The organism is Vibrio sp. 11-4(1), assembly GCF_013048625.1.
Lineage (GTDB): Bacteria > Pseudomonadota > Gammaproteobacteria > Enterobacterales > Vibrionaceae > Vibrio > Vibrio diabolicus.
Window position 1 is genome coordinate 115,343 of record NZ_VHSY01000002.1, and the last position, 57,671, is coordinate 173,013.

General features: G+C 43.7%; 48 protein-coding genes (2 of these 48 running past the window's edge). 14 read left to right on the forward strand and 34 right to left on the reverse strand.

What is annotated here, in order from left to right:
* Together FKN16_RS04005 and FKN16_RS04010 are read left to right on the forward strand one after the other, a co-directional pair.
* Positions 1 to 352, forward strand: partial view of an ABC transporter transmembrane domain-containing protein gene (locus FKN16_RS04005; protein WP_170902053.1) — the end only. 1,424 nt of this gene lie to the left of the window's left edge; the window shows 352 of its 1,776 coding nt (coding positions 1,425-1,776); the start codon falls outside the window, past its left edge; it ends in the stop codon at positions 350 to 352.
* 251 nt (positions 353 to 603) lie between these two features.
* On the forward strand, positions 604 to 1,152 hold the full coding sequence (locus FKN16_RS04010; protein ID WP_012841863.1) for a hypothetical protein: 549 nt from the start codon (positions 604 to 606) through the stop codon (positions 1,150 to 1,152).
* Between the two features lie 41 nt (positions 1,153 to 1,193).
* Here the strand turns inward: FKN16_RS04010 and FKN16_RS04015 are convergent, their stop codons facing one another.
* The 8 genes from FKN16_RS04015 to FKN16_RS04050 form a co-directional block, all read right to left on the reverse strand.
* Positions 1,194 to 3,416 carry a TonB-dependent siderophore receptor gene (locus FKN16_RS04015; RefSeq protein ID WP_170902054.1) on the reverse strand — a complete coding sequence of 741 codons (2,223 nt, stop codon included), beginning with the start codon at positions 3,414 to 3,416 and terminating at the stop codon, positions 1,194 to 1,196.
* Positions 3,417 to 3,617: 201 nt separating this feature from the next.
* Positions 3,618 to 5,594 carry a Fe(3+)-hydroxamate ABC transporter permease FhuB gene (gene fhuB, locus FKN16_RS04020; protein ID WP_170902055.1) on the reverse strand — a complete coding sequence of 659 codons (1,977 nt, stop codon included), beginning with the start codon at positions 5,592 to 5,594 and terminating at the stop codon, positions 3,618 to 3,620.
* Positions 5,591 to 6,475, reverse strand: coding sequence for an ABC transporter substrate-binding protein (locus tag FKN16_RS04025; protein WP_170902056.1), 885 nt, complete (start codon positions 6,473 to 6,475; stop codon positions 5,591 to 5,593). The genes fhuB and FKN16_RS04025 overlap by 4 nt, the downstream gene beginning before the upstream one ends.
* Before the next feature lie 11 nt (positions 6,476 to 6,486).
* Positions 6,487 to 7,251, reverse strand: coding sequence for an ABC transporter ATP-binding protein (locus FKN16_RS04030; RefSeq protein ID WP_005394180.1), 765 nt, complete (start codon positions 7,249 to 7,251; stop codon positions 6,487 to 6,489).
* Positions 7,252 to 7,576: 325 nt separating this feature from the next.
* A complete protein-coding gene (locus tag FKN16_RS04035) occupies positions 7,577 to 7,795 on the reverse strand; it encodes a hypothetical protein (protein ID WP_005377723.1) in 219 nt (72 codons plus the stop codon).
* An 87-nt stretch (positions 7,796 to 7,882) separates the two neighbouring features.
* Positions 7,883 to 9,007, reverse strand: a complete 1,125-nt coding sequence (locus FKN16_RS04040) for an HD domain-containing phosphohydrolase (protein ID WP_170902057.1) — start codon at positions 9,005 to 9,007, stop codon at positions 7,883 to 7,885.
* Positions 9,008 to 9,281: 274 nt separating this feature from the next.
* Positions 9,282 to 10,487: an aromatic amino acid transport family protein gene (locus FKN16_RS04045; protein WP_074191420.1), complete on the reverse strand. Its 1,206-nt coding sequence runs from the start codon at positions 10,485 to 10,487 to the stop codon at positions 9,282 to 9,284.
* 161 nt (positions 10,488 to 10,648) lie between these two features.
* A complete protein-coding gene (locus FKN16_RS04050; RefSeq protein WP_170902058.1) occupies positions 10,649 to 11,842 on the reverse strand; it encodes an iron-containing alcohol dehydrogenase in 1,194 nt (397 codons plus the stop codon).
* Positions 11,843 to 12,467: 625 nt separating this feature from the next.
* On the opposite strand from FKN16_RS04050, the gene FKN16_RS04055 reads away from it, so the two are divergent.
* The gene (locus tag FKN16_RS04055) at positions 12,468 to 13,733 is read left to right on the forward strand and encodes an HD domain-containing protein (RefSeq protein WP_134646683.1); all 1,266 of its coding nucleotides are present in this window, start codon (positions 12,468 to 12,470) and stop codon (positions 13,731 to 13,733) included.
* A 61-nt stretch (positions 13,734 to 13,794) separates the two neighbouring features.
* On the opposite strand, the gene FKN16_RS04060 is transcribed toward FKN16_RS04055, so the two are convergent.
* Both FKN16_RS04060 and FKN16_RS04065 read right to left on the reverse strand, forming a co-directional pair.
* A complete protein-coding gene (locus tag FKN16_RS04060; RefSeq protein ID WP_170902059.1) occupies positions 13,795 to 14,397 on the reverse strand; it encodes a 2OG-Fe(II) oxygenase in 603 nt (200 codons plus the stop codon).
* A gap of 160 nt (positions 14,398 to 14,557) precedes the next feature.
* Positions 14,558 to 15,328: a TerC family protein gene (locus FKN16_RS04065; RefSeq protein ID WP_170902060.1), complete on the reverse strand. Its 771-nt coding sequence runs from the start codon at positions 15,326 to 15,328 to the stop codon at positions 14,558 to 14,560.
* Between the two features lie 415 nt (positions 15,329 to 15,743).
* On the opposite strand from FKN16_RS04065, the gene FKN16_RS04070 reads away from it, so the two are divergent.
* Positions 15,744 to 16,682, forward strand: a complete 939-nt coding sequence (locus FKN16_RS04070) for a LysR family transcriptional regulator (protein WP_048626349.1) — start codon at positions 15,744 to 15,746, stop codon at positions 16,680 to 16,682.
* Positions 16,683 to 16,706: 24 nt separating this feature from the next.
* On the opposite strand, the gene FKN16_RS04075 is transcribed toward FKN16_RS04070, so the two are convergent.
* The 4 genes from FKN16_RS04075 to FKN16_RS04090 all read right to left on the reverse strand — a co-directional run bounded on the left by FKN16_RS04075 (position 16,707) and on the right by FKN16_RS04090 (position 21,404).
* Positions 16,707 to 17,588 carry a YjjW family glycine radical enzyme activase gene (locus tag FKN16_RS04075; RefSeq protein ID WP_006741577.1) on the reverse strand — a complete coding sequence of 294 codons (882 nt, stop codon included), beginning with the start codon at positions 17,586 to 17,588 and terminating at the stop codon, positions 16,707 to 16,709.
* Between the two features lie 23 nt (positions 17,589 to 17,611).
* Entirely contained in the window at positions 17,612 to 19,156 is a 1,545-nt protein-coding gene (locus FKN16_RS04080; RefSeq protein ID WP_104971649.1) for a YjjI family glycine radical enzyme, read from the reverse strand.
* A gap of 214 nt (positions 19,157 to 19,370) precedes the next feature.
* Complete coding sequence (locus FKN16_RS04085; protein WP_170902061.1) at positions 19,371 to 19,994, reverse strand: LysE family translocator; 624 nt, start codon at positions 19,992 to 19,994, stop codon at positions 19,371 to 19,373.
* Between the two features lie 192 nt (positions 19,995 to 20,186).
* A complete protein-coding gene (locus FKN16_RS04090) occupies positions 20,187 to 21,404 on the reverse strand; it encodes an HD-GYP domain-containing protein (RefSeq protein ID WP_005394162.1) in 1,218 nt (405 codons plus the stop codon).
* 486 nt (positions 21,405 to 21,890) lie between these two features.
* On the opposite strand from FKN16_RS04090, the gene FKN16_RS04095 reads away from it, so the two are divergent.
* The gene (locus FKN16_RS04095; protein WP_170902062.1) at positions 21,891 to 23,594 is read left to right on the forward strand and encodes an EAL domain-containing protein; all 1,704 of its coding nucleotides are present in this window, start codon (positions 21,891 to 21,893) and stop codon (positions 23,592 to 23,594) included.
* A gap of 128 nt (positions 23,595 to 23,722) precedes the next feature.
* On the opposite strand, the gene FKN16_RS04100 is transcribed toward FKN16_RS04095, so the two are convergent.
* The 5 genes from FKN16_RS04100 to FKN16_RS04120 form a co-directional block, all read right to left on the reverse strand.
* Entirely contained in the window at positions 23,723 to 24,196 is a 474-nt protein-coding gene (locus tag FKN16_RS04100; RefSeq protein ID WP_047008729.1) for a response regulator, read from the reverse strand.
* A complete protein-coding gene (locus tag FKN16_RS04105) occupies positions 24,183 to 25,520 on the reverse strand; it encodes an ATP-binding protein (protein ID WP_170902063.1) in 1,338 nt (445 codons plus the stop codon). The genes FKN16_RS04100 and FKN16_RS04105 overlap by 14 nt, the downstream gene beginning before the upstream one ends.
* Before the next feature lie 3 nt (positions 25,521 to 25,523).
* Positions 25,524 to 26,942 carry an SLC13 family permease gene (locus tag FKN16_RS04110; protein WP_005394158.1) on the reverse strand — a complete coding sequence of 473 codons (1,419 nt, stop codon included), beginning with the start codon at positions 26,940 to 26,942 and terminating at the stop codon, positions 25,524 to 25,526.
* 240 nt (positions 26,943 to 27,182) lie between these two features.
* Positions 27,183 to 27,659, reverse strand: a complete 477-nt coding sequence (locus FKN16_RS04115; protein WP_048626344.1) for a GNAT family N-acetyltransferase — start codon at positions 27,657 to 27,659, stop codon at positions 27,183 to 27,185.
* Between the two features lie 35 nt (positions 27,660 to 27,694).
* Positions 27,695 to 28,057, reverse strand: coding sequence for a hypothetical protein (locus tag FKN16_RS04120; protein ID WP_170902064.1), 363 nt, complete (start codon positions 28,055 to 28,057; stop codon positions 27,695 to 27,697).
* Between the two features lie 481 nt (positions 28,058 to 28,538).
* Here FKN16_RS04120 and FKN16_RS04125 point away from each other — a divergent pair, with 481 nt between their 5' ends.
* On the forward strand, positions 28,539 to 29,096 hold the full coding sequence (locus FKN16_RS04125; protein ID WP_134646691.1) for a DUF3750 domain-containing protein: 558 nt from the start codon (positions 28,539 to 28,541) through the stop codon (positions 29,094 to 29,096).
* A 51-nt stretch (positions 29,097 to 29,147) separates the two neighbouring features.
* On the opposite strand, the gene FKN16_RS04130 is transcribed toward FKN16_RS04125, so the two are convergent.
* The 7 genes from FKN16_RS04130 to FKN16_RS04160 all read right to left on the reverse strand — a co-directional run bounded on the left by FKN16_RS04130 (position 29,148) and on the right by FKN16_RS04160 (position 37,007).
* Positions 29,148 to 30,725, reverse strand: a complete 1,578-nt coding sequence (locus tag FKN16_RS04130) for a sensor domain-containing diguanylate cyclase (RefSeq protein WP_170902065.1) — start codon at positions 30,723 to 30,725, stop codon at positions 29,148 to 29,150.
* Between the two features lie 189 nt (positions 30,726 to 30,914).
* Complete coding sequence (locus FKN16_RS04135) at positions 30,915 to 31,391, reverse strand: heme-degrading domain-containing protein (protein ID WP_161444701.1); 477 nt, start codon at positions 31,389 to 31,391, stop codon at positions 30,915 to 30,917.
* Positions 31,388 to 32,428, reverse strand: coding sequence for an oxidoreductase (locus tag FKN16_RS04140; protein ID WP_170902066.1), 1,041 nt, complete (start codon positions 32,426 to 32,428; stop codon positions 31,388 to 31,390). The genes FKN16_RS04135 and FKN16_RS04140 overlap by 4 nt, the downstream gene beginning before the upstream one ends.
* Positions 32,429 to 32,439: 11 nt before the next feature.
* The gene (locus tag FKN16_RS04145; RefSeq protein WP_170902067.1) at positions 32,440 to 33,213 is read right to left on the reverse strand and encodes a DeoR/GlpR family DNA-binding transcription regulator; all 774 of its coding nucleotides are present in this window, start codon (positions 33,211 to 33,213) and stop codon (positions 32,440 to 32,442) included.
* A 187-nt stretch (positions 33,214 to 33,400) separates the two neighbouring features.
* Complete coding sequence (locus FKN16_RS04150) at positions 33,401 to 34,402, reverse strand: HAD family hydrolase (RefSeq protein ID WP_170902068.1); 1,002 nt, start codon at positions 34,400 to 34,402, stop codon at positions 33,401 to 33,403.
* Between the two features lie 159 nt (positions 34,403 to 34,561).
* A complete protein-coding gene (locus tag FKN16_RS04155) occupies positions 34,562 to 35,644 on the reverse strand; it encodes a hypothetical protein (protein ID WP_170902069.1) in 1,083 nt (360 codons plus the stop codon).
* A gap of 40 nt (positions 35,645 to 35,684) precedes the next feature.
* Positions 35,685 to 37,007, reverse strand: coding sequence for an anaerobic sulfatase maturase (locus FKN16_RS04160; protein WP_170902070.1), 1,323 nt, complete (start codon positions 37,005 to 37,007; stop codon positions 35,685 to 35,687).
* 177 nt (positions 37,008 to 37,184) lie between these two features.
* On the opposite strand from FKN16_RS04160, the gene FKN16_RS04165 reads away from it, so the two are divergent.
* Positions 37,185 to 37,973: an SUMF1/EgtB/PvdO family nonheme iron enzyme gene (locus tag FKN16_RS04165; protein ID WP_170902071.1), complete on the forward strand. Its 789-nt coding sequence runs from the start codon at positions 37,185 to 37,187 to the stop codon at positions 37,971 to 37,973.
* Between the two features lie 59 nt (positions 37,974 to 38,032).
* Here the strand turns inward: FKN16_RS04165 and FKN16_RS04170 are convergent, their stop codons facing one another.
* Positions 38,033 to 40,354, reverse strand: coding sequence for a multiheme c-type cytochrome (locus tag FKN16_RS04170; protein ID WP_170902072.1), 2,322 nt, complete (start codon positions 40,352 to 40,354; stop codon positions 38,033 to 38,035).
* A 393-nt stretch (positions 40,355 to 40,747) separates the two neighbouring features.
* Here FKN16_RS04170 and FKN16_RS04175 point away from each other — a divergent pair, with 393 nt between their 5' ends.
* The gene (locus tag FKN16_RS04175; RefSeq protein WP_170902073.1) at positions 40,748 to 42,313 is read left to right on the forward strand and encodes an arylsulfatase; all 1,566 of its coding nucleotides are present in this window, start codon (positions 40,748 to 40,750) and stop codon (positions 42,311 to 42,313) included.
* A gap of 179 nt (positions 42,314 to 42,492) precedes the next feature.
* Here FKN16_RS04175 and FKN16_RS04180 read toward each other — a convergent pair whose 3' ends face one another.
* The 7 genes from FKN16_RS04180 to FKN16_RS04210 form a co-directional block, all read right to left on the reverse strand.
* Positions 42,493 to 43,914, reverse strand: coding sequence for an aspartate kinase (locus FKN16_RS04180; RefSeq protein ID WP_005393366.1), 1,422 nt, complete (start codon positions 43,912 to 43,914; stop codon positions 42,493 to 42,495).
* 84 nt (positions 43,915 to 43,998) lie between these two features.
* Positions 43,999 to 44,385, reverse strand: coding sequence for an ectoine synthase (locus tag FKN16_RS04185; RefSeq protein WP_005393369.1), 387 nt, complete (start codon positions 44,383 to 44,385; stop codon positions 43,999 to 44,001).
* A gap of 15 nt (positions 44,386 to 44,400) precedes the next feature.
* Positions 44,401 to 45,666 (reverse strand): diaminobutyrate--2-oxoglutarate transaminase, encoded by a 1,266-nt coding sequence (gene ectB, locus FKN16_RS04190; protein ID WP_065646776.1) that lies wholly within the window; start codon positions 45,664 to 45,666, stop codon positions 44,401 to 44,403.
* Between the two features lie 34 nt (positions 45,667 to 45,700).
* Positions 45,701 to 46,234, reverse strand: a complete 534-nt coding sequence (gene ectA, locus FKN16_RS04195; protein ID WP_005393379.1) for a diaminobutyrate acetyltransferase — start codon at positions 46,232 to 46,234, stop codon at positions 45,701 to 45,703.
* A gap of 313 nt (positions 46,235 to 46,547) precedes the next feature.
* Positions 46,548 to 48,209, reverse strand: coding sequence for a BCCT family transporter (locus FKN16_RS04200; RefSeq protein WP_005393381.1), 1,662 nt, complete (start codon positions 48,207 to 48,209; stop codon positions 46,548 to 46,550).
* A gap of 191 nt (positions 48,210 to 48,400) precedes the next feature.
* Positions 48,401 to 49,147: a 3'-5' exonuclease gene (locus tag FKN16_RS04205; protein WP_101911959.1), complete on the reverse strand. Its 747-nt coding sequence runs from the start codon at positions 49,145 to 49,147 to the stop codon at positions 48,401 to 48,403.
* Positions 49,147 to 51,027: a DUF294 nucleotidyltransferase-like domain-containing protein gene (locus FKN16_RS04210; RefSeq protein WP_006741594.1), complete on the reverse strand. Its 1,881-nt coding sequence runs from the start codon at positions 51,025 to 51,027 to the stop codon at positions 49,147 to 49,149. Before FKN16_RS04210 ends, FKN16_RS04205 begins: the two co-directional genes overlap by 1 nt.
* 438 nt (positions 51,028 to 51,465) lie before the next feature.
* Here FKN16_RS04210 and proV point away from each other — a divergent pair, with 438 nt between their 5' ends.
* The 6 genes from proV to FKN16_RS04240 all read left to right on the forward strand — a co-directional run.
* Positions 51,466 to 52,653: a glycine betaine/L-proline ABC transporter ATP-binding protein ProV gene (proV, locus tag FKN16_RS04215; RefSeq protein WP_005393388.1), complete on the forward strand. Its 1,188-nt coding sequence runs from the start codon at positions 51,466 to 51,468 to the stop codon at positions 52,651 to 52,653.
* A gap of 4 nt (positions 52,654 to 52,657) precedes the next feature.
* Positions 52,658 to 53,749 (forward strand): glycine betaine/L-proline ABC transporter permease ProW, encoded by a 1,092-nt coding sequence (gene proW / locus FKN16_RS04220; protein ID WP_005393390.1) that lies wholly within the window; start codon positions 52,658 to 52,660, stop codon positions 53,747 to 53,749.
* The gene (gene proX, locus FKN16_RS04225; protein ID WP_005393392.1) at positions 53,742 to 54,749 is read left to right on the forward strand and encodes a glycine betaine/L-proline ABC transporter substrate-binding protein ProX; all 1,008 of its coding nucleotides are present in this window, start codon (positions 53,742 to 53,744) and stop codon (positions 54,747 to 54,749) included. The genes proW and proX overlap by 8 nt, the downstream gene beginning before the upstream one ends.
* A 216-nt stretch (positions 54,750 to 54,965) precedes the next feature.
* Complete coding sequence (locus FKN16_RS04230) at positions 54,966 to 55,610, forward strand: thermostable hemolysin (protein WP_170902074.1); 645 nt, start codon at positions 54,966 to 54,968, stop codon at positions 55,608 to 55,610.
* Between the two features lie 7 nt (positions 55,611 to 55,617).
* On the forward strand, positions 55,618 to 57,177 hold the full coding sequence (locus FKN16_RS04235; protein ID WP_170902075.1) for an AMP-binding protein: 1,560 nt from the start codon (positions 55,618 to 55,620) through the stop codon (positions 57,175 to 57,177).
* A gap of 25 nt (positions 57,178 to 57,202) precedes the next feature.
* Positions 57,203 to 57,671 carry the 5' portion of an iron-containing redox enzyme family protein gene (locus FKN16_RS04240; protein ID WP_164666126.1) on the forward strand. Its footprint extends 215 nt past the window's final position, so only the first 469 of its 684 coding nucleotides appear in the window; its start codon is at positions 57,203 to 57,205; its stop codon lies beyond the right edge, outside the window.

Consider the following 57,671-nt stretch of genomic DNA (forward strand, 5'->3'; position numbering starts at 1 on the left):
TGGACAAAAACAGCTCTTAGCGTTAGCGCGTGTGCTTGTGGTAAAACCTAAAATATTGATATTAGATGAAGCAACGGCCAATATTGACTCAGGAACAGAAGCTTTAATACAAAAGAGCTTGGCAGTACTCAGACAAGACATGACACTAGTCGTTATCGCTCATCGACTTTCAACTATTTTGGATGCGGACCAAATCATTGTTCTTCATCATGGGGAGTTAGTAGAGAAAGGCACACACAAAACACTGTTGAAACAAAATGGTCGTTATGCCCAAATGTATCAGTTACAGCAAGCCAACCGACATTTACAGCAGATTGAAGAAGAAACCAAGCAACTCGAAGAAGCGGTGTGATTTTTATACCCATGCCTTCTTTTTATTTGGTAGGCATGGGCATAATCGGCCCAACTTCAAAAGTTAGCCTGATTAGCTTCCAATTTCTTCATAATGTGAACTAATTTTCTATTTCTTACCTATTATTGACATAACCCCTCGCTATATCACGCAAGGTCGTTGTAAAATCGTACGGTACTTCAGTCTGGCGCCCTTTGCACTAGACTGTTTTCACTTTCTAATAATGCATATTAATCTCATGACACAAGTCCATGGACAAAGATAAGTTTACTAACATCTATCGCTTGCCTGGTTCGATTCAAATTCGTATCGGTAAATGGCAAAAAACGTTCCGCGGTACCTCTGATTTGATTTTACATCAGGCGCTAATGGAGCGTAATAAGCAGTTTAAGAAGCCAGACTTTTTACCTAAAGGCTGGTGCGTCACTCCTATTGACGAAAAAGATATTACTGTCACGCACCACGGTAAATATATCCAAACCGTCATGCGCACAATGTTGGACAGAAAGGTCTCGTACAAGCGATTATTCCTATCTCGAATGAGTGCGGAAGAAGGTGAAAAAGTGCTCCACAATTACAAACTGGAGTGGGTAAGAAAACATAACCAGATCGCCAAAAAGTACAATCAAATTAAGAAGAAACAGTACATGAACTTTGCAAGAGAAGAAGAGGAAACCCTCTACCCTTCGATTCCAAAGGGTGAGTTTGACAAAACGTTATGGAACAAGCTCGTCGTATCATCGTTTGGTCCGCAGAAAAAGTACAAAAACCCACATTTTGTCCGCAAAGCCGATTTCTAAATAAACACCCCTACACTAGGGGTGTTTATTTATCCGTTAAATCACCAATCGTAAGTTAAACTTGCAATAACATTTTGTCGATCACCATACCAACAAAAACCATCACATGTCGCTATGTACTCTTTATCAGTGATATTTTTAGCTGCGACTTGTAGCTTGTAATCTCCAATACGATAGCTGACCGTCGCATCCATTAAGAAATAACTTGGTACTTTTAGTCTCTCTTCATTATCTCCGTATGACTCACCTATATAGCGCGCACCTAAGCCAACCGAAAAGCCATCAAGAGGTCCATCAAAGAAACGATAATGTGCCCAAGCTGATGATACGGTATTCGCGACTTGAGAAGGTGTTTTGCCAACCCATGTCTTATTGACGTCTTCTTTTATCTCTGCATCAACATAGGCTATGTTTCCGATTAATGTTAAAGAAGGTGTCACATTGGCTACAGCTTCAAACTCAACGCCGTTATTTTCTATTTTTCCTATTTGCGTCAATTCACTCAAGTAGATACGAGCCAAATTTTCTTTTGTTGCCCGATACGTTGCGATATTGAAATAGCCATCGAATGAATCCGGTTGGTATTTTACACCGATTTCAAATTGATCACCGCTTTCCGACTTCGCTGGCTTACCATTGCTATCTTCTTGAATAATTGGATCAAAGTACTGAGAGTAACTAAAGTATGGTGTGAAGCCAGAATCAGAAATATAAGCCGTTCCCACGCTAAACGTCCACTCTCCATTATCGACTTTCGTGCGAGCACCCGTGGTAACATTATGTACTTCGTTACTTGCATCGTCGTAACGAGCACCCAATAACATTGTCCATTTATCGTTAATCAGCATATGATCTTGAAAGTAGACACCGAGCTGTCGGTTCTCGATTTTCGTTCTTTGCTTATCGGTTTCGCTTAATGGCTGTAGCGTATTCGGATCGAGTAACATTATATTATCCGAATAAGTGGAATTAAATACATTAAACCTAGGGTCAGGCAAAGCTCCCATTGGTGTGTTTAAGAGTGCATTACCATCAGCAACGATAGGATCATTAGCAAAGTCCTTACCATCGATACTGATCATTTGAAAATCTAAGCCCAACATCAAGTTATGCTCAACGCTTCCCCAATTTACTTGGTGCATCAAACGATTATCAATATTAAAAGCATCGGATGATCCATCTTCTGTTGAAGCGCCCCTAAGTATGGTCTTGCGTTCATTTGATGGATCTAAAATCGGCCCCAAACCAGGCACATCAGCCGAGTAAACGTACGAATACATTTGTCTCAACTTAACATCCATTTCACTGTAACGAGCTGCTTGAACAAATGAAGTGGTATCATTAAACGCATGAGAAAACTCATAGCCTAAAGACACCTGCTCACGCTCAAAGGTCTCCCAGTTAGGATTACCTATCGCTAAACTATCACTGATCTTTCCATTTTTGTTTGGCGTTAACGTTCCTTCAACTGGCAAAAATTGCAGATAAGGATCTGAGTCGTCTTTTTGATAGCTCGTTAGAAAGGTAATTTCAGACGTCTCATTAAATTTGTACGTCATTGATGGAGAGAGAAGAATGCGCTCTGCTTCTACCCCACTAATTCTCGTCCCATTTTTTCTCGCTAACCCTTGAAAGCGGAAAGCTAACTGCTCACTCACCTCAGAGTTTACGTCAAGAGAAAGTTGTTTACGGTCTTCAGAACCGTACTCCAAAGATACAAGCCCTGAGCCTCCATCAAATTGAGGTCGCTTACTGACGACATTGATAACCCCACCAGGAGGGTTTTGCCCATAAAGAACAGACGCTGCACCACGTAACACTTCAACCCTTTCTAACGCAAACGGATCTATTTGCCAACTATAGAAACCAGAAGAATATAAACGGGTACCATCTTGATACAGCCCGCTGTTCGCCTGTTTAAAACCACGAATAATAAACCAATCTTGCTTGTTATCTTCGCCGAAATAATTAGTTTGAATACTTGGTGTGTACTGTAGCGCGTCAGAAATGCTAATAGAGGCACGATCATCCATTTGTTCTCGCGTAACAACAGATACCGCTCTTGGGGTTTCATTGATGGCAATATCAGTTTTCGTCGCTGCCCGACTCTTCGCTCCAAGATAACTAAAATCAGGACCAACTGCACTGTCTTGCTGCTGTCCAATCACAACTATATTTTCATCTTCCTGAGCCAAGACATTTGGCGTTGATAACGCTAATACAACCGCCATTGACGTTGGTGTCAGCATAAACTGCCGAGTCATATTATTCTCCTTTTTTGTCGGCAGCCAAACCAACCCTTCATGACTTCAGCGATCGCTGAAAGAAAAGCGAGTTACGGCATCGCCAGTTGTTTCCATAAAAGACAAACCAGAGGTTTTGCATAAAGCACTCGCATAGGTTGCGAATGCCACTGCGAGTGCTTATTTGTATAATTACTTTCTTGGTTGAGGCGTAGCTCGTATCTACAAACGACGTAATCCCCACATCAGATACAAACCGCCAATGAGAGACGCCATAAGCCCTGTTGGTACTTCTTGCGGGTAAAGAACTTGTCGTCCCAACCAATCGGCCAACAACATCACGCCGGAACCCAATATCGCGGCGCATAACATGTGTTGTGACGCTTTGTTAAAGCCAAATAAGCGAGCTAAATGCGGAGCCAGTAACCCAACAAAGCTAATAGGACCAACAACCAATGTCGCACTGACCGTGAGACAAGCAACTAAAAGCAGCAGTATCGCGCGCGAACGATCAACGCGAATCCCAAGTGCTTTAGAGGAAGCGGCGCCAACAGGAAGAATATCTAGCCATCTTACGCAGAGAAAACTCAACCCTATAAAGACAAGCGCAGATAAAGACAATGGGAGTAACGTTTCAACCGAAACATAGTAGGTAGACCCAGACAACCAAGCCAATGTTTGATAACTTCTTGGGTCACCAGTGGCTAGAATAAAGCTCTGTATTGCATTCATCAGTGCGGTAATAGCAATACCAGTCAACAAAATACGCTCCGGCTGAAAACCTGATTTACGGTTTAGCAGCACAATTACCAATACCGTCGCTAATGCACCTACAAGCCCGCCTAAAGAAAGAGTGAAAATTGACGAACCAAACCCAGTAAACATCGCGATAATCAACCCCATAGCTGTCCCTGAACTGATGCCGATCACTTCTGGACTGGCCATTGGGTTTCCACTTAGGCGTTGAATCATGGTCCCAGCAATCGCTAACATTGCCCCCGCAATTGCTGCTGCAAATAATCTAGGTGCGCGCCATTCCAAAAAAATCCAATTTTGGCTAGCAAACAAGTTTGTCCATCCGTCATTTTGCACAGCAACCGTGGCAAAAAGAACAACGGAAATTAGCGTGCCGAACAATGCCAATAAGATCGCTTTAGGGTTTAGCTTGTAAACATGTTGACGATGCCGAGTTAACACCGTCTGAGTATGACCCTGCGTCTTTTGTGATAAGCGAGGTAGCAGCCATAACAGTAGCGGAGCGCCCAGTGCAGCCGTTGCTGCTCCCGTTGGTATAAAACTCGCCATTAGCCCCGGCAGTTGCTGAATAACCAAATCGGTTAAAGTCAATAACATGGCACCAATCAGCATTGATACCCAAAGCTTATGCTGGATTTTATTGATACCTATCAATCGAGTAATCGCTGGCGCTGCTAATCCGATGAAACCGATGATTCCTACTGCAGAAACGACCCAAGAAGTGATTAGTACCGCAAGCCCAAGACAGACAAAGCGCAGTTTGGCTAGCGAGACACCTAAACTCTTGGCACCTTGCTCGGAGAGTTCTAACAGACTTAACGGCTTTGCAAACACAAATGCGATAACCGTAGCAAGTGCGATTCGAGGTGCAAGATACGAGAAATCACCCCATCCGCTCTGAACAAGCGAGCCCGCTCCCCATATCATTAATCCATTCAGCTTTTCGGTATTCATCATCAGAATAACCGTACTTAATGATGCAAAGTACAGGTTTATCACTAACCCAGAAACGACGACAACCGTTGGAGATAACGCTCGTCGCCATGACAACAGCATCACCAACCCCATCGATGTCACACCGCCGATGAGAGCAACCAAATTAGGTGCTATATCCAACATCCAAGGGGCAAATAGCGTAGCTAACATCAAAGCAAAACTTGAACCGCTCGCCACACCAAGTGTCGTGGGTGAAGCGAGAGGGTTACGCAGAACTTGCTGCATCAATACCCCAGCAACCGCTAATCCAGCACCAGATATAATCGTGGTGAAGACTCGAGGCCACCAGCTAAAGTGAAGTAAGACGGAATCGATAGATTGAAAGTTAGGTTTCCATAAACTGCTAAGAGCCAGTGAGAATGAACTTGCTTGATACAATTGGAAAGCACCAATAGAAAAGGTAAATGCCGAAAGTAACACCACAAGGCTTAAAGGCATGGCTTTCATTGTTCTAACTCCTCGACCTTACTCGCCGTAACTAACTCCGCGAACCGAAGCGCTGAAGGCATAGAACCAAAACTCCAAACAGGCGCGACTTGCATGACCTTCTCACCAGACTGTTGAACAACGTATTGCCAAAACGGATCTTGAGAGAGCTGCTTTTCGCCACCGTGAGGCAATGGCTCAACGATAACAATTTGGGCTCTTATACCTGCTAACTTATCGATGCCGACTAAGCTGAAGCCCCAGCTATTTGTCTCTTCGTTCCACGCATTACTCAGCCCAATCTTTTCGATAGCCTGAGAGTAAAGACTATTCTGACCAAAAACACGAACGTGCTTCGTATCCATAAACTGAATCATTAAAAGCGGCGGCTGGTCTTTGTTTATGCGCTGTTTTAATAAAGAGAAACGTTCTTCATATTTTTGTATAAGTGCCTCAGCTTCCGCTTCTCTTCCTAGCTCTTCACCAAACCTCCGAGTGAAACGAGTAAGTACCGACCAATCTGTAATCCCGCTTTCATATAAGTCAATCGTGGTAACAGGGGCAATATCGACTAAGCGATGCTTCATTGAGGAGAAGTACGGGGCAATAAAAATACGATCAGGTTTGAGCTCGTAAATACGTTCTATGTTGGGTTGAGTTCTTAACCCTACATCCTTAGTTTGAGGTGGTAACGATGGTGATTTTACCCAAGCATCGTAATCTTGCCCTTGAGCGACGCCTACAGGCACGACCCCTAACGCCAACATCGTTTCAGTTTGTGTCCAATCAACCGACATCACTCGAGGTGGCGCCTCAGCTACTGCTTGAAAGGAACTGACCAAAAGCGCACTAAGTGAGAGAGCGAAAGAGAAATGTTTAAGTCGAGTGTTTGTACTGCTCATTATTCCAACCTCTAGCTTGGCATCGCCACCGGATAACCCGCAGGATGGTCAGAGATCTTCATCTCTATCCCGTATATGTCCCTCAGCTTAGGTTCAGTAAACACCTGTTCAACATTGCCTTGTGCAATCAAATCACCTTGATGTAATGCAACGATATGATCGCAAAAGCGCGCCGCTAAGTTGATGTCGTGCAATACGATAATAACGCCCAAACCCAACTCTTTACTGAGTTTAGAGATGAGCTTCAACATATCGACTTGATGGCTAATATCTAATGCAGACAAAGGCTCATCAAGAAGCAAATACTCGGTTTTTTGCGCTAATAGCATAGCTAGCCACACACGTTGACGCTCCCCTCCAGATAACGTGTCAACTAAACGATCTGCGTATTTTAGTGTTCCTGTCATCGCCATTGATTCTTCAACAATGTCATGATCTTTCTTGCTCAAACGACCAAGTAAACCATGCCATGGGTAACGACCAAAACCGACTAAATCTCGACCTAAAATACTGTCGGTCACCGGAAGATGCTGAGGCAAGTAGGCAATGTGTTGGGCGAATTTTTTCGCTGAGAGATCGTTAATGCTCGTTCCATGCAGAACCACGTCACCAGCGGTGTATGGCTGTTGCTGTGCCAGCAACTTTAACAATGTGGATTTTCCTGAACCATTGTGCCCAACAAGAGCGTATGTTTTCCCAGGTTCAAATGTCACATCAAACGCTTTTAGCAATGACTTGCCTTCAATCTCAAACTGGAGTGCTTTAGCTTCCAACATCCCTACTTCACCTAATAGCCATTCACAAATGAAAGCTAATCAATCGCTTTCATTCGTTCATCACGTTTGCCGTTCTTATTCAACAGAACGATTAATAAGGGAGGTTTTATATAACAACAAAGATACAAATGCAAACCGTTGTCATTATCATTACACCAACGAGATCATTGAGAGAATTACTAAGCGTTAATGATTATTTGTTGCGGATGACTTCATTAGTGGATTATCGGCAGGTCAACGAGAGCAGCGGTCTACCACTGCCCTCGCATAAATTTGAATGAATACTGCGGCGCATGAAGAAATGAGAAATGCCGCAGTGAATAAATTAATGACGAGCGTCAGCGCCAAACTCTACTTCTTTATAGATATCGGCCAGCGACTTTTTACCTTGTTTGTCTTTGGCTGAACGCTTTTTCTTCGTTTGATAATGGTATTCTTGCTCCTGAAGTGCTTGTTCGTGCTCTTTTGCTGACTCAACAAACTCAGGATTTGCAAGTGCTTGTTGGCGTAAGCGGTTTACTCTTTCAAGGGTTTCCCACAACATACTTCACCTCCAAACTTATTACTGTATATAAAAACAGTATTGTTTAAATATTCCTCCTCGTCAACATTTCAACTTCGTTACTGCTCTTCACATTAACCCCAAGCCTGTATAGTGCTCCGGATATTTGTGGATGATTTGCTTTATATAACCTTGATGCTCTCGCAGAGCATTAACACATTCTCGAGATAACCATCCCTGATATACCCATTTTTCAAGTTCTAACAATGCGTATGGGATGGACCACGCTTGTCTGTACGGATGGTGCGTCGTCATAAAATCAAAGGCATTCGCGACAGCCGTAATTTGCGCGGCTATTGGTATATCGCCACTGGTTAAACCATACGGATAACCAGTACCATTTAAGTTTTCGTATTGATAAGTAACCATCTGCAAAAACAAAGTCACACTCGGGTGAACCGGATTTCCGATACGAGCCACTATGTCATCGGCCGAGTCGATGCAACGCTCAATATGTTGCATCAATATCGCCTCTTGTTCTTGAGTATAATTTGTTCGGCGACTAGCAATTTCAACTGGCAGCTGAATATCACTGAGCGCATGGAATTGGGCAAAAATACCAATATCTTCGACCATTTCATCATTCAGGTGATAACGATCCGCTAACTGCGTTGCGATGACTTGGCTGTAGTACTTCATTCGTTTGGTATGCGCGTAAAACTCTGGGGAGTAGCCTGGCATCATACATTGCATTCGGTTCGCCAACGTTTCTATCGCGCTAACGACGTGGTCTTCTGATTCAACCGCAAATTGAATCATTTCGAAATAAGGTTTAAGACTATTCAACGCTTCTAAGCTAAACGCATTGGGCTGAGTGGAATTTAAAAACACAAAGCCTGTAAATGCTTTATTGTCGTAACAAGGAATCGCAACCGACGACTGGTATCCGTGTTTGAGTAAGGTTTGAACCCGAGGACAGTGATTAATATCGTGAAGGTCTTCGACGATGCGAGGAATCGCGTTTTTGGAGGCAATATTGAGGTGGTGGAGTTTACGGAATGTTGACTCATGGTGGGCTAAACACCAAGTGTCGAACTCACTTTCTGCAAATGATTTGAGCACATCTTGGTCTGGGTGATATTTAGCAAATGACACCCTATCAATACACGGCAAGTGCGCCTGCATCCTGCCCTTTAGCGTTTGCAGTTGCTCATTAAGCGGTTTTGCAAACGGGTAAAAACTCCGGTGCGCCATACTTCACCTCCACACCCAAGCAGAGAAACAAGAGAAGCTCATTGTGTTGCAAATTCAATGGTATTTTGAGCGGTTTTCTCCACTTAAATTATCGATATACCACAACTTAAGTGTACGAAATAAAAGCACATTTCTACCAATTCTTTCACCGAATATCTTACGGTAATTTGATCCAGATTAAAAAAGCCAACGAGCGAAACTCGTTGGCTTAACAATACTGATTGATTACGATGAATTCAGTAACTAGAGGTTATTCAGAAAACGTTCTAAACAACTAGCCCAAAGCAGGAAGCACACCCAAAGTAATTAACACCTGAGCTAATACGATACCTGTGCCAGCGATACCCGTTATCACTAATGCGCCTTGGCCACCAGCAACTCGGTACTCCCCCGTAAAATCATCCGACTTACGAACCTTGATCACCATAACCAGAGGTAAAAAGATGGCTAAAATCGCTAAGGCAATCGCTGCATAACCCAAAGCCATAATAAAGCCTTGAGGGTAAAAAAGTGCGAAGCCCAGCGGTGGGGTAAACGTCACGAGTGCCGCAACCAAGCGATTAGGCTTATCGTTGCTCCCTTTGATGGTATCACCCAAAAATTCGAATAGGCCCAAACTCACACCAAGAAATGACGTTAACAGTGCCAAATCAGCAAATACACCGACAATGTTGCCTAAGTTTGATTGGTGCACCGTCTGCGATAGTTGACCAATAAGCGCGCTCAACCCACCGTTTTCAATAAGCGTACTTTGGCTAACCACACCCAATGTCACGATCTGCCAAAAGATGTAAATCACGAGCGGGATCGTCGAGCCAATAATAACGGCTTTGCGCAAAGAAGAAGTATCGCCATCTAAGTAATTCACAATTGCCGGAATGCTTCCGTGGAAACCAAACGAAGTAAAGATAACAGGAATCGCCGCTACAATAAGACCTTGCTCAATCGGCATACTCAATAAGTAAGATTCCGTAACGTTTGGAGCAAGAAAAGAAAGCACAGCAACCATCGCAACAAGTTTCATCGCGAACAACACGCGGTTAACTTTATCGACCGTACCTGTACCAACTGTCACAACTAAAGTCACAATCAAGGTAAAGATTATCGTTGATGTAGGCCCTGAAATATCAAGGTCAAACCATTGTGCAAGGCGGTCTCCGAACTGAGCACCACCGCCAGCGATGTACGCTGCACACAATGAGTAGAACAGAAACAACATCGCAAAACTTGCCACCCACTTGCCTTTTTGGCCCAGGATCTGTTTCGCTAAAGTATGAAGAGTTGCACTACTTTCTGCATGCTGATGAAGCTCTAGCATGAGTAAGGCAGTGAAAGCCATCAGAGCCCATAAACTGAGCATGATGATGATTGAAGTTGAAAAACCAATGCCGGCAGAGGCAAGTGGAAGGGCTAGCATGCCAGCACCTATTGTAGTTCCCGCGATAATTAGAGTACTACCGAATACTTTAGAACGACTCATTGTATATTTATCTTTACACTTTATTAGGAATTATCGGTATTAAATCGGGCAACGGCGTACCAAAACCAATACCATATTTGTAATGCTGTCGATATTGTAGGATCTTCAGCAGAAGATCAAGCAAAGTGTAAGGATAAAAAACCACAAGTGTAAATAAAAACTTACACACCACTAATATCCAACAATAGCTGAGTACATTCTTCCCTGCTCATGAACTTAGGGACAGGGTAATTCCAGTGCGCCTCTTTCAGAATTAAATCTACAAGCGCATCAGCATCTTCGCGCTGAATGAGTGCACTTGTCTGCTTAATATCAATGCTTGCAAACAAAGACTCCACATGCGTCAAAAAGTGTTGAGCACTCGCCTCACCTGACTGCCCTTCGGCCGTCAACGCATCGAGTTTTCTTAGTTGAGGCTCTATCTCTGACAATGAAAAACGCAGCACAGGTAACAAGGCTAATCCGTTTGCCATGCCATGAGGTATTCCATATTTCGCACCGAATGTGTGAGCAAACGCATGAACATAACCCAAACTCGCTTTCGTAAATGCTAAACCTGCGTAGTAGGATGCCATGGCCATTTTATGTCGAGCTTCAACATCATCCCCTTGCGCTACGACCCGAGGAAGATGCTTAAAAATTAACTTAATGGCGGCAACAGAGTAAGCCCTAGTTTCTTGAGTAGCATTTCTCGACACATACGCCTCAATAGCGTGAGTTAATGCATCAACGCCAGTATCAGCCGTGATCTTAGGAGGTAAACCAATCATTAAGTTCGCATCTAAAGCTGCCATTAGTGGCACCAACTTTGGATCCATCAAAGGGGTTTTAATGTGTGAAGAGGGATCTGACACGACCGCAGCGATGGTGACCTCACTTCCTGTTCCTGCGGTCGTTGGAATAGCAAAAAGTGGCGCTGGCATTCGCCATACTTTCAATAGTCCAGCTAACTTTTTTATTGACCGTTTATTGGTAACTTTCGCAGCAATGACCTTTGCACAGTCCATTGCAGAGCCGCCACCCAAAGCTAATATGCCCTCACAATGAAAACGATGGTAAGCCTCTAGACCGCTTTCTACCTGATCATAGGTAGGATCGGGCTGTACTTTCGAGAAAACATCTAACTGCAAATCGAGCTGTGCTGCCGCTTCGAGCACCTTATCGACAATACCGACTTGGACTAACCCTTCATCGGTAACTAATAAGACGCGTTTAAATCCCAGTTCGGTCATCGATTCTAATAGCTCATTCATCGAACCAGGGCCGGAAAACAAGGTTGGTCTCGGCATAGGAAGGATAAGAGCTGCTATTTTTAGCCCTGCGGTGTAAGTCCGATATAAGCGATGCTTCAACATACGAAATCCTTTTCATTTAGAGCTATCATTCTAGCTACTTTTATCACCTATGCTTACTTTGCAATCACACATTTTTTAATTAAGTCATTCCATCAACACATAAATGCTGCTGAGGGAGCAATACCGTTATCTTGCTCTCCCCACACCACATGAGCTGTAGAGAAAATTATTTTTTATGATTTTCCATTGGCGTTACCTTAATAACTCACCCCTCTTCGGCTTTGCCGATCATAAAGTGGTTATTGAAGGTGACTTATCATTCATACAAACTCAAAAATATGGATTCTACTTAATCACATAACGGTACGGTATATCAGTAATCTAATCCGAACATCACTTATAAAAATACAAATAAGAATGCGTTACATCATGATTTATTGTCGTTTTCAAATAAGTCAATAAAAGCAACAATAATCTTTCAAAACCAATACTTAGTTCAAATAACTGACTCTTAATCATGAGCTTCAGGTGATATTGTTATGCAACTAGGATTATTATCCGCCCCATAATTAAAACTACGTCTAAACGCCCACCTTTTTGGGGTCTATTCGCTGTCGTACCCAATTTTCCTATCACCTTCTGATTTGGGTTTCGCGTGGGCTAATTAGCAATGTCGGTATAAACCATGAATCATTCTTGCCATTCCCATACGGACACGGGCTTTGAAGTCGATCTAAAACAAGCACTTATCTGGGTTGCTCGAGCACTCGATTATGTCGGTGTTGACGATACTCACCACAGCCATCGTGTCGCTTATATCGCTTACCAATGTGCTCGCGTCATGGGTTGGGAGCCAGAAAAAGCGGAGTTTTGTTACTTCGCAGGTATGATCCACGACTGTGGAGTCTCCGAAACACAAGAACATAAAATGTTACTTGAAGAGCTCGTGCCACAAGACGTGAAAACACACTGCTTAAGAGGGTACCGAAGCCTCAAGCAGTGTCGTTTGTTGCGCCAATTTGCGACACCAGTTCTTTACCACCATACACATTGGAGCGAACTAAAAGAGCTCGATTTACCGCCTTTTGAAAAAGAGGTGGCAGCCCTGCTCTACTTATCGGATCGCCTTGATTTTATGCGCTCAAAATACGTCATGAACTGCCACTGTGACATTGTCACGCTTCATGAGGAATTGATTGCTGAGTGCATCATGGCAAACGTTGGAACCTTGTTTAATCCAAGCATGGCCGAAGCAATGGTTAAACTCGTCATGACCGACGCGTTTTGGTTCGCGATGGAGTCGGAAAATATTGAAACCATAGGCCTAAATTTTAAAAGCATTGATTGGCTTCAAAAACAATTAACCATCCAAGATATGAACAGTTTGGGAATGTTTATCGCTCAAATTGTCGATGCAAAGAGCCCGTTCACTTATCAACATTCACAAAAAGTAGCGGAATTATCTCGTTATCTAGCAATTAAGCTTGGGCTAAACGAGCACGACCAAGAAATGTTATATATTGCGGGGCTGGTGCATGATATTGGAAAGTTAAAAACACCAGATGAAATCCTTCACAAAGAAGGCTCTCTAAACAAACAAGAGTACACACGCATTAAACGCCATACCATTGATACTCAGCTCGCATTGCATAAGGTCTTCCCTAACGCGAAAATAGCGGAGTGGGCTTCCAATCATCATGAACGTTTAGACGGCTCGGGCTATCCCTATCACAAAACAGGCGACGAGCTCGATGTTCCATCGCGTATCATTGCTGTCGCGGATGTCTTCCAAGCCCTGTCTCAAGATCGCCCCTATCGAGGACGAATGACTCAAACACAGATCGCCGACATTATGGGTGAGCAAATAGCCAAAGAGGAGCTCTGCTCTAACGTTTATGCGGTATTAGAACGAAACATGACAGAGTGTTACGAACTCTCAACCGACGTTTAATCAAAACAGGGGCGAACACACGCCCCCTTTTTTAGGATGATAAGACTAGGCCGACAAATAGCTACCTAGCAATATCAAGTAAATTATCTCGCACACCATTGATTCTGAACCAACCAGCGATACTAAAACGCTCGGCATTGGTTGGTAACACCTCATGTGGGAACTGCTCTGATAATAATACGAACAAACGCCCTGAGCGTGGGGGAATGGTTGCAATTTTATTGTCATTCAAATCGTATACTACTAATTCACCCGCGTCTTCTTCCGTCCAGGATTCGTTCATATAAAAAACGGTCGTCAATCGACGGTTTTCGTTACCTTTGAAGCAATCTAAATGTTTTTGGTAGAAGTCCCCTTTCTCGTACTTGGCAAAATGAGCTTCGTACTCAAAAAGTCCAAGAAACAAGTGACGGTTCACTTCTTGGCGGATCTCTTCCATTTTATCCAAGTAAGAAGTAACAGCATGCCCCATATCTGGCGATAACCATTGAATCTTGTCACTACGAATAGATTCAATACGAGTAACATCATCGTTACGACCAATACGTGCTTTTTTCCAGTTGCTTGGAATGCAATCTCGCAGTTGAGCCACCTCTTGTTCAGAAAGAAAATCATCCCAGATGTAGTAGCCATTGGTTGCTAACGCATCGATCATTTTATTCATTATTTTCGTTCACTCGTGTTAGTTGGGCGCTCTATATAAAAAATCTGCGACACAACAACAAATGCGATTTTTTATCGAGACGACAACGAAGCAAAACGAGAATTAAAATAGACGATACAAGATACAAAAATGCGGCTCATGTGAGCGGCAATGTCGTTTATTATTGACGAACGTCTAATCTCGTTGCTCGAATTCGCAACGGACGAAGACGCTTAATGCTAGGACGCTGTTTGTTTTTTAGCTGGATATGACAAAGTTCCAGAATCAAACCAAATGCCATCGCAAAGTACACATAACCTTTATTGATATGAATTGCGAAGCCTTCTGCCATCAATAAGCCACCCAATAAAACGAGGAACAGCAGTGCCAACGTTTTAAAGCCGGGATAGCGCGTCACCAGATTATTGATTTTTTCAGCAGTCATTACCATCACGATTGCAGACGAGACAATCGCCGCGACCATAAGCGGGACATCACTTGTCAAACCGACGGCGGTTATCACCGAGTCCATTGAGAATACCGCATCCACAGCAACAATCTGCAGCAGCACTACCGCTAATCCAGTACGAGCATGAGTCGAGTGGCCAGATTCATTGTGATTTAACCAGCTCCACAACTCTTTCAGGCTTTTTGCCAATAGGAATGCACCACCCGCGATCATGATCACGTCTCTTCCGGTAAACGCTTGGTTTACGACGGAAAACAGTGGTTGAGTCAACTGCATAATCCAAGAGATAGAAAAAACCAATGCAATACGAGCAATAACAGCAAGGCCGATACCAAGGTTTCTTGCCAGTTTACGTTGATGCAGTGGCAATCTTTCACATAGGACGGAGATAAAAACGACGTTATCAACGCCTAAGACAACTTCAAGCGCAAACAAAGTGGCAAAAATCGCCCAAGCCTCTGGTTGCATGAAAAGTTCTAACATGAGTACGCCTCCAGTGATGGGAAGACATACGGTGAAGGGTTCTGTCGACTAAAGGGGTCGTCCATTAATTATTTATACCTCTGTTACTTAAGGATCTTGAGTAAATCACCAAACAATCAACAACACAATGGCTATTTTTAATAGGTAATGACGGCTTTTCATTCGTACACAAACTATTCAGCCCTCGCACTAGAAAGATAAATAAAATAGAAATTCTAAAATTGAAGAAAGAAAAACGCCAAAGACCTAACAAATCCAAGAGAGTTCTTTAATCTTACAAAGCTCAAATTATTTTTACGCAACACGTTAAATACATTGAGCTCAAAGCGAAAGATGCTCATTTACGAGATAAACAATAGTAAAAATTTGTTTCATCCTGATATACTGCCAAAAATCATAAGAAACCATGCTATTTATGGACTACATTGCTCTTTCACGCATTAGCCTAAAACATCTCACTGTATTGCATATGTTGTTAACCACTCACAGTGTTACGCTTGCCGCAGAGCGCCTGTGTGTAACACCTTCGAGCGTCAGTAAAACACTTGGGCAATTACGTGAAACGCTGAAAGATGACCTTTTCTATCGCGATGGTACTCGCTTGGTACCAACGGCATTTGCGCTGCACATTGGCCCCTCGATCCATGGCATACTCTCTAGCATGAATGGATTATTACATCAGGGCTCATTTAATCCAGCTTACTATCAGGGCAGTTTCTCATTAGCTATGCGCGAAAGTTCGTTTGAGCTTTTTGCGCCAGTTCTACAGCATTTATCTCAGCAACTCGGCAATCATGCACATTTGAATGTGCATGCAAAAGAGGAAATGAGTTTCGATGCGTTGGTAAGAGGCCAAGTGGACTTTTTGCTGCTTCCACACGATCTTAGTCAGCCGCCCACGCAAAACAAAGACTTGGTATGGCAAACCATTCTGAAAGACGAAATGGTTTGTTTAATGGGATCATCAAATCCACTCTCTAAACAGCCTTTGTCTGTTGAAAGCTACCTCTGTGCAAGACACATTGGGATTCATGATAAAGATCTCTCACAACCTTATTTCGAGCAGAACCTCACACAAAGGCACTCGAAGCGAAATATGGCTATGCGTGTAGCGGATTTTGGTTCAGCTGCGGTGATGTGTCAGCACTCAGATTACTTGTTCACCTGTTCCAAACTTTGGGCAAGGGCGGCCATGCAAGCAAAAGGCTTGGTTGAACAATCCCTTCCATTCGATTATGGACAGGTAGCCTACAGCCTCGTTTGGAACAAAGCGAGCTTGAACGATCCGGCTTTAAAATGGCTACAAAAACAATTGCTCGATGCCTGTGCCATGCTAGACGCGTGCGATGCGTGAGTAAGATAACGAATCAAAACTGCATTACGTGAGTACAGTCGGCACTGCGATGGGGTTACTCACGTAACGTAAAAGTTCTGATTTTAAGCGTTCGATATCATGGCGAGAGCACGCATCCCAGGTTAGCGCCTCCCCCATGACTCCGTGATGTTGAAATGCATTTAAACGGATAAGCACCGATTCAGGTAAAGTACTCAAATAGCGCCCAATCGCTACGATTTCTATATCTAAATCACTTTTCCCTGGAATATGCAGTAACCGAACTTCATACAATTTTTCATGCTTTGCAAGGTACTGAAGCGTTTTGAATACACGATGATTATCACGCCCAGTTAGCCACTGGTGCGTCTCTGTCTGCCACGATTTCAAATCGATCATCGCACCGTCCAGAAAAGGAAGCACACGCTGCCAACCTGTCACTGATAAAGAGCCATTGCTGTCGATGAAACAAGAAAGGTGCTGTAACTCAGGATCTTGCTTCATCCCTTTAAACAGCTCAATAATGAAAGGAAGTTGTAAGGTAGATTCCCCACCGGATACTGTAACACCACTGATGAAAAAGCGATGCTTGCGTATCAAATCGAGCATTGTTACCACAGAGTAGTCAGTAATTTTTGGATTAGATTGGTTCTGACATATCTCTATACAATGATCGCAGTGGGTGCACTCCTCTTTAAGCCAAACAACGTTGTTGTTTTCGTCGAACTTCAGTGCGTCTGCCGGGCACTCACTCACACAATCACCACAGTGATTACAATGGTTTATTGTATGAGGGTTATGACAGTTCAAACACTGATAGTTACAACCCTGTAGAAAGATGACTAGACGATTTCCTGGCCCATCAACACAAGAGAAAGGAAGGATACGAGTGACTTTTGCCAAAAGGCTTCCACTTCGTCTAGACATCTTGTTCTTTCCTAAACCGACCTTTACGCCTGCGTGTAGGTCGGTGTCATTTCATGACTCACCACACGTGGTGAGCGATCTAAAATCCCAGTATTTTTTGCCGCCTCTGCTCCCAGAAACGTCGTATTGGTTCTCGAACCTTCTGCATCATATTTTGCGATATCAGAAAGCTTGACCATGTATCCCGTAACGCGAATCAAATCATTTGAGGCCACATTCGCGGTAAACTCACGATAACCAGCATTTAACGCCCCTTTGCACAAATTGAACATCGCTTCTGGGTTTGATTTCACCGTTTCATCAATCGTCAAAATATCGCTGATACCTGCACGATAATACTGGTGATGCTCAGCTGTTGCTTGTACATAAGTGACAGGGTCTGGCTCCTTGCCATAAGGAAGGCGCACACCTGGCGTAACGCCAAGATCTAAGCTAATACCACCTTGAGCATGTAAGAGCGCTTTGCCATCCAAACCATATCTCACTGGGGTTGACTCCACTAGTTTCGCCAGTGTGGCTGAAACATAATGAGCAAAGGCATTCGCACGTTCATCTTTTCCGTACTGCCCTGTTTGGCCTTCTTTTTCGAACAGAAGATTCACCGCTTCTGCCATACCATAAATGCCATACATTGGTGCGAAACGGGCCTCTTCAATCAACCCTTCTTGCGTCAAAAATCCTTGAAAGAAATTGGACTTTTCATGCAAGTGCGTACTTCTAGCGTCCATCAACTCAACCATTAATTGATGGTATAGAGGTAAAACACTGTTTAAGAAGTCGTTACAATCCGATGCTCGTTCTGCGACTTCTTTTAGGTTCATTCGCACCAGCGTGTTTGAACCACCAGCCAGTGGCAGTGAATTGTAGCAACTTACAATACCAAAACGTGAACCGCTGTAGGCTTTCGAGTGCACAGGGTAATTGGCAATATGAGGCTTACTACACTCGCAAATATTCTGCGTCGCTTGACGAAGTAAATCATCAGGCGTGACCGACTCGTCGTACATGAACGTAAGATTTGGCGCAATCTGCTTGAGCTCGGCGTCCACTTTTAAAATAGTGCGACAAATAATGTTGTCTGTCGGTCCGACATTCACGTGCATAAACGCATCTGGCAATGTGCGATCCAACATGATCCAAAAATGTTTTAACTTTTTGTAAATTTGATTCTCTGTTAGGTCGCCTATGTAAGGCAGCAAGACATCATCCAACTGACCTAAATACACCGGAATATTCGTTACCGATGGAACATGATGGTAAATGATGGTGAGCATATTCAGCGCATCATCGAAATCGTCAGCTGGAAGCAACTCTAGATACTCAGAGCCTTGCGATAGGAACTTAGCGTAATCAGGCAGCACATAGCGTGGTTTGAAAGGTGCATGGCCTTCAAACATATCACAGATGATTCCTTCATCCATTGCTTGTCTTAGCGATGGGGAAATCGACATGTAAGGAATACATGCTTCCGCCTCCAAGGCCAAAAAGTTCGACTTTTGTTTTGGAGAAAGACGAACATCAGTCGCAATGTCTAGAAAACGTTGTTGTAGTTCAGAAAGGCTTTTCATCTGAGATGTCCCTGAAAAAGTAACCACAAACCCACAAGATAAAACATGGATTCTACCCCTAAAGAGTAACGTGATTTTACTCCGGCTTACCTATTGCCACTAATGAAAATAAACAAAACGTCTATTTCCATAATGGAAATAAGCTAACGCTAAATTAGGTTATTGCAACTTACGCTATTGAAATAATCCAACCATGCACCGAACACGCGCTTTCTCATCGGTTTGCCGTCGACAACATGACGCCTGCGCTAATAAATACTCCGCCAGTCAGGCGATTGAACAACTTGGCTCTTCCAGCGACAAACAGCCAGTCTGAAGCTTTTACACCTAATAATGCATAAAATGTTAGCCAACTTAGCTCAAACACCACAAATGTAGATGCAAAAATCGCGTATTGAGCCAACAAAGGCGCAGAGGGATCAATGAACTGAGGAAACAAAGCGGTAAAAAAGACAATCGCTTTCGGGTTACTAGCGCCAACAATAAAACCACTGGTGAACGCGCTGAGCGCATTCGAGGAGCTTTGGACGGCTGCCGTTTTGTCAAAATCCGTTTGAGAAGAGCGCAGCGCTTGAATGCCTAACCAGATTAAATAAGCGGCACCACACCATTTGATGATATTGAAGACCAGCTCAGATGAGGCAATCACAACCCCTAACCCGGTAAAAGAAAGCGTTAGTATAATAGTGATCGCTGATAAACTGCCTAGCGCAGTCATGAGGGCAATACGAAACCCACTGCTCACACTTTTACTTAAACACAGCAACGAGCTTGGCCCAGGCGATGCAGTGAGCACCAAAATGGCCAGGGTGTAAAAAATCCATGTATCAATTTGCATTGGCATCCCTTCCCGCAAAAAGTTGAGGGTTATATCTCAATCTTTATTGAGATATTCCTAGCTCAGTTTCCATCCATGAAACTCGATTCTTTAATAACCACCTAGTCGCTACATAATTTAGAAACCATTAATAGATAGTTATGCAATCAAAATACGCTCTGCATGCAAGGTTGTAAAGCATGTTTATTTTTCTTAATCATAAAAAGGCTTGGGATCGATTTCTAACGATGACGGAGCGACTGCTCTTTCTATTTTGTGTAGGCTATTTTTCAAATCGACCATCGCCACATCGATATAACGTTGATATTTGCGTGAGTAAAAACACTTCACTTCTGGCTTTAAAGCTTGAGAGTCATTTGAGGACCAAACAATACCAACACGCCCATCACTCAACTCAACAATAGAGCCCACTGGGTACATCCCAACGCAATTAATGAACTTGTAGACTAGGTCTGCATCTAAATGAAATGGCGTTAAACTCAACAAGATTTTAAACGCTTCTGCTGAGCTCATGCCTTTTTTGTAGCAACGATCGGCCGTCAATGCATCGTAAATATCAACAATACAACTCATGCGGCCGTGAATCGGAATCTCATCGCCCTTCAAGCCTCTAGGGTAGCCATTGCCATCTAACTTCTCATGATGCATCAAACAGACATCGCGACTCACATCACTAAGGCCCTTTACATGGAGAATAATCTCACCAGCGAACACTTGATGTAGCTTCATGTGTTCAAACTCTTCAGGTGTTAGCTTTGCTGGTTTATGCAAAATCTTGTCATCAACTTTAATTTTACCTACATCATGAATGATGCCACCAATAGCGAGCTGCTTTAATGTCTGCTTATCTAACCCCAAGTACTTACCAAATGATACTAAAAGGCAAGCCACATTGACGGAGTGTTCCAACAAGTAGGAGTCTTTTTTTCGGAGTGCAGAAACACATTGCAAAGCATCTGAGTCGATAAAAACGCTTTCAATGACATCATCTGCCCAAGCTTCTACCTCATCAACTTCAATGATTTTGCCTTCAAAAGTTTGATTCAATAGTTTCTGCGCCAGATCTTTTGCTTCCGCAATTAGCTTTTTGGCTCGTTTATGTTGAACATCTCTCGAGCGATAAGCGCGTTGAACCTTCGAAAAGTCAGAGGACTTGGGCTCTCGCTCCTCTTCTACGGCAACAATGGATTCATCCACAGGCTTAAAGACACACTTCTGAGAAGATAATGTTTGATCTACCCAAACATACTTCACGCCGCTCGCGGTAAGCTTCTTAATGCCCTCTGGGCTAGATATCCGCCCTGCATTGGCTAAATTTACGCGCTTGTTGTGCTCTATCGCGGTAACAAACATACCAACGCCGACATCAGCGAGCGCAATTTTGATTGAATTTTTTGGATCGTACTGCATAAAAAGAAAGCTTACTCGATATTAACGGCAGTATTATAAGAGATTTGATTAATTGGCGTGATAATAAATTAGAATTGATTACTATTAATGAGCATCCTGTCAATTAATAACCCATCGCGATCACTAAGCCCTTTTTGTTATTATGGTCTTTAGCCTAGCAAATATACAGATATGACACTCAAGAGCAGAACCTCTAACCGACACGTCTTAAAATAACTTGAGGATAATTATTCATAAATATTTATAGATTGCGGACAGCATCAATAACTGTATTTTATAAATGATTTTTACTGTTGACTATTTTTTATAAATGTCGATGATTAGCCGCCTAATCTTAGTATGTTATTAACCTAGTAGCGCATAAAATGATAGCCAAACAATTTGAACTGATACTTTTGTGATTGTAATGTACGCCAACAGATCAACTCTATGTTATCACCCCCACACACTCATCTCTGATGCTAACACGCTCGAGGAGGAAATATCTTGACCACCATATTTGACCAACAAGCCTCAGATAGTGACCGAGAGTTCCTGAAAATCGTTGAAGAACGATTCATTCATATCTTCGACGTATTTAACGAAGGCCTCTTCTACATGGATGAGTTTGGTACCATGGTATTTTACAACAAAGGCTTCTATGAACAGCTCGGTATTAACGCTGGCCGAATCAGTTTAGAGCAGTGGTTAGAGCTTGTTCATCCTCTTGATCGAGAAAGGCTGTCCACAAGGGTCGATGCGCACATCACGACCAACAATAAGAGGGTTACAACCACTTACCGAGTGCGTAAACCCAATGGACAATACGTCTGGATAGAAGGCGTAGCCATGACCAAAGAAACAGAACATGGCCATTACATGGTTGGCAGCCATCGCGATATTTCTGAGCGTAAGCTGATGGAAAGTTACATCCATCAAGTTGCATTTCATGACAACGCGTCAGGCATGGCTAACCGCGCCCATCTCTTGCTGGATATCGAGGACAGTGTACGTACCACCGATTCTTGCGCGTCTATTTGTTATATTCAGATCGAAGACATCAAATCTTACTTGAATCAATATGGCAGTGAACTGGTCGATGGGTTAGTAGAGAAGTTGCTACAAACTCTCAGTCACTTGCCCTCTCCAAACAGCTCGGTGTATCGCGTGCATGATGATGACTTTGCGATTTTGATTCACGATGAGTGCTCAATAGAAGCGCTACAGAGTTACGCTGAAAGTTTAAAACAAACCTACCATGAAGCGGTGATTGAAGAAGGCCAATACCTAGGTAGCAACATTAGCATTGGTTTGTATCCTTGTATTGACCCTAGTCACTCCGCAGAGGAAATTTTACGTAAAGCGGCAAGAACTTGTCAGTACGCGAGCGAACAAAATAGAGACCGCGTCGCGGTCTACAGTGAGAAGACGCAGCATGCCGTTGATCGCTACTTCTTTATTGAGCAAGGTCTTAAAAGTGCGCTAGAAAAACAGACATTAAGTGTTAAGTTCCAGCCAATTATTGACGCCAAAAGCTCAAAAGTGGTGAGCTTCGAATCACTAGTGCGCTGGCGTAGCAAAGAGTTTGGCGAAATTTATCCCGACGAGTTTATCCCTGTAGCAGAGAACAAAGGATTGATCGTCGAACTGGGATATCAAGTATTTGCCAAAGCGTGTGAATTCATCAAAAACTACCGTGAACGTTACCAAAACCAAGTTCGTGTTAACGTGAACGTTTCTGTACTTCAGTTGATGAACAGCGAATTCCCTACGCGAATTAAAGCCATGGCGGATGAAGTAGGCGTTGACCCCGAGTCTATTGTTTTGGAACTGACAGAAACGTTTATTTTGGATAATAACCACACGGCTATTGCCCCCCTAAGCACGCTCAGGGAGTTAGGTTTTGCACTCTCGCTCGATGACTTTGGCTCTGGTTACAGTTCATTAAATAGCTTCTTCGACTTGCCGATGACACAAATCAAAATTGATAAGTCGATGGCATGGAAGACACTGACCAATCGCTCTTCTCAAGAGTATTTGAAGTTTCTTATCACTATGTGTCAGGAAAACAATATTGAAGTGGTGATAGAAGGCATCGAAGACGCAAAAATGTGTGACTTCTTTTCCGAGATGGGCGTCGATTATTTGCAAGGTTATTGGTTCTCTAAACCACTCTCTGTTGCCAGTGCCAGTCGCTATTCATTGAGCTAAACCGTTCTTCGGCGAAATAATCCCAGAATTAACGCTATTCCGCACGGCCACGTTAAGCATGCTGAACTACTCACAGCAAATTTCAGACACTAACTGGCCGTGACGAAAACAACCTTAGAGAGCCTTGATTAACGTAGGCGCTCAAAAACAACACTCTGATCTAAGTGTTCGTGATATTGAGTGTAATCTAAGCCCATATCAAAGATATATTGAGTCACCAAGTTTCTAACGCACTCAATCAATTGGCTCGCTTGCCATGGCTTCTCAAAGTAGCGATCAATACCTGCGGAGTTAATCGCATTAATGGTATCCGTGTGCGTCGCCTGCCCCGTCAGAAGCACTTTACGTGTGCGAACAAAACGACTGTCTTGTGATACCTCTGTCAGTAGTTCCACTCCTGTTTTACCTGGCATGACATGATCGGAAATTATTAATGCGATCATCTCGCCTTCTGCATCAAGCTCATCCATCAGTTCTAGAACCTCACCTGCGGATTCGCAGTCTTCGATATTCAACCACTGATGTAACGGCTCTAAATCTTGTAGAACCGCGCTTAATACCTCTCGTTGGTCATCAACGCAAATTACATTAAGCTTCTCCATGTTCACCCTCTACTGGTAACTTGATTCTAAAAATTGTTTTTTCACTGTCGCTCTTTACCACAATAGAGCCGTTATATCCGGCGATAATGCGTTTCACAATCGACAGCCCTAATCCTAAACCAAACGACAACCCACCCTTTTTAGTGGTGAAGTTTGGCCGGAAAATTTTTCTGCGTGTCGCTTCATCGATTTCTGGTCCGTTGTTAGCAATCGTGACCAAAATTTTCCCCTTACTCTCTCGAGTATGTATTTCGATCCCCGGAACTTCGGTTTGACCAAGTGCATCACACGCATTCTTTAAAATATTGACCCAAACTTGGACGAGTTCGGTTTGAGAGCCGACAAAGTCCGGCAAGTCCGCTGGGCTAAAACGTACACTCACGCGTCTTAAGTCACTTTGCAATAGGGCCAGCGCTCGATTGATTGAGTCATTAATATTAAACGCTTCATCCAGGTCGATATCCGTACGCCCCAATTGTTTCACTGAACGTACAATGCCAACAGTATGTTTAGAGGCGATACGCAAATCATGAAGGTCTCGCCCCATTTGCCAGAAACGTATCGCTTCTTCGGGTCTTTTTAACCAATGCTCCGACAGGAAATTATTTGGAACGGCACGTGCGAGATCACGCGCGAGATCCTTAGGTAAGCCGTAATATTTTTCGAAGTGACGCCCCCGCTTTCTCGCTTCGCTGGAAGAGACTTTCTGTCCTTGCATCAAACCAAAATCAAAAAACTGACTCGCTTCCGGATGAACTTCTTCAAGCAATTCCATGATGACCGACTCGAGTCGCTCAGATTTACTGCTTACCACACCAATAGCATTGTTCAACTCATGAGCAATACCCGCGGCAAGCTGCCCTAACGTTGTCATTTGCTCTGCGGTATGAAGCTTTTGCAACGCTTTTTCTTTAGCCAAAGCCTCTTGCATTGCACGCCGTTGACGCCGAGATAACTCGTTAACCATCACTGGCATAAATTGTGTCGTCAATGGTCCGTATGTCGCCTCTTCCACCGCGGGCGTATCACGCTGTATCCAAGCCAGTTCAACATCGGTTTGAGCAATAACTGTCGAAGAGGCCGTCCATGTACCAGAAAAGAAACTATGTACGCCAATAAACGCACCTTGAGACGCAGAAAATACCTGGATTGGCTTCTTGTCATCTTCCGCATAATAGCCAGCCAACTCTCCTGACAGCACGTAGTACAACCGATCGTTGTAGCCAGCTTGCTCAATAAGCACCGATCCGGATAGGACCGTTAATCGGCGTTCAAGATGGTTAAAATAGCGTTGTACTAACGCATCTAGTTTCGTTTCGTACATGGGTTACCCAATATGCCCAACGGTATGTAAAATCCAAACCATAACAAAACTAAGTAATACACCAATCACGCCCAGCACTGCACCGATACGAGCCATTTGGCTGCTTTCGACATGCCCAGTAGCATGAGCTAACGCGTTTGGTGGTGTACTGATTGGTAACGACATACCGAGTGAAGCGGCAAATGTCACGACTAAGATCAGCGTCACTTCGCCACCCAATGGCGTTAACGAAGTCATCGAGGTACCTAGCGCAGCCATAATCGGCATAAGCAAGTTTGCAGTGGCCGTATGCGACATAAAGTTTGCCATTAACAAGCACAAGAACGCCGCACCAAACAAGACCACATATGGCGAGAACTGATCAAACGGAATACTGTGTACCACCAGCTTCGCAAGTCCTGTTTTATCCAGAGCAAGCCCCAGAGCGATACCACCTGACACCAACCAAAGCACGTCCCAAGAAATTTTCTTCAAATCTTCTTTGTTGATAATGCCCGTCAATGAGAATACCGCGACCGGAATTAATGCCACTGTGTAAGAGTTCATTCCATGTGCTGAACCCATCAACCAGAGAATAATCGTACCAGCGAAGGTGACATAGACAATCATCGCTTTTGGTGTTTTCAAAAACTTGCTCTTAATATTCAGATCGATGGTGGTTTGCTCGGCTTTATACAAAAAGCCAATCAGAAACCACGCTAGTGCCATCATTACAATGACGAATGGCACGCCAAATACCATCCATTCACCAAAGGTAATTAAATTGTCACCAACCAAATATTTCAGCGCGATAGCATTCGGGGGCGTGCCGATTGGTGTACCAATACCACCAATGTTGGCGGCAACAGGAATACACAAGGCAAACGCAATTCGACCGGGATCTTTAGGCCCAAATACCGCAATCACAGGGGTTAGAATCGACAACATCATCGCTGTTGTTGCGGTGTTTGACATAAACATGGAAAAGACAGCGGTGATCAACATCAAACCCAACATAACGAACTTTGGGTTTTGCCCAAATGGTTTTAGCAACACGCGCGCTAAGTTGACATCCAGCCTGTACTTTGTCGCCGCCATAGCTAAGAAGAACCCGCCGAGGAACAGCATAATAATCGGGCTAGCGAAAGTCGCCATTATCTCGTTATATTGCAACAGCTCACCAAAATGTGGCTGCCCTTCTTGCAAGCGAAAAAGCACGATGCTCTTATTCGAAACAAGCAATAATTCGAGCACAATGATAACGACCGAAGTCGCGTAGATTGGAATAGGTTCAAACACCCAGCAGAGTGCAGCAAGCAAGAAGATTGCAATCACTCTTTGCTGGACGATAGTAATGCCATCAAATGGGAACGCAGAGAGGGGCATTAACCAAATAAGCAATGGTATCAATGTTGGAATAATGTATTTGAGATAAGGGCGCATAGTACTACTTCTCTTCCTGAGATGGTTAGCCAGACACGTTTGGCGTTTGGAACGCCATTACCCACCGCAATACCGAAGCTTTTAGGCTCTGACTAAGCCTTCAGAGACGAAAAATGCAGTAATGGCTTGTTCCAGAGAAGATTATGCACACTGTTTTCAAACAAAACTTTGGTGCGAGATCAATGAACTTGTTTTCACATTGGAAAACATTTTATATCTGTGTTCAAGCTCACTAAATGCTCACGACTTCAGTGAAATATACTTTTCCATCATAAAGTTAGTTAAGGTTTCTCCCCTAACTTCAGCACGTTGCTGAACCTTAACTGTGAACCCCATTTTCTCGTAGAAAGGTCGTGCAGTGATACTCACCTCAGAGTACAGTCGCTCTATCCCCTGTACTTTCGCCTGTGAAAATAGAAAAGACATCAAATCACGACCAATACCTTGGCCTTGATATTCATGGTGACAAAAGAAATGGTCAATCAAGCCGTCACTTTGCAAATCACAATAGCCAACGACCTGCCCTTCTATTTCCGCGATATAGGGTTGAATAGCATCCATTGTGCGTTGCCATGAATTGAGATCAAAATCTGATGGGGCCCAAGCTGAAACTTGTGATTCGGTATAATCGCGACGATTAATGACTCGTACAGTGTGGTAAAAAAGTGTCCACAATATTGGAGCATCCTCTGTACGATAGCGACGTATTGAGAGCATCGGTTCAACCATTCCTATTCGATAAATACCAAGTATTAACGCAAAGTAATACTGGTGAATTCATCATTTTCAATACCAACCACTAAAGGCTTTTCAAGCTGATCGCTGTTCATCAATACGGTGGTATTTAGCTCTCGACTTGATCTGCGTATTTTGCTTTTTCTGATGATATGTATATTCACAATGTAATCGGAATATTCCTTCGTGACTCCTCCAGAAAACTCCACATGTTCACTTTCATTATCTTGAACCACATGAAATTTTCGATTTGCTTGAATATCAGCGCTGAGTGAAGAGTCACCATAGTTCAGTACAACGGACGTTGGTTCACTATCTTGATGGGCAAAACAGCCAAATGCGAACGTGCATAATGCAAGTATACTTTTTGATTTAAACATTGGTTATTCAATTTCTAGTTATTTTTCTGCCATTTGCATTACCAAACAGCACTCCTTCCGTAATCGCACATTGTGCCACAGGTGTACGCAAGTCTCTAAATACAGTAAAAGGATGTACGATAAAATTCCGCTAAAAATGGGGGAATCACAATACATCTGAGGATAAACCAGCCTATTTAATCGCCACCAACAACACCCAAGCAATTGTTTTTATTGAATTTAAAAGTAATAAACAATGTAAGCAATATACGTACAAGCTCTTACTTTTTCATACGCAACTAAGCGAGTTAATAGAGAAAGACAATATTTTCTATGCCACATGTTACAAATCTACTCATCTCATTATCACGTATGATCCGATATTGTGGCACTAGCCTTCCCTTCTTTTTAACGAAGGGAAGTTTTAACAATAAGGCTTGCACCTATTTTATAGCTAAAATCAATAAAGCATTTCCAACATCAGTTGGTCTAGGAGCGATCAATGAAAAACTCTCTCAGTTTTACTCATCTATTAAAAGTTGGTTTGATATCAATCGCAGCTTTGATGGGTGGATGCACTCAAGGAGATTGGCGTACCGCAAGCAGAGAACCTGCCGGTATCGCGCCCGACCCTTCCAGTGTAAAACATGCCGTAATTGAGTTTTATGCCGCAGATGCATTTGGTTGGCGAGGCTGGTTTGCGGTGCACACTTGGTTTGCGATAAAGCCTGAAAATGCGAACGAATATACCGTGTATGAAGTGGTCGGGTGGCGCGTGAATCGTGGACAACCCGCTCTGTATCAATACCAAACGGGCACACCAGATCGCTACTGGTATGGTGCGAAGCCAGAAAAAATACTCTCAATACAAGGTGAAAAAGCCGATAAACTTATCCCAAAAATACAAAGCGTTATCAACCAATACCCTTGGGCTGAAGAATACACGTTGTTTCCAGGACCAAATAGCAATACTTTCCCGGCTTGGGTGGGCAAGCAAATTCCGGAGTTAGAACTCGACTTGCCATTTAGAGCAATTGGTAGCGGCTACGCCAACGAGTAAAACAAAAGCTTGGTAACTGGCGCGTTTTACGTTCAGCGCATAGCACTATACCTATTGTGCGTCTTCACCCAACTCGGTTCTGTTTCTTCCGTTGCGCTTTGCTTTATACAGAGCGTTGTCAGCGTCTTTCATTACCGCTTCAATTGGCATATCGTTGCCTTTCCAGTGAGAAACACCAAGTGATACCGTTACCTTACCAACGACCAGGAAATCGTGTTTTTCTACGTTATGCCTAATCCGCTCTGCGACATCAACCGCGTGATGAACATCCGTCGCTTCAAGGAACATCATGAACTCTTCCCCACCGGAACGGCAAAGATGATCATTCGCTCGGGCTTGCTCTTTCATCAACTGAGCGAATTCTTTGAGTAGATTGTCACCCACATCATGACCATAGTTATCATTGACGCTCTTAAAATGATCAATATCCAAAGCTAAAATAGAAAAAGCGGTGTTTTCTTGCTTAAACAAGCCTAGAACTTTGTCTAAGCCGCGTCGATTTAACAACCCAGTCATCGCGTCTGTTAGCGTATCTAATTGTAGCTTATCAATGGTTTTTGAAACGATACCAAACGCTTTGAGAAAACTGAGCTTCAAATGTGAAGCCTCAAAATACCAAGACTTAACCAGCTTCAAATCATCGATGGATGAAGAGTGTTCTTCCACTCCTCGAACAGCGCCAGCCAATTGCCATAATGGTCTTGAAATAAGTAGAGAGAAGAACCAGATCAACAGCAGAGTTAATAAACCAATTGGAATCGATTTGAAAAATACACTCCACATCTGCTCATCTAGCACCGTTAACGTCATTGATTTCGGGCGCTGAGCGACAATTCCCCACCCTGATGATTCAACTGGTGCATACCCTGCAAGCATTTCAACACCGCGAGAGTTCACAATTTCTTTGTTACCACGCTGACCCATTGTCACGGCGTTAATTGCCATATTATCGTTGATCACTTCACCAACCCGCGATTTATCTGGATGGTAGATCAGAGTATTGCTTTCGTCCACAACGTAAAGGAAAGAGCCATCTTTGTAAGCATGCTGGCTAAGTAATTCCGCAAGAATATTGTCTTTCTCTAAATAGATAGTACCGCCGATATAGCCTAAATATTCATTGGACTGAGAAAATATAGGGTATGAGATCGTTAACAGATAATTTCCTGCGGGTGAGATGAATGGCTTAGTGACAACGGGCGCTTGAGCATTTAAAGATTGACGTTTTCTTTCACCAACGAGCTTTACACCTTTCACCTGAAGTGTCTCTGGTGATACAGAAATAATGACGCCTTTCGCATTAACGACAACCACAGAGTTGAATGATTTGGTTTGCTTTCTTAGCCTCTCCGCCTCTTCGTCAAGAAACTGAGCATCGTGCATCTTATCTTGTAGCAAGTTCGCACTGTATTTTAGCTGCGACATTGAGCTTTCTATGAAAGAGTCCGTCATTTCTGACATTTTTTGCGCATAAACGCGGTTGGACTCTAACGTGTTATTGATGATGAGATCTCGTTGCACTCGATAGATCGAATAAAACGCATTGATCAAAGTGACAAGCACACTGAAAACACACAGGATTACAATAAGGTTTCTAAGATTAAGTTTTTCTTTTCTTCTAAAGGACATTTGCCAACTGCCAGCTTCGATGGCTTTTTGTATGAATGAGCGTATAGGTTATATGAAATCGATTTAATTTTCAGGTAGGAAGTTGGGAGCAATATTAAATATTTTCTCACATAATAGGACGCAAAATGAGCTAATAAGAGAATTCAGTGACACAAAATAAATGCCGTGCCACTGTAATATCGAACAACTTTAAGCAAGCTCTGTGCTGGTCATTACCATTGTCTTTAATACATCGACAACAAGCTGATGATCATCTAACTGCGGTAAACCCGATACCGTCACAACCCCAACTAAACCAGAACCCAAGATTCGAATCGGGAACGCGCCGCCATGAGCACAATACTCACGCGCATCGAGATGTGGCTGATTTTCAAAATCACGCTGCTTTTGCTTATTGTATAGCGAGAGGTAGTAAGAGCTGTGACCATATCTCAATACTGAGTTTCGCTTTCTACGAACCCAATCCAAATGGTCAGCACACGTTCCTGTCATCGCGTATTGAAATAGCGTTTGTCCAAAACCGTAGACCTCAATAGCCACAGCCGCGTCACAGGCTTCCGCCGCTTCTTTTAAAGCTAAACCAATAGACCACGCAACTTGGTGGTTAAACTCTTTCAATTGAAGCTCATGCTCTTGTTGAGCGACGAGCTCAAGCGTTAAGCTCATGATTTCACCTGAATCGTTTTACCCGTTTTACTGCTTTCCAATGCCATCTCAATCAGAGCGATATTCTGTACTGCTTGAACGGCAGGAACCGGGTTATCAGTACCCAAACGAATGGCATCTGCTACACCAACAAAATAAGCTTGATACGCACCTCTCTCCGTTTTGATAGTTTGCGCACCGTCTTCGTCGTAGCGGACACCGTATAACGCCTCGTCCTCTTCCGACCAAGCATCGTTCTCCGGTAATCGGCCTTCTTTTAAGTAACCTTCTTGAGGATCTAATCCGTATTTTTCATATTTAGCCTCAGTACCCAATACTTTATAACGCAGGTTTGGTTCTGGGCTGTATAAGTTTGAATGTAAATGCACAATATGGTCTGGGTAATGAAGCACTAAGTTGTAGTAATCAATCGTCGTCGCGCCCGGACGCATCATTCGACACTGTGCGTCTATCGCATCTGGCAAACCAAATAACACCAAGGCCTGATCGAGAAGATGGGGAGCAAGATCGAATAAAATACCACCGCCATCTTGAGCCTGCTCTCGCCAGCGTTGACGAACTTCAGGACGGTAACGATCAAAGTGCGACTCAAACAGCCTCACATCACCTAACTTACCTTGTTCGATAAGCGATTTAACGGTGAGAAAATCGCCATCCCAACGCCTATTATGAAAAACGCTCAGAGCCAATCCTTTTTCTTCTGCTAAGGCGATCAACTCATTCCCATCTTCTATGCGCGTTACAAACGGTTTTTCGACAATGACATGTTTCCCATTGTTCAACGCGCGCTTTGCGAGCTCGTAGTGCACGTCATTTGGCGCAGTGATGATCACAAGCTCAGCGTCACTGTCATCGAGTAAAGTATTGGCATCAGCAAACCACTGAGCATCTGGCCAATCATTTTGGACCGCTTCCTGTTGACGAGAACTTATTGCGCTCAACGTCAAGTTTGGCAGTGCTTTAATGAAGGGTAAGTGGAAAGTTTTTGCTGAATATCCGTAACCAATCACGGCGGTCTTTACGGGATCGTAAGCCATACTAAGATTCCTTATTTCGGTGAAACAACAATACATTCAATATCATTGTGGTCGAGAAGTTGTTGAAAATCTGATTGAGGAGCATGATCGGTAATAACGATGTCGATCTTTGACAAATCACATACATGGTGAAAATTGTCGCTTCCAATTTTGCGGGATTCACAAACGACAATGACTTGTTGAGCTTGCTCTATCATGGTTTGTTTCATGGTTGCTTCTAGCTCATTATTTGTCGTCAACCCTCGGGATGACAACGCGCACACACCAATAAACGCCTTATTCACATGATATTGCTTCATTTGCTGTTCTGCTTGTGCCCCCAAGATCGCTCTGGCGTAGGGGTCAAAGTGTCCACCTAAGAAATGGACGTCCATTGATTCACTTTTTTCAGCAGCGAGCAGTACGTCAATACTGTTGGTGACCACGTTGAGCTTATCTTCTTCACAGCGTGCTTTTTCTACGTAAAGTGGGAGCAGAGATAAGATAGTACTGGTATCAATAACAAGGTGGTCACGCTCATCCACAAGCTTAGCGGCCGCTTGAGCGAGGCGATGTTTAGTGTCACTAATTGGTCGATTAGAGTACGCCTCTGTAGAGGAAGATATCGGGGCAAGCATGACGCCACCTCGGATTCTTTGTAATCCCGGTAGTTGGCTCAACTTGACTAAGTCTCGACGCGCTGAATCTCGCGAGATGCCAAAATACTCGCAAACTTCCGATAACGTTATTTTGTTTTGTAGCTCTAGCTTGGCTCTGAGTTCTATCAATCGCTCTTCTTGCGTCATTACTTAAATTCACTTAAGTGGTTTTAAGCAATAATGCCACACAGCAATCAAATAACCAATACGGACGCACGCAATATTTGCTTATGCTGATACCAAACAGAATTGTTAAGTTGAGGAGATGAAGAGCGTTTTGCTCATCACCCCCTATCACCAAATGTTTGGTGTAATGTTTACGTTGGCTGGGTCGCTACTTTTTCATGGCTTCTTTAAAAACTTGATTCCAATCTTGTTTCATATCGACAAACAGCCAACCTTGCTCTTCACCCACTTTAAATGATTTGTCTAATTTCCCCACGTGAGAGTCTTTATCATACGCCCATTCACGCTTGTCATCCGTGTGATGGATAACCGCTGAAAATCGTGGGCCAGACCCCGCTTTAGTCCACTCTAGCATTTGTAAGTCACCGTCAGAATTACCAAATGCCATCACCGGGCGCTTACCAATGAAGTTCTGGATCGTGACAGGCTTCACCGCTTTATCATTCACAAAATCCATTTCTGGCAAGCGTTGAATCGTTGGCTTTCCATCAACGACCTGATACTCCGCTTTTAATGTCGTCCCAACGATATTTTGCGTTGGGATCCCGTACACTTCTGGTGCCCAAACACGCATGAAATCAATGCCACCTCCAGAAATTATATAGGTCTGGTAGTCATTTGCTCTCAAGTAGTCGAGTAACTCAAGCATCGGTTGATAAACCATTTCAGTGTATGGCTTTCCCGTCGTAGGATGAATGGCCGTTTTCATCCACTCCTTCACTTCTTGATGGAACTGATCAGTCGACATTCCAGAGTGAGTCGCCATAACAAGCTGCATCACACCTTCAAGGCCTTGCTTGCCAACCCCCTCCAAGTCACCTTTTATTGCCGAAGCAAAAGGTTCTGTTGTTTTCCAATCAGGATGCTCAGAGGCCATCTCTTTCACTTTATCGATCGCAAAAAACAGCTGTAGATAAACGGGTTTTTCTGCCCACAGCGTCCCGTCATTATCAAACGTAGCGATCCTTTGGCTTTCAGGAACATAAGCGTCCGAGCCTTGAGTCGTCGTTTTAGTAACAAACGCCACAATAGCTTGCTTCGCACCAGTGTTGTTCCATGACGGCAGAGGATCTTGCACATCAGCAGCAATGCTATAGCTAGACAGAGCAAAACTTGTCGCAAGGACAATCACCTTTAACTTTATAGCCATTTTAATTCCTTATATTGAGGTACGGGATGCAAATCCAAATGAAAGTATAGTTCACGATTAACAAGCGCAATTCAGAGCAACATATGTAACGACACCAGAAAGTGACCTTGTAACTAGAAACACGCTTTAATTAAAGAAGCTTACTGATAAAGTGTTGAGTTAGCTGGCGTCAACCTGCTCTGAAGTACTTTGACGTCCCTTTTTCTGATTAAGCTCATCAATCACGTAATCCGGAGCTACTTTCTTAAGTTCCGCTAAACACTGTTCAGACTTGGGGTTATCGTACCGAATGTAGATATCACACACTGCATAAAGCTGCTCCGGCGCGCCAGAGATCAAATAAGCTTTTTCAAAAGCGTCCACAGATTTTTTAAGATCTAACTCTTCTTGCAGAACACCATTTAAGTACCAAAAATAACTGTTGTTCTTTGCCATGTTAGCGGCCTTTTCAATTTCGCTAGCGGCATCATGCTTCTCACCAAGTCTTACTAGCGCCAATGACTTCGAGTAATGCAAAGCAGCGTTATCAGGAAAAAGTGTGATTGCTTCATCAAGTACTTGGATAGCTTGTCGATCTTTTTGTTGTGCTCGAAAATTGTCCGCGTAGCTTAACCAGACTTGCGGGTTACTTGGCATCAGCTTGGTTAGCTCTGGATAAATCAATGCCGCTTTGTCCCACTCTCGATGCCAACGATATACATCGGCAAGGAGTAATCTAGAAACGTTGTCAGTTTTCTGCGACAAGTAGGATGTTAAATCAGTCACCGCGCCTTCAAGTAACTGTTGCTGCTCCGAACTTAAACTGGCGTAATCTCGAACCAAGTTTATCGCTGCGGTAATTCGAACCATTGCATCGTCATCACTTAGCAACGGGGAAACCAGACGCCAGCGATGCTCTATCATATAGGGTTGAGCTCCTACAATTGCTGCTTCACGAATTCCAGCATCTGCATCTTTCAAACCACGAGCGACGGCAACCAAAGCGTTTTGGCTGGGGTAGTTGGCTAGTTCACGTAAAGCATCAATACGCTTTTCTGAAGACAACTTCTTGTTTTGTGCATCATAAGACAATTTTTCGACTTGCTGTGCTAGCGTCATTGGTTCTTCTTGAGATGCTATCTCAACGGGTGAAACTCTATCTGAATTGAGCGGAGGTTTATCTTGAGCCCAAACGCCTTGGCTTAACGCTACACTCATCGTGAACGTTAAAAGTGACTTCGTAAAATGCGTTATCTTTTGCATTGATTAGACCTTACTTTTATAAAACTGGACCAGTTGAATCTTAGAACTTAGTGTCAAAAACAGGTTGATTAGACGCTTTCAGGTGCAAAGCCTTATCACTGTATTTGCCGTGTACCACAGGGTTGCCCATCGCTCGTAAAATGTACGCCATTGATTTGTCGACATGCGCAAAAAACTTCTTCCAACCTGCACATAGATAGTTAAGGCCGGGCTCACCTTCTCTGGTGCGAATAAAGCGGTTTTTAGGGCATTCTCCAAAGCATGCAAACTGATAATCGCAATGAACACACTGCTGAGGCAGTGTACGACTTTTAGCAAACCCGAATTTCTGCTGGTCAGGGCTATAAGCGAGAGTATCGAGTTTTTCGCGGTGAATATTTCCGACCTTGTATTCCGGGTAAACATAGTGGTCACACGCAAAGACATCACCGTTTGGTTCCATTGCTAAACCTTTGCCACAGATTTCACCTAGCGTGCATAGTGGGTTTTTTCTTCCCATCCATGTTTCCAAACTCGCTTCAAAATACTGTACAAAAACGTTACCAATATCATGCACGACCCACTCATTGAATATCGCGATAAGGAAGTTACCCCATGCTTCATCCGCCACACAAAATGGCTCGACAACCGAATCCTTATGGCCGGGAATCAGACGTTTATCACCTTGCATTAGTTGCTCATTGGGCTTCCAAGTTTGTGGCGCTGTTGTTCTGAAAGTTTTCTGCTCAACAATCGGAATAAACTGCATTTGAGGGGAACGTACTTCATCTCGTAAGAAGCGATACACTTCCAATGGGTTACGGCTGGTCAAGTTGTTCACACACGTGAGCGTTGCAAACTTCACTTCATGCTTATGTAATAGCTCAACGGCGTTCATCACTTGTTTAAATGTGCCTCTTCCCGCTCGATTTGTTCGGTAAGCGTTGTGCATCATCTCAGGGCCATCGATGCTTAAACCGACGAGAAAGTGGTTCGCTTTTAGGAACTCGCACCACTCATCATTAAGAAGCGTGCCATTGGTCTGAAGATCGTTGGAAATCGTAATACCATGAGGGCGGTATTTATCTTGTAATTCAACAATTCTTTTGAAGTAATCCAACCCCAGCATGGTTGGCTCTCCACCTTGCCAAGAGAAGATAATTTCAGGTGTGTTCTGCCCTTCTATGTATTGGCGGATATAGCTCTCTAAGGTTTCATCATCCATTATTGGCGAGCACCCTTGCTTATATTCCAACAAATCTTGTTTGCTTAAGTAATAACAATAAGTGCAATCGATGTTGCAAGCAGCACCAATGGGCTTTGCCATCACATGTAAACGCTTAGATGCTTTTCCGTTGAACTGAGGCCCTTGAGTTATGTGCATTCATCACCTTCTTAGTTGCTAACCTGTCCCCAATGATGTCAAACCTAATCATCGAGTTAATCGCCTAGGGTGATGATAATGTTCAATTATTCTCGGCGCTTGTTATAGTGTGTATAACCGTTTGTTATGGTTTTGCTTGCTAGACTTTCTGACCAAAGTCGTTGACGGAGTCGCCGAATGAAGCATCCCAAAAGTAAGATTATTTCCTTTGTCTCAACCATGTCGGTCACGCTGATAATTAATGGGTGTGCAACAACCCCACCACACTCTCTCGCTCAGAAAATCGATCGAGATATGGTTCTTGTCGAAGGTGGGCAGTTTACGATGGGCGCAGATAATCCATCAGCCAAAAAGTCAGAACGCCCAGCTCGCACTGTTAACGTTGATGGATTCTATTTGTCAAAATTTGAGGTAACTCAATCGCTCTTTGAAACTGTCACTGGCTCCTCTCTGAGCTACTTTCGAGATCCAAATACACCCGTCAATAATATTAGTTGGCAACAAGCCAATTATTTCATTAAGAAATTGAATGAAAAAACGGGAGAGCATTACCGTCTACCAACAGAAGCTGAATGGGAGTTTGCCGCTAAAGGCGGAATTTTAAGTAAAGGCTTCACTTTTTCTGGATCAAACAATATTGACGATGTGGCTTGGTATGCGAATAACTCGCACAATAAGGCTCATAAGGTAGGTCAAAAGCAACCAAACGAGCTCGGGTTGTACGATATGACAGGTATCGTAGGCGAGTTTGTGATTGATGCTTTTGACGAAGGTTATTACAAAACAGCGCCCAGTGATAATCCGGTAAACGCAAAAGAGGAAAAAGAAAGCCTTGCACACAAGTCTGTACGTGGCGGCAGCTTTGCTTATGACGCAGACGAATCTGAAAACTATCGCCGCGATTTTGCCAGCCAATCCGTCATTATGTCTGACATGGGCCTTAGACTAGTGAAAGACGCTGATTGAACTAAGTAAGAAAAAGTGGCGCGATAAAGGCTCCACTTTTTACTATTGGTGTTTAATCTCTACAGATTCGTAATAGATGCTTTCAGCTGATCAATAGTCTGCTTAGGAGCATAATTACTCAGCTCTTTTAGACACCTATCGAAAGCAAAAGCGACAGCGCCTTTTTTATGATTTCTCGCTAGAACTTCGCATTTAGCATATAAATGTTGAGGGTTCCCACCGACTTTAAACGCAGTCTGCAATGCCTTACTGGCTTCCAGAACGTCACTTTTTTCTAAAGCTAGACCATAAACATACCAGTAGTGAGCGTTAGTCTTTCCTAGTTCTGCGGCATGTTTAAGTAGAGCTTTGGCCTCATCTTCCTTTCCTTGGCGTAACAAAGAAAGACCGGCACTGTAAGGTAATGAGCTGGATTTAGGCTGAGCTTTCATCCCTTGTTGTAACACCGAGAGCGCAGCTTTTTCTTTCCCAAGGCGTCTATACAGGTCCGATAAATTCACGTAACTATTTTCGAAATAAGGCTCGATACTTATCGCTTCTTGGTATAACGCAATTGCCTTATCGATTTCGCCTAAGCTGCGGTATACATTTGCCAAATTGGTTCTACCAAAACCACGATCGGCGTTAAACTTTTGAATGTCCATGTACTCTTCAAGCGATGGTTGAATCCTATCTTTTTGTAACGGCGTCATTTGCGCATAGCTGGTCACTAATACCGAAGCCGCCTCCGCCCTCACTGAAAGTACGGGATCATCCAGCAGTGGTTCTAAAATTCGCCATCGATCATGAAACTCATAACCAGACGAGCCCGCGACTGCGCCGAGTCTAATCATTTCATTCTCATTTTTAACGGCCCTTGCGAGCGAAACTGTCGTATTTTGGTCAGTATTACCGCCCATTCGCTCTAATGCAGAAGCTCGTATGATGTCTTTTAATGATGAATCCTGAGCAGAGTAAGCCAGAGCATTCGCCGCCCCTTTGTGCCCAATTACATCGGCATAAAACGCGACAGCAAAGTGTTGTTGATTGCGGTATTGAGAGTGAGGAAACCATTCGGCTATCTGCGCATCCGCCCACTGGTTACTCTTATCCTCATGACAAGACGTACATACATTGGGCGTGTCGATGTGTTTACTCAAGTCAGGTCTAGGTACGTGCCAACTGTGGTCTCTACGAGGATCGACTTGCATATAAGTCGTTTCTGGCATGTGACAAGTCGTACATTGTGACGCTTTGGATCCCGCTTCATGGAAGGTGTGATTTTCTGGAGTATATTCTGACGCAATATGGCATTGTGAACATACCGCCTCTTCTGGGATGTTTAGTTTTGCCGAATGAGGATCGTGGCAATTGGTGCATGTTACGCCTTTTTCAGCCATTTCAGACTGAAGAAATGAACCGTAAACATAGTCTTCATCGTAAATTTGGCCATCGTGGTAGTAGAGTTCTGGAGTGATCAGGCTTAGCCGATATTTATCGAAAAATGAGCCTTGAATGTGATCACCTGTCTCATTTAACTGCGTTCGACGGCTGTGACATTGTGCGCACGTCTGAACTTGATTTGTTTCTGCGATTGCTTTTGGTTGTAACGTTCTGTGGCCCTTCTCAAATACCCACTCGGTTACCGCTTTAGATAAATTTCGGTCAAAACCATAGTGACTATCTGTATCGAAAGAGCCTCCTGTAGATGCGGATTTTTTCGCCAACTCGATGTGTCCACTTGCAGGGCCATGACACGCTTCACAACCAACATTGATCTCGGACCAAGACGTATTGTAGGTATTTTTGATTGCGTCATAGTTCTTCTTTAAATTGGTCGAATGACAGTCTGCACACATGAAATTCCAATTTTGCCCAGTGTTAGTCCAGTAAAACTCATCTGTCGTTGTTGTCTCTGGATAGAGGTGAAACCAGCGCTGACCACCTTCCGATTTCGTCCTTGAATCCCACGCAAAAGGAATGAGCTGTACACGACCGTCTTCAAACTCCACCATATATTGCTGTAACGGTTCCCAGCCAAATGTGTAGCTAATTTTATAATCATGCCGTTGACCATCAGGGCCTTGAATATTGACCCAATACTCCTCGCCTTGTCTAAAAAAACGGTTGGGTTGCCCATCATGCGTCACTGTGCGGTTATCAAAATCACCTTGAACAGATTCTGAGTTTGCATGTTTCATTGCCATATCGTGATGAGAGCCCTTCCAAGCCTCCACCTCTTGTTGGTGACATTCCGCGCACGCTTGCGTGCCAACATATTCCAACCCAAGCTTCGTGGTATTTTGGGGGCTCTCTATCACTGATGCCTGGGGAAAAAACGAACCACTCACCATGACGATACCCAGAAATAGACACCGAAACCGACCTGCCCACTGACTCATAACTATCCTTAGTATTTAGATGGTGCAACTTGAATCAATATAGTCGCTAACCCCTTGGTTATACAAATAATTAGAAGTGAAAGGCTTTCAAAATGAGTGCTCCATTCTTCGTCCCCCGATTAGGGAGTATCTCGGTGTTTTTGCTGAAACTTTATTCGTCTCACCAGCAATCGGCAATGGTGTTCATTAGTGACCCATCTCTATTTTTAAAACCTCCCCAAATCATTAGAATGACAAGTATTTTTATTTAGAAACAAATAGTTAAATACCCTCAATAACTTATGGTTATAAAGAGTATAAGAGGATTTTTCTATACACATCATTAACTTATGCAGCACCTAAGCATAAGGTTTACTTGTGCTTCTCGTTACTCTCAACCACCTGGAGTTTTTTATGGCAAACCAATTGAGAAAAATCGCAGTAGGCGTCGGGCTGTTAGCAACGTCCAGCGCAGCGATGGCGGCAGACAAACCCAACATACTTGCAATTTTCGGTGACGATGTCGGTTACTGGAACATCAGCGCATATAACCAAGGTATGATGCGTTACAAAACCCCTAACATCGATCGTATCGCGAACGAAGGTGCTTTGTTTACAGACCATTACGGCCAACAATCTTGTACTGCGGGTCGAGCAGCATTCATTACTGGCGAAGAACCATTTCGCACTGGCTTGCTGACGATTGGTATGCCGGGTTCCGACCATGGGATTCCAGATTGGGCACCAACTATTGCTGACTTACTAAAAGAGCAAGGTTATATGACAGCTCAGTTCGGTAAAAACCACTTGGGCGATCAAGATAAGCACCTACCTACCAATCATGGTTTTGATGAATTCTTTGGTAACTTGTACCACCTTAATGCAGAAGAAGAGCCCGAAACCTACTATTACCCTAAAGACCCAGAGTTCCGTAAAAGCTATGGTCCTCGTGGTGTAATTAAATCTTATGCCGACGGTAAGATTGAAGACACTGGCCCAATGACGCGTAAACGCATGGAACACGCGGACGAAGAGTTCCTCGAAAGCACTTTATCGTTTATGGAGAAAGCTGTTAAAGCAGATAAGCCTTTCTTCATCTGGCATAACTCTACGCGCATGCACGTGTGGACCCGATTACAAGAGAAGTACCGAGGCAAATCCGGTGTTAGCATTTACGCTGATGGCATGTTAGAGCATGACGATCAAGTCGGCGTATTGCTCGACAAACTCGATGAGTTAGGCGTTGCTGACAACACCATCGTTATTTATACAACAGATAATGGCGCGGAGACCATGACTTGGCCTGATGGGGGCGCAACCCCATTCCGCGGTGAGAAAGGCACGACTTGGGAAGGCGGTATGCGTGTGCCTCAACTTGTGCGTTGGCCTGGTGTCATTAAGCCAGGAACGAAAATCAACGAAATGATGGCTCATCAAGACTGGTTGCCAACATTGTTGGCGGCAGCTGGCGTTCCTGACGTGAAAGAAAAGCTTGCTGAAGGTTACAAAGCAAATGGTAAAGACTGGCGTGTCCATATAGACGGCTACAACTTCATGCCATACTTCGAGGGAAAAGAAGAGAAAGGACCACGTGAGTCTCTGCTCTACTTCACCTCAAATGGTGAACTAAACGCAGTACGCTGGAATGACTGGAAACTTCACTTTGCAACTCTAGAAGGAAACCTAAGCGACGCCGTGCGATCTGTACCAAACTGGCCTAAGATCATTCACTTACGTGCTGACCCATTTGAAAAAGGTCCTAGCGAGTCACAAATGTACCTACGTTGGATGGCAGACAACATGTGGTTGTTTGTACCAATTCAAGACGTTGTTGGCGACTTCTTTAAAACGTTACCTGAATACCCAATGCAACGCGGTACAACTATGAACCCTGCTTCTTTAAATTACGACTCTTTGCAGATGCAAGAAAAGATGCAGCAGTTAGAAATGCTTAAACAGGAAGTGAATAAAGTTAAGTAATTTAATTAATCACTCTAGATTGCGTTACTGAGCCAGCAGAGCTCTGCTGGCTTATCTGTATCTCTACGGACACACTTAGCTCGGTAGTTCACTCCATGCAAAACGGGCTATATTGAGAACACAGAAAAACAAAAAAGGAGAGCAAACCTGCTCTCCTTTGTATTTTAACCATGAATAAACTAAGCCACATTAACCGATTTAGTTAAACTATTGCTCTGAAAGAATTCATCATGTAATGCGCAAATCGCACGCTGATATTCTTTATCACCCACTACGAACTGAACGTTTACATTTCTCATTGATGAGTGAAGTGCAACTGGCGTTACGCCATTGTTCATCAAAGAAAGTACACCTTTCGCCAGTGTCTTGTTGGTGTCAATTTGAGAACCGATGGCTGAAATCAGCGCGACCATACGGCCTTTAATCGACGCATTCGGATAGCGTTTTTCAGCTTTATACAATACTTTGTTCAAGCTATCAGTACTGCCACCTAGATAGTAAGTAATAGAGTTCGCGTTCATCTCTTTACCAACTAAACTTACGCGAGCATCAGAGATAATTTCCATTAATTCGTAGCTAACGTTATCGGCTTTTCCCACCATCGCTTGGTCAAACAAATGCAGTGCAAACACTTTTTCTTTACCTGCGATAATTTCGACTTTGTCTTCTTCTGGGCGGTAGCTTGAAGAGATCAAAGTGCCTTCGTGTTCAGGTTCAAATGTATTTTTGATCTGTAGCTCAATACCACTCTCGCGTAAACCTGCGGCTGCATTTGGGTGAATCGCTTCCATGCCAAGGTTAGCAAGTTGGTCTGCTACGTCATAGTTTGTACTACCAATTGGCAAAACTTTTTCAGGACCAACAACACGCGGGTCTGCAGAGCTCAAGTGATATTCTTTGTGAATTACCGCTAAATCCGCTTTTGTTATCGCTGCAATTCGGCTAAATGTCATCTCACTATAACCTCGGTCATAAGTGTGCATTAGGCCTTCCTTACAGTAAGCATAACCTGTAACAATTGGCAGTTCTTTTGACACATCGATATCAGCAAACGCATCACTGATCGATTCATCAAGGCTTCTTGGCGCTTGATTGTCCCAACCGGACAGGTCAACGAACTTAGCGTTAATACCCATATTTTTTAGTTTCAATGCCGTGTTGTAAGCACTGTGCGCCTCACCGATAGACGACAGAAACTCTCGAATTTGAGGCAAATACTGACGTAGCGAAAACTGACCGTACTGACAAGTTTCTAAAATGTTCGCAATACAGTTTTTCGCTTCAGCAATACGTGAGCGAATGAATTTATCTGCACGGATACGATTCATTGGGTCCGCGAAAATATTTTCATTTGTGAGCAGCATACGGCTTTCAACGTATGCTAACGCTTCTTCCCATTTGTCATCACGTTTCGCGATAAGCTGATAAACACCTGGCTTACTGGTTTTTTTACATTCGAGTAGCGCGTCGGTCATACCGCCATATGCAGAGACGACAAAGATACGATTGTATGGCGATTTAGGACGAAGAATAATGTTGTCGAGAACAGCATCAAATGCTGTCATTGATGTACCGCCGATTTTTTCTACGGTAAATGTCATGATAAGCCTTTTTTGATTGGTAACTTTAAAAGAAAAAAGAAGAGATAGTTGATCGTGGGGTGACAAGCACCCCACCTCTATCTTTTAGTCAACGAGAGGATAAACACCGTTTTCATCGTGCACTTCAGCGCCGGTAATTGGTGGGTTGAATACACACGCCATTACCATTTCTTTATTCTTATAAGCTCTCAAGTAGTGCTCATCGTGTTTATCAAGGATGTATAACGTACCCGGTTTAATCGGGTAAGTTTCTCCACCAACGACTTCAATTTCACCTTCACCGCTCATACAAAAAACCGATTCTAGGTGATTTTGATAGTGAATGTGTGTTTCAGTACCTTCATAAATCGTAGTAATGTGGAAAGAAAAACCCATGTTGTCATCTTTCAACAACATACGGACACTTTCCCAGTTATCTGAAACCACACGTCGCTCACTGTTGCGACACTCATCGAGTGTTCTGACGATCATAATTAATAATCCTTATTAAGATGCTTGTTTGAAATGTTTCGCAGCAATGGTTTCCACTGCACTTTCAAAGATGCTTAGTCCTTGGTCTAGTTCTGACTCGCTAATCGTAAGTGGGCAGAAGAACTTAACGACTTCGTCGTCAGGGCCAGCTGTCTCAATTACCATTCCGTTTTCGAAACAGTTTTTCGCGATTTCAGATGCCATATCACCGTTGATACACTCAATACCAACCATCATGCCGCGACCTTTTTTCTGTACAAACATTTGTGGGAAGCGACGAACGCAGCGATCAATAACAGCACTTACTTTGTCTGAACACTGCTTGATGTGTGTTTCAAAGTCATCATTTGCCCAATAAATTTCTAAAGCTTTCGCCGCGGTAATAAATGCATGGTTGTTACCACGGAACGTGCCGTTATGCTCACCTGGCTTCCACTGGTCTAACTCTGGTTTAAGTAGAACGACGGCCATTGGCAAACCGTAACCACCGATCGATTTCGATAGCGTCACGATATCTGGTTGAATATCTGAAGGCTCAAAGCTAAAGAAAGTACCTGTACGTCCGCAGCCAGCTTGAATGTCATCGACAATCACAAGAATGTCGTTGGCTTTACAGATTTTGCTCAAACGTTGTAACCACTCGTTTGAAGCAGCATTTAAACCACCCTCGCCCTGCACAGTTTCAAGAAGTACAGCGGCTGGTTTATCCATACCTGCAGAGTTGTCGTTTAGCATGGTTTCGAACAATGCTAGACCATCAACGCCAGCGTAACCTTCAAATGGAATACGAGTGACGTTACTTAAGCTAGAACCGTTACCTTGTCTGTGATGCTGGTTACCCGTTGCAGCCAGTGCGCCAGCTGTACAACCGTGGAAACCGTTGGTAAATGCAACGACGCTGTCGCGACCTTTTACTTTTTTCGCTAACTTAAGTGCTGCCTCAACGGCGTTAGTACCAGTTGGGCCAGTAAACTGGACTTTGTAGTCCAAGTTTCTTGGTTTAAGGATGTAAGTATCCAACGCTTCAAGAAACGATGCTTTCGCTTCTGAGTGCATATCCAAACCGTGAGTAATACCGTCCATCTCAATGTACTCAAGCAGTGCTTGCTTAAGTACTGGGTTGTTATGGCCGTAATTTAGAGATCCCGCTCCAGCAAGGAAGTCTAAGTATCGTTCACCTTGTTCTGTTTCCAGCCAGCAGCCTTTCGCTTTACGAAAAACGACTGGGAAATTGTTTGAATATGAGCGTACGTTGGATTCCTGCTTTTTGAAAATATCCATGATGAGACCGTTTTTAATTCCTATTGTTTGAGGATTATTTGAGAGGAATGCGATACAAATATTCTGTATCGTGTTTGCCTTTAAAGTGGGCTTCTTCATCCAAAAATGTGCTTACTTGGCCAGAGTTGCCGTTCATCGCATCTAACTTTTTGAACAATGCCCAAGAGGCTTTATTATCTTCCGTGATGGTAGTTTCTACCGATTTAACACCGCCCAATTCCTCTCGGGTGAGAAGTTCTTTCAACATGCGGAATGCTAAACCGTGACCTCTAAAGCGAGGTGAGACTGCAACTTGCCAGACAAATAAAACGTCTTGCTCGTCTGGTTTCTGATAACCGGAAATGAAACCTGCGATTTCGCCTTTTTGCTCAACCAAAATACTGGTTTTGCTGAAATGCGTAGACTGTAGGAAATTGCAATAAGATGAGTTCATGTCCAATGGAGGACAGTCTGCAATTAAGCTGTAAATGTCGTCACCATCAGAGATTTTAGGCTCACGAAAAATCCATTTTTTACTTGAGTCTTCTCCAATCTCTGGATAAAGAACCCAAGGTGCTGATGTGATCATGTGGAAATACATATCCTTTGAGGTCTAATTAAATTTCCTTTTTATTATGGGCATCCCTCGCGACTAAAAATCAAATAATCCGCCTTTTTATCGGTATTTTTGTGACAGGTATCACAAAAATACGCCATTTAACCAAATCTTAAAATAGTTCGAGGTCTAATTTATTAAAAAATCACTTAAAGAATAAGTATAAAAAACGAACAGAAAAAACAGTCCTCCATGGTCTTCATTTCTCAGCAAAAAATTCAAAAATCAAAAAAAACGGCATGCTTTCGCATGCCGCTTTATTCAAATATTTAACTGCTGATGTTGGTTATTTCGATTTCTTCTTAGAAACCGCTTTTGGACGAGGTTCATCCATCAAGCCTTTTACTAGAGAAACCGTTGCAACAAGCAGAACAATCGTAAATGGTAGGCCTGTGGTCACGGCCATTGCTTGAGCTGCCGCTAGGCCACCACCAAGCATCAATGCAATCGCAACTAAGCCTTCAAACGTACACCAGAACACGCGTTGAGGCGTTGGCGCATCGACCTTACCGCCCGCAGCAATAGTATCAATAACCAGTGAACCAGAGTCTGAAGAGGTAATGAAGAATACCACCACCAAAATAATACCGACGAAAGATGTAATTTCAGCTAGAGGCATCACATCTAACATGGCAAATAGTTTTAACGGTAATTCCGCGTTGAACACGGCTTCATAACCATCGCTCACGTATTGGCTTATAGCGTTACCACCAAAAGCGGTCATCCATAACACACAAACAGAGGAAGGGATAAGGATAACGCAAATAATGAACTCACGAACGGAACGACCACGAGATACACGCGCAATGAACATACCGACAAATGGTGACCAAGAAATCCACCAAGCCCAGTAGAATGCTGTCCAACCTTGAGAATAGTTTACGTCTTCTCGTCCAAATGGCATTGATAGGGCAGGAATATTAGCCACATATGACACTATATTTTCGAAGAAACCCGTTAAAATCGCGATCGTCGGGCCGACAACAATAACGAAAAGCAGTAAAAGCGCAGCGAGACCCATGTTGATCTCAGATAAGATTTTCACGCCTTTGTCTAGTCCCGCAACAACTGAGATTAAAGCGAGTGCGGTGATGCCAATAATCAATAGTACCTGCGTAGTATTCGTCATTGGAACATCAAATAGGAAGTTCAAACCCGTTGCGGCTTGAGACGCACCGTAACCTAGAGAAGTTGCCAGACCAAAAACTGTCGCTACAACGGCAAGAATGTCGATAATGTGACCAGTCCAACCCCATACACGCTCACCAAACAGTGGGTAAAAAATGGATCGCATGGTAAGTGGTAAACCTTTGTTAAACGAGAAAATCGCCAAACCAAGGGCCAATAGCGCATAGATTGACCACGGATGAAGCGCCCAGTGGTAAATCGTCGCCGCCATGCCTAGTGCAGATGCAGCACTTGCATCGCCTTCTGCACCACCTAGAGGGGCCCAGTCAGTACGAACACCGTTCTCAACGTTCACGCCACCAATAGCAGAACTAAAATGAGACATAGGTTCTGATACACCAAAGAACACCAGACCGATACCCATACCTGCTGCAAAGAGCATTGCCAGCCAACCCGCATAGGAATAATCTGGCGTCGCTTCTGTACCGCCGATTCGTACCCGACCTAGCGGTGTAAAAATCAACCCAACACAGACAATGACAAAAATATTACCAGATGCGAGGAAGAACCAATCCAAATGGTGTAACAAACCCGCTCTTAGATCTGCGAAAAACGGCTCTACCTGTTCTCGAAATAATAGTGTTACTACAACAAATAGGATGATTGCTAAACCAGAAATTGCAAAAACACGGTTATGAATATCAAGGCCAAACGGGCCTACTTTTAACGCGACGTTATCCTGACCAATTTGATAGTCAGTGTCTATCGCGTTTACCTTTCCATCGGGGCGTTGAATGCCACCGTTATTATCGGTGCTCACGGATAATCTCCTTAAAAATACGTGACCAAATTTAAATTACTTTCGTCGGAGTTTGAGTGATGAAACCTCCCATCACTACCAAGCACATGTTCAAAAAACATAGTTCTTATAAGCGGTTACTCAGTCCGCCATCATAATCGCAAAGCCCCCTACTTTTCATTGCATTTTATTGTCTTCATCATAAACAACGCTTATTGCCAAATCGAAGAGATTGGCATGCTTCGATTAAAATGATATTGCAACTGTGCTTGAAACAGTTCAGCAGTAGCCAGCGCATCGGTCAAAGCATGATGAGGTTGATAAGCAGGAAGGCGATACCTTTCACGAGCATGCCCCAGCCTGACAGAGCCTGGCTTCTTACCTTTTAACTTATTGAATAGGCCACTGCATTCACGGCGCTGTATCGCATGTTCAATGTCTAGCGTATCGACAACGGGAAACTGTATCCCCTCCCCAATGCTATTTAGCAACGCGTTATTAAAAAACTGCCTTTCGATATTTTTATAATGAACAAGCACAACTTTGCCTGACAGCGCATCCAATATTTCCCCTAAAATGTGGGTTAATTGGGGCGCGTTTTTGACTTCAGAATCAGTGATGCCATGAATCACAACTGACTCTTCGTTTAACTCACGATTAGGGTTAACAACCCAATGCGCAGAGCCACTACATTGAACACGATCAATGGTAAACGGCACAAGTCCAATCGTGAGAATTGCATCCTCTTCCGCATTCAAACCTGTCGTTTCAAAATCTACCGAGACAAACGGCACTTCCTCAATTGGTGTTTCCCCATTAACCATCGGTGTCGAGTAATAACGTTTGAGCCTCTCGTCTCTTGCTTCTTTCGCGAGCTGTTTGAATAACGTTGACCACTCTGGCGTCCGAGACGTATCCAACAACGGCTGATCTTTTGCTGCCTTTTTTGAGAACCACATTATTTGCTACTTCTCTGGTATCGGAACTTGATGAAGTTCTGCGCATTACTAAGGATTTGGAAAGCAGCTTTTAAGTTTCGGCGCTCAAACTCTGACATGTTCTCTGGCTCAATGTTGTTATCTGGTTCATCTCCATTTTCGATATCGAGTGCTTGATGACGAATTCGAACCATGTAGATCAATTCCATTGCATCCCTCAAGTCCATTCCTCGACCTTTAGGTAAAATGCCCGCATCATTGATATCGTCTAAACGGTCAAACGAGTTTTGCGAACGGGAACCAATTGCCAATGAATGTACTCGAATCAAATCTGCCAATGGCGCAGTACCTCTTCTTTTCAAGTTAATAGAATTGCGGTGACGACCATCTTTTTCCATAACAAAATCTTTGAAGAAGCCCAATGGCGGTGTACGACGTATCGCGTTGTAAGCCATACATGCAAGGAAGCGGTTGTTTCTTTTCGCGCGCCTAACAATAAAGCTGCTTAATTGTTCCGCCCACTTCACTCGCCCATGAACACCTAATAAATCAAAAAAGATATTACTGTTTAACAACCTTTCAGGAGTTGGGTTATCTATCCAGTTGCCAAAGCACTCCTCCCACTCCGCTCGGGTTTTTCGCCACTCTGGATTGGTTGCCATAATGTCGCCAGTACAGTAAGCATAGCCGCACGCTGCTAAACCATCACAAACAAATTTGGCAAACTTTTCAAAGTACTCCCCGTGCATCTCAACATCATAACTGTTGTCGAGAATAAGGGCGTTGTCTTGGTCCGTTACAATTAACTGCTCATCCCTGGCCATCGATCCCATAGCGACCAAACAATACGGAATTGGCGCAGGGCCAAGCTCTTGCTCTGCTAATTCAGCTAAACGCTGTTTAAAGCTACTACCAATTACCGACATGGCTCGACCAATCATGTGAGCGTTGGCATCTTCATTCACCATTCGTACAAAGCAGTCTTTCACTTGTTCAGAAACTTGCTTGAGATCTTCAACGCTGGTTTGTTGGAAGATGGAGCTAACGAGTAACAAACTGTTTTGAGATTCATAACGGACAATATCCGTCATGCCAATAATTCCTATCGGCTTTTTATCTTTTAAAATAGGGAGATGGTGCACGTTGTAGCGCAACATGGTTAACATGGCTTCAAAGACATAAGCGTTGTAATCCAGAGACACCACGTCATAACTCATGACCTCACTCACTGGGATATTGGTATCAATGCCCTGAGCTAATACGCGAATACATAGATCGCGATCAGTCAATATTCCAAGTAGTTGTTCATCATCTTCTTCTGTGAGTTCTTCTGCTGGGCGAACAATAAGCAAAGAGGTGACATTTTCCTCCGCCATCAGTATCGCGGCTTCTTGAATCGATGCCGTCGCCTCCAACGTTACCGGATCTCTCGCTAAGATTTTACGTGCCTTGGCAGTGGTAAAGTCATTGCTTTCTGAGCGGCTGGATATTGCGCTTCGCAAACGCGCGCTGTCTTCCAGTTCCATGTAGTCAGCAAAGTTTTCAAACTCATCACAAAGCTCATTGAAAATATCCTCCGGAATACAGTAAACCAAGGTGTCTTCTATCGCTTTGGCCGGCATACGCACACGGTTGTTCATTAACAACCCCATCTGTCCAAACAGTCCACCAGCGTCAATCCTGTTATAGAGTTCGCCTTTACGTCGGTAGATCTCCACAGCGCCGCTTCTCACCATATATAAGTCGCGGATCGTGTCTCCAAAATTGAGTATCTCTGTGCCTTGCCGAAAGTATGCAACCTCGGCATTTAGAGCGATCTTTTTTAACTGCTCTTCGGGTAGATCATCGAAAGGTGGGTACTGGCTAATGAAGTTGAGCACTTCTAACTGTTCGGCTTCCATCTTTTATTCCATACGTTGCCTAAACTACAGCGATAAATATCACCAAGATTGAAATCAATCAATGAATAAATCTAAGAATAACAACACCTAACCTAGTTCGCAGAATAAAACTCCAACCAAAAATTAGAGCTCTAATGTTTTTAAATGTAGACCTCTAATCTATTTCTCCTTATAGCTATGCAGGTGGGCTGCGTTGAAATGTACTAAAAACTTCAAAATAAATTCAAACCAATGTCATGGAAAAGTTAAGCAAAGACAAAATCAACCGTAAATATCTATTTTTGTTAATGAAAATACTATTTAACCACACCTCCTTCATTGTTCATTGTATGCACATAAAACCCGGTTAACCGAACACCATTCGTTGAAAGTTGAACTAAAATTAATTAGAGTACAAATCATTAAACAGTTATAAACACACAAAAAAGGACAGATAACATGGATCCCATACTGGAAGTTAAGGGACTGTATAAAGTGTTTGGAGAAGACCCAGAAAGAGCCTTCTCGCTTATCGAAAAAGGTATCGATAAGGACGGTATTTTTGAACAGACAGGTTTAACAGTCGGCGTAAACGATGTATCTCTCACCATTAACGAAGGTGAAATTTTCGTAATCATGGGGCTTTCTGGTTCGGGAAAATCTACTCTCGTTCGACTCCTAAACCGACTCATTGAGCCAACGAAAGGCAGTGTTTATCTCAAAGGGAAAGATATTGCCCATATCTCTGAAGACGAACTTCGAGAAGTTCGTCGCAACAATATCTCAATGGTGTTTCAAAGTTTCGCACTTATGCCTCACATGACGGTGATCGAAAACGCTGCATTCGGTTTAGAACTTGCTGGCATTGATGTTAATGAACGTCAGAAAAGTGCCCTTTCCGCCTTGGAAAGAGTTGGCTTAGACCCTTATGCAGAATCTTTCCCTGACGAGTTATCCGGTGGTATGAAACAGCGCGTGGGTTTAGCAAGGGCATTGGCTTGTGACCCAGACATTCTATTAATGGACGAGGCGTTTTCCGCTTTAGACCCATTAATCCGTTCTGAGATGCAGGATGAGCTTATTCGTCTACAAAACGATGACAAACGCACAATTGTCTTCATCTCTCATGATTTGGATGAAGCAATGCGTATTGGTGATCGTATCGCCATCATGCAAAACGGTGAGGTTGTTCAGGTTGGCACACCTGATGAAATATTGCACAGTCCAGCAAATGATTATGTCGAAGCGTTTTTCCGCGGCGTAAACATCGCAAGTGTCTTGACAGCAAAAGATATCGCTCGCAAGAAGCCAGCCGCCGTCTTTAAGAAATCGGAAAATGATGGCCCAGGCTCCGCGATGCAGATTCTGATGGATCATGACCGTGATTACGGCATTGTCGTCGATAAATCTAGCCGATATTCCGGCATCGTGTCTCTTGACTCACTACGTTTGGCTCACAAAGAAAACCGCTCTCTAGCCAGTGCTCAATTGACGGATGAAGTCACTCTTCAGCCAGAGCAGTCAATCAATGACATTTTGGGGCTAGTTGCAGGCGTTCCTTATGCCGTACCTGTCGTTGATGAGCAAGGTACTTACTTTGGTGTCGTGACTAAATCACGTCTTCTACAAACACTAGATAAGGATTAACACGATGTCTTCAGAGCAAACTAACAATGATCCCTGGTCGAATACCGCTCCTGCACAAGATGATCCTTGGTCACAAGGTGTAGGTGCTGACGCTGCCCCAAGTAATGACTGGTTAAGCTCAGAAACTGTAGAGCAAGCGCCATTCGACATTATGAACCCATTCCAAGATGCGGTTCTACCACTTGATAGCTGGGTAGAATCGGGATTGAACTGGTTGGTGGAACATGGTCGCCCTGTTTTCCAAGCAATTCGAGTTCCAATCGACTTTATTCTTACCTCGTTTGAAACTGCTTTGGTGTCCACACCTGCGCCCATCATGGTGCTCATTTTATTTTTGCTGGCGTGGCAGTTTTCCAATGTAAAACTCGGTTTTTCAACACTTGTATCCCTTGTTTTTATCGGCCTAATTGGTGCGTGGTCACAGGCGATGACAACGCTCGCACTGGTTTTAACCGCCGTCTTCTTCTGTTTGCTTATCGGGCTACCGATGGGGATATGGTTGGCGAGAAGCCAAACCGCAGCCAAATTTGTTAGACCAATACTCGATGCAATGCAAACGACCCCCGCGTTCGTTTATCTAGTGCCAATCGTTATGCTATTCGGTATTGGTAACGTTCCTGGCGTTGTAGTAACCATCATTTTCGCACTGCCTCCCGTTGTGCGCCTGACTATTTTAGGGATTCAGCAAGTACCTGAAGAGCTAATCGAAGCGGGCCACTCTTTCGGGGCAAACAAAAAACAGATGCTTTACCGCATCCAATTGCCATTGGCGTTACCAACGATTATGGCAGGGGTAAACCAAACCTTGATGCTTTCACTTTCTATGGTAGTGATCGCTTCAATGATTGCGGTTGGCGGCTTGGGCCAAATGGTACTTCGTGGTATCGGCCGACTTGATATGGGTCTTGCTGCTGTCGGTGGCTTAGGCATCGTAATTCTTGCCATTTTATTAGACCGTATTACCCAAGTATTAGGGGTTAATGCGGGTAACACCAAGCTTCGCTGGTATCACACAGGTCCTGTTTCATACCTATTAAAACTGAAAACAAAGACGAACCAAGACGATCTAAAACTTAGGAGAAACATCAATGAATAATTCATGGAAGAAAGCGCTCTCTGTTGGAGCTCTAAGTACTATCGCATTTTCAACTTATGGTGTGGCAAGCGAACTACCGGGTGAAGGTGTGACTGTTCAGCCAGTTCAATCAACCGTTGCAGAGGAAACGTTTCAAACATTGATCGTAAACCGTGCACTTGAAGAGCTTGGTTACGATGTAAAACCAACTAAAGAAGTGGATTACAACGTAGGCTATACCTCTATTGCTAAAGGCGACGCCACTTTCTTAGCAGTAGGTTGGTTCCCTCTTCACGCCGATAAGTACACAATGTCTGGCGGTGATGATAAGTTTTTCCGCAAAGGTCAATATGTAAGTGGTGCTGCGCAAGGTTACTTGATCGATAAAAAAACCGCTGAAAAATATGGCATCACAAATATTGGTCAATTAAAAGATCCAAAACTGGCCAAGCTTTTCGATGCCAACGGTGACGGTAAAGCGGACTTAACAGGTTGTAACCCAGGTTGGGGTTGTGAAATGGTCGTTGAGCATCAGTTGGATGCATTCAAGCTTCGTGACACAGTAACGCACAACCAAGGTAACTACGCTGCGATTATCGCTGACACGATTTCTCGTTACAAAAAAGGCGATCCGATTCTTTACTACACTTGGACACCTTACTGGGTAAGCGGCGTCTTAGTTCCGGGTAAAGATGTTGTTTGGTTAGAAGTGCCATTCTCTTCACTTCCTGGTGAGCGTAAGGACATCGACACCACACTAGAGAACGGTAAGAACTACGGCTTCGAGATGAACTCTATGCGCATCGTTGCGAACAAAGAGTTTACTGAAAAGAACCCAGCAGCAGCGAAGCTGTTTGAAATCATCAAGCTAAACATCAATGATGTTAGTGCGCAGAATATGATGATGAGCCAAGGTAAGAACAGCTCAGCAGACATCGAGTCTCATGTAAATGGCTGGATCAAAGCGAACCAGAAGAAGTTCGACGCATGGGTAGACGAAGCTAAAAAAGCAGCCATGTAACCGACACGACCATTAAAATACGTGACACCTAACTGTAGAGCCAACCGATCACATCGGTTGGCTCTAATTTTATTCACCGTAGTAAAAAGGGTTACAACAATATTGAGCCCTGCTCCTAAGTATTTTCTTAAAGTTTCTACTTAATTTCATTCCTTAAGAGTTTCTTAAGTTTCGCGTTTTATTTTGTTGATAACCAATCAAACAAAGGAAGCGCTCATGAAACACCATGCACAAATTTCTGCAGATGGCTTTACTTTAGACATCGTCTATCCAATGCATCCGCTTTGGAGCCAAGTTATCGAGCATGTTTCTCAGCGTTATCAAGAAGCATTCTTTGCCGAGCTCAAACAGTTTATGCCGGCGTATTTAACCCTCATTGACGGCGGTCAAATTATTTCCGTATGCGGCTTTCGCATCGCCGAAGATGAACCTTTGTTCCTTGAACAGTATTTAGAAGACGACGCCCAAAAGCTGGTTTCTAACGTATTTAACTGCGACGTAAAACGTTCGAACTTAGTGGAGTTTGGTCACTTGGCATCTTTCGCTAAGGGCATGTCATCTCTGCACTTCTACCTGATCGCAGAAATGCTGGTCAACCTCGGTTTTGAATGGTGCATCTTCACCGCGACAGACCCACTTCACGCCATGATGGCGCGCCTAGGATTGGAGCCTAATATCATCGCGCAGGCCGATCAAAACAAAGTCCCCGATGCCGAGTCCACTTGGGGGGCGTACTACGAACATCAACCGCGTGTGTTAGCAGGCAATTTGCAAAAAGGACTAGAGCGTCTTCGATTAGTCCAAGAAAGAAACCGCAAACACAACCAGAACAACTTGGTTAAACACCACGCCAGAATATAGGTGACGTATGAATATTCTCCTCGATGCCATTACAAAATGGGCAAAAACGACACCAGACCGAGTAGCACTTGTCGGCTACGAAGCGAATCAAACCGTTGAACTGACTTACTCTGAATTGTTAAACAAGATCGAACTCGTTGCCGCCGAGCTTATTGCACAGAACATCAAAGCACTCGCGCTACGCGCAGAAAACAGCATCGATTGGGCCATTGTTGATTTGGCGGCGATGGCGGCAGACATAGTCGTCGTACCTATTCCTACTTTTTTCTCTGATGCACAAGTTGAACATACGTTAGAGCAATCAGGCGTCGATGCTTTAGTTGGCGATTGGCAAGCATGGTTGGCTTCTCATCCTAAGCAAAGCTTTAACCAGCAAGACCATCCGTTTTCCATTGCAAATTTGCCTTTGCTGCGTCGTAACCAGTTGGGAGATGAAGGTACACAGGTAGCTTATCTACCAGGAACCGGAAAAATCACATTTACGTCTGGCTCGACTGGTCAGCCTAAAGGCGTGTGTTTAAGCAATGATCATTTGTGTTTGGTGGCGAAGTCGCTCGCCGGTGCAGTAAACAGCGCGGCGCACTCGCACTTAGTGCTGCTTCCGTTATCGACGCTTCTCGAAAACATAACCGGTGTTTATGTACCACTCATGTTGGGCGTGACGTCATATATTTTACCCGGAGAGCAAACCGGCCTACTCGGTTCAAGCCAATTCGAACCGCGTTTGTTTGCACAAGCATTAGTGACCATCAAACCAGAAAGCTTAGTGCTAACACCAGCTTTATTGCTTGCGCTCATTCACATCGCGAAACAGCAGCCCTCTCTTGTGGATTCTCTAAAATTTGTCGCCGTTGGCGGCGCAAGAGTGTCGTCGCAACTGATTAACACCGCGCATGCGCTGAACATCCCTGCGTTTGAAGGTTATGGCTTGTCTGAATGTGGCTCCGTCGTTTGTTTGAATACACCAGCCACATTTAAAGCAGGAACGTGTGGCAAACCGCTTCCCCACGCTCAGATTCGTATCGCGGAAGATGGTGAACTGCTCGTCAAAGGCAACGTTGCTCTTGGTTATTTGAATGAACCGTTTACTCAAGAATGGTTAGCGACTGGCGACTTAGCCCAAATTGACGCACAAGGTTTTGTCACTCTCTCGGGGCGCAAGAAAAACCTTATTGTCACCGCGTATGGCAGAAATGTCTCACCGGAGTGGATTGAATCAGAAGCGTTGGCGTTTTTTCCGATGACGCCACTGATCGTTACAGGCGAAAGCCAACAAACATTATGTGCTGTCATTGCCAATAGCGAAGACGTCGAAGCAAAGGTTCATGCATTAAACCGAACCCTACCCGATTATGCTCAAATCCGAACCTTATTGCTGCTGGACAACCCACGAGCCATCTCTGGTTGGTACACGGATAACGGCAAGCTCAAACGAAATCAAATCGAACATGATGTGGCTCAGTTATTAGCGAGCACAACGCCTGAATTAACGCTGCAAGCGCAAAAGATCCAACGCATCGATTTGCCCTTCCAGCAACACATTACGTCTTTCCAAACTGCATCTTAGTTAACGGCTTCTTAAGGAGAAGGTTATGACTTTATTTTTCGAACAACTCAAACAAAGCACTACCGCTGCTCAACAAGCAATGTTAACTGCGCCAGTCATCGCAGACGTTCAACAAGGCAACATTTCCAAAGATATGTATATCGCCTTTCTAACCCAAGCTTACCATCACGTTAAGCACACTGTTCCCTTGCTGATGGCGTGTGGAGGCAGACTATCTGGCGAATACGAATGGGTACGAGATGCCATTGCCGAGTACATCGAGGAAGAGAAAGGCCATCAAGAATGGATTTTAAATGACATCAAAGCGTGCGGCGGCGATGCCGAAGCAGTGCGCAACAACAAAGATGTAGGCCAAGTTGGTGCGCCGATTGAATTGATGGTTTCCTACCTTTACCACAACATTGACCGCCACAACCCACTCGCGCTGTTTGGCATGGTGTGGGTATTAGAAGGCACCAGCGTCGGCATTGGTGGCCAAATGGCAGAAAAAATCC

Coding starts and splice junctions, on each gene's coding strand:
- FKN16_RS04010 (WP_012841863.1), top strand. CDS start 604: ATGGACAAAGATAAGTTTACTAACATCTATCGCTTGCCTGGTTCGATT.
- FKN16_RS04015 (WP_170902054.1), bottom strand. CDS start 3,416: ATGACTCGGCAGTTTATGCTGACACCAACGTCAATGGCGGTTGTATTA.
- fhuB (WP_170902055.1), bottom strand. CDS start 5,594: ATGAAAGCCATGCCTTTAAGCCTTGTGGTGTTACTTTCGGCATTTACC.
- FKN16_RS04025 (WP_170902056.1), bottom strand. CDS start 6,475: ATGAGCAGTACAAACACTCGACTTAAACATTTCTCTTTCGCTCTCTCA.
- FKN16_RS04030 (WP_005394180.1), bottom strand. CDS start 7,251: ATGTTGGAAGCTAAAGCACTCCAGTTTGAGATTGAAGGCAAGTCATTG.
- FKN16_RS04035 (WP_005377723.1), bottom strand. CDS start 7,795: ATGTTGTGGGAAACCCTTGAAAGAGTAAACCGCTTACGCCAACAAGCA.
- FKN16_RS04040 (WP_170902057.1), bottom strand. CDS start 9,007: ATGGCGCACCGGAGTTTTTACCCGTTTGCAAAACCGCTTAATGAGCAA.
- FKN16_RS04045 (WP_074191420.1), bottom strand. CDS start 10,487: ATGAGTCGTTCTAAAGTATTCGGTAGTACTCTAATTATCGCGGGAACT.
- FKN16_RS04050 (WP_170902058.1), bottom strand. CDS start 11,842: ATGTTGAAGCATCGCTTATATCGGACTTACACCGCAGGGCTAAAAATA.
- FKN16_RS04055 (WP_134646683.1), top strand. CDS start 12,468: ATGAATCATTCTTGCCATTCCCATACGGACACGGGCTTTGAAGTCGAT.
- FKN16_RS04060 (WP_170902059.1), bottom strand. CDS start 14,397: ATGAATAAAATGATCGATGCGTTAGCAACCAATGGCTACTACATCTGG.
- FKN16_RS04065 (WP_170902060.1), bottom strand. CDS start 15,328: ATGTTAGAACTTTTCATGCAACCAGAGGCTTGGGCGATTTTTGCCACT.
- FKN16_RS04070 (WP_048626349.1), top strand. CDS start 15,744: ATGGACTACATTGCTCTTTCACGCATTAGCCTAAAACATCTCACTGTA.
- FKN16_RS04075 (WP_006741577.1), bottom strand. CDS start 17,588: ATGTCTAGACGAAGTGGAAGCCTTTTGGCAAAAGTCACTCGTATCCTT.
- FKN16_RS04080 (WP_104971649.1), bottom strand. CDS start 19,156: ATGAAAAGCCTTTCTGAACTACAACAACGTTTTCTAGACATTGCGACT.
- FKN16_RS04085 (WP_170902061.1), bottom strand. CDS start 19,994: ATGCAAATTGATACATGGATTTTTTACACCCTGGCCATTTTGGTGCTC.
- FKN16_RS04090 (WP_005394162.1), bottom strand. CDS start 21,404: ATGCAGTACGATCCAAAAAATTCAATCAAAATTGCGCTCGCTGATGTC.
- FKN16_RS04100 (WP_047008729.1), bottom strand. CDS start 24,196: ATGGAGAAGCTTAATGTAATTTGCGTTGATGACCAACGAGAGGTATTA.
- FKN16_RS04105 (WP_170902063.1), bottom strand. CDS start 25,520: ATGTACGAAACGAAACTAGATGCGTTAGTACAACGCTATTTTAACCAT.
- FKN16_RS04110 (WP_005394158.1), bottom strand. CDS start 26,942: ATGCGCCCTTATCTCAAATACATTATTCCAACATTGATACCATTGCTT.
- FKN16_RS04115 (WP_048626344.1), bottom strand. CDS start 27,659: ATGCTCTCAATACGTCGCTATCGTACAGAGGATGCTCCAATATTGTGG.
- FKN16_RS04120 (WP_170902064.1), bottom strand. CDS start 28,057: ATGTTTAAATCAAAAAGTATACTTGCATTATGCACGTTCGCATTTGGC.
- FKN16_RS04125 (WP_134646691.1), top strand. CDS start 28,539: ATGAAAAACTCTCTCAGTTTTACTCATCTATTAAAAGTTGGTTTGATA.
- FKN16_RS04130 (WP_170902065.1), bottom strand. CDS start 30,725: ATGTCCTTTAGAAGAAAAGAAAAACTTAATCTTAGAAACCTTATTGTA.
- FKN16_RS04135 (WP_161444701.1), bottom strand. CDS start 31,391: ATGAGCTTAACGCTTGAGCTCGTCGCTCAACAAGAGCATGAGCTTCAA.
- FKN16_RS04140 (WP_170902066.1), bottom strand. CDS start 32,428: ATGGCTTACGATCCCGTAAAGACCGCCGTGATTGGTTACGGATATTCA.
- FKN16_RS04145 (WP_170902067.1), bottom strand. CDS start 33,213: ATGACGCAAGAAGAGCGATTGATAGAACTCAGAGCCAAGCTAGAGCTA.
- FKN16_RS04150 (WP_170902068.1), bottom strand. CDS start 34,402: ATGGCTATAAAGTTAAAGGTGATTGTCCTTGCGACAAGTTTTGCTCTG.
- FKN16_RS04155 (WP_170902069.1), bottom strand. CDS start 35,644: ATGCAAAAGATAACGCATTTTACGAAGTCACTTTTAACGTTCACGATG.
- FKN16_RS04160 (WP_170902070.1), bottom strand. CDS start 37,007: ATGCACATAACTCAAGGGCCTCAGTTCAACGGAAAAGCATCTAAGCGT.
- FKN16_RS04165 (WP_170902071.1), top strand. CDS start 37,185: ATGAAGCATCCCAAAAGTAAGATTATTTCCTTTGTCTCAACCATGTCG.
- FKN16_RS04170 (WP_170902072.1), bottom strand. CDS start 40,354: ATGAGTCAGTGGGCAGGTCGGTTTCGGTGTCTATTTCTGGGTATCGTC.
- FKN16_RS04175 (WP_170902073.1), top strand. CDS start 40,748: ATGGCAAACCAATTGAGAAAAATCGCAGTAGGCGTCGGGCTGTTAGCA.
- FKN16_RS04180 (WP_005393366.1), bottom strand. CDS start 43,914: ATGACATTTACCGTAGAAAAAATCGGCGGTACATCAATGACAGCATTT.
- FKN16_RS04185 (WP_005393369.1), bottom strand. CDS start 44,385: ATGATCGTCAGAACACTCGATGAGTGTCGCAACAGTGAGCGACGTGTG.
- ectB (WP_065646776.1), bottom strand. CDS start 45,666: ATGGATATTTTCAAAAAGCAGGAATCCAACGTACGCTCATATTCAAAC.
- ectA (WP_005393379.1), bottom strand. CDS start 46,234: ATGATCACATCAGCACCTTGGGTTCTTTATCCAGAGATTGGAGAAGAC.
- FKN16_RS04205 (WP_101911959.1), bottom strand. CDS start 49,147: ATGTGGTTCTCAAAAAAGGCAGCAAAAGATCAGCCGTTGTTGGATACG.
- FKN16_RS04210 (WP_006741594.1), bottom strand. CDS start 51,027: ATGGAAGCCGAACAGTTAGAAGTGCTCAACTTCATTAGCCAGTACCCA.
- proV (WP_005393388.1), top strand. CDS start 51,466: ATGGATCCCATACTGGAAGTTAAGGGACTGTATAAAGTGTTTGGAGAA.
- proW (WP_005393390.1), top strand. CDS start 52,658: ATGTCTTCAGAGCAAACTAACAATGATCCCTGGTCGAATACCGCTCCT.
- proX (WP_005393392.1), top strand. CDS start 53,742: ATGAATAATTCATGGAAGAAAGCGCTCTCTGTTGGAGCTCTAAGTACT.
- FKN16_RS04230 (WP_170902074.1), top strand. CDS start 54,966: ATGAAACACCATGCACAAATTTCTGCAGATGGCTTTACTTTAGACATC.
- FKN16_RS04235 (WP_170902075.1), top strand. CDS start 55,618: ATGAATATTCTCCTCGATGCCATTACAAAATGGGCAAAAACGACACCA.